Genomic DNA, 50,801 nt, shown 5'->3' with positions numbered 1-50,801 from the left:
CGAGCGGGCTGGTTTTCGGCTGCGGGGGCTGGTATTGAGGACGGCGATGCGTTATAACCGGCTTTTTCTTTTAATAGCGTACGCCTACTACTTACTGACCGTAGTGGGTGATTGGGCCGAAAAACGGCAACTGCACCGGCGGCTGATGGCGAACACAGAGCGAAAGCGGACTCTGGGGCTTTGGCGTGTGGGGTACTATATTTTTCATTCCTGGTTGAGCGGACGACGGGGCCGATGCCCCTGGGTATTCGATGCCTGGCCCGAGATAGCTTACAGCGGGATGTAGGCATAAAAGGTGGGGATACCTGAGCGGCGGCAACCCTTGACTTTTGGTCCTGACGTGATATAATAACAAATGCAAAGTTTATAAAAAGTTGCGAGCGGGTGTAGCTCAATGGTAGAGCATCAGCTTCCCAAGCTGAGGGCTGCGGGTTCGATCCCCGTCACCCGCTCCATTTTTTTGTCCCCGTACATAGGGCGTGAGGAGGCGATCTTTCCCGTGGGCAAGCACATCAAGACAATCAGCCGCCCCGCGCTGGCCGGTTCGCTGCGCAAAGGGGGTTGCGGGGAGTGCCAGACCTCCTGCCAGTCGGCCTGCAAGACTTCCCTCACCGTAGGCAACCAGGCCTGCTTGCGGGAGAAAAAATAGGCTGGCGAGAGGGTGCAAGGAAGCGCGCGTAAAAAGCCTGATCCCTGTAAAAGGGATGAGGTTTTTTTCTTGTGAGGGGAGAAAATGCTGCACAGGTTTACCATTAACGGCTACCACCTGGTGCTGGACGCCAACAGCGGCGCCCTGCACCTGGTGGACGGCCTGGTCTATGACCTGCTCGGGGAGTACCCGCCGGCGGACCGCCGCGAGCTGGTGGCCAGGTTCAGCCGCTTTTACCCGCGCGAGCAAGTAGAGGAGGCGCTGGCCGAGCTGGAGCAACTGGAAGGGGAGGGCCTTTTGTTTTCCCCGGACCCCCTGGAGGACGCCTGCCGGGTGCCGCAGGAGCGGGGCCTTAAGGCCCTCTGCCTGAACGTGGCCCACGACTGCAACCTGGCCTGCCGTTATTGCTTTGCCGGGCAGGGGAACTTTGGCGGGGAGGCCGGCCTGATGCCCCTGGAGGTGGGGCAAAAAGCCATCGACTTTCTCCTGACCGCTTCCGGGCCGCGCCGCCGGGTGGAAGTGGACTTTTTTGGCGGCGAGCCGCTCTTGAACCTTCCCGTGCTAAAGGAGCTGGTGGCCTACGGGCGGGAAAAGGCCGAGGCGCTGGGTAAGCACATAAAGTTTACCGTGACCACCAACGCCCTCCTTTTAAACCCGGACGTGGCGGCCTACCTCAACGAGCAGGACATGGCGGTGGTGCTGAGCATAGACGGCAGGCCCCAAGTCCACGACGCCATGAGGGTGTTTCCCGGCGGCGGGGGATCTTACCGGTACGTCTTAGAGAACGTAAAGCGCTTTGTAGCCACCCGCCCGCAAGGCGAGTATTACATCCGGGGGACGTTCACCAGGCACAACCTGGACTTTGCCCGCGATGTGCTGCACCTGGCCGACCTGGGATTTAAGAAAATCTCCCTGGAGCCCGTGGTGGCCTGCGGGGCTGCGGATTACGCCCTGAGGCCGGAAGACGTGCCTGCCGTGTGCGCGGAGTACGAGGAGCTGGCCCGCCTCCTGGTAGAGAGATCCCGCGCGGGCGAGCCCTTTGAGTTTTTTCACTTTAACATTGACTTGGAGGGGGGCCCGTGCCTGGTCAGACGCCTCTGGGGCTGCGGCGCGGGGGTTGAGTACCTGGCGGTAACCCCGGGCGGCGACCTGTACCCCTGCCACCAGTTTGTGGGCCGCCCGGAATTTTGCCTGGGCCACGTGGCGGAAGGGATCACCCGTCGTGACCTGGTGGAGCAGTTTAAGGCGGCCCACGTTTACAACAAAGAACCCTGCCGGCAGTGCTGGGCCAGGTTTTTCTGCGGCGGGGGGTGCCACGCCAACGCCCATGCTTATGCGGGAAGCATCATGCAACCCCCCGAAATTTTCTGTGCCCTGGTGAAAAAGAGGATTGAATGTGCCCTGTACGTAAGAGCCGCCCTCTCAGGAGTGCCAGATAATGCCTGAGGCGGTGTTATATGTTTTGCAGGGACAGGCGGCGTTGTGGTAAAATCCAAAAAAATTTTCTTTTGCCTTAACCTGCAACCTGGTTTTTGTCTACAGGTTGCCGGTTGCCTGTGAGGTGAAGGGGCTGTTGGAATGCATGCAGGGTTAAAGCACCTCGTCGCGAGATGGCGGGCGGCCTGGCGTCGCTTCCTGGTGGAAGACCCTCTCACCCCCGCCCAGGTACTTTACCTGGTGGCCATCACCGTGGTGCTGATGGCCTTCGGCCCGCCCCTGTGGGCGTCTTTTACCGGGTGGGCGGTGGTAGTGGACGGCAGGGCGGTGGCCGTCTGCCCCAGCTTGAGCCTTGCCCGGCAGGCCCTGGAGGAGAAGTTTTACCTGGGGGAGGGCCGGGACCTGGCACAGCGGGTGACCGTGCGCCGGGCCTCTGCCGTAGAGGGTCCCCAGGTCTTTCAGGCAAAACAACTGGTTAACCTGCTGGGGGAGGCGCTAGGGACGACGGGGCGCGGCACCGCCCTGGTGGTTGACGGGAAAGTGCGCCTGGTGGTGGCGGATGCGGCGGAAGCCCGGAGCCTGCTGGAGGATGTGGTGGAGGCCTTTCGCCCTGCGGGAGGGAAGGCCTGGCTGGCGGGTAGCGTAGGCCTTGAAGAGGTGCGCGTGCCGCCCGCCCTGGTGCTGGGCCGTGAACAGGCCCTGGAGGCCTTGCTCTCCGCCGTGCGGCGGGGGGAACTGGCCGTTTTGGCCGAGGGCAGGGTGAGCGAGAAGAGGGAAATTCCCTTCGGTGTTGAGCAGCGGAGGGATGGCAGTCTGCTGCGCGGGTACACAAAGATAGTGGAGGCCGGCAGGCCGGGGGTGGAGGAAATCACCTACCGCGTCAGGTACCTTAACGGGCGTGAAGTGGGCAGGGAGGAGCTGGCCAGGCACATATTGCAGGAGCCCCGGAGCCGGGTGGTGGCGGTGGGCACGCGCAGCCTGCTGGCCTCCCGGGCGGGAGACGGCAGCCTGGCCTGGCCGGCGGCAGGTTCGGTATCATCCCCCTTTGGGTGGCGCTGGGGCCGCCTTCATTCCGGCATAGACATTACCGCCCCCTACGGGAGCCCGGTTAGGGCGGCGGAGAGCGGATGGGTGGTAAGGGCCGGCTGGAACGGCGGCTACGGGCTGGAGGTGGAAATTTCCCACGGTGAGGGTGTGGTAACCCGCTACGCCCACCTTTCCAGGATTGAAGTCTCGCCCGGCCAGCCGGTGGAACGCGGCCAGGTGATAGGACGGGTGGGCAGCACCGGTTCGGCCACGGGGCCGCACCTGCACTTTGAAGTTTGGGTAGGCGGCCAGGCGGTAAATCCCATGAGGTTTTTCTAGCAAGGCGCCAACGGCGCCTTTTTTTGCCCTTATGCGCTTCTAAAGGGATATGGTATAATTACAGCGGCCGGCAGGATTAAAAGGGGGTCTGGAGGATTGTGCTTTCAGCCCGCGCTTTTAGAAAGAGGCGCCGCAGGATTGCCTACATAGTGCTCACCTTTTTGCTTTCTCTAGGGCTCCTGGGAACCTCCATCGGCTGGTTTCTGGACAGGAGCTACCGCCCTGCGCCGCAGGAGGGCCCTACCTTGGAGCAGGTGCTATCCGAACTGGAGTCCCAGGCCCAGGCCAACCCGCAGGATGCGGCGCTGGCGGCCAGGCTCGCGAGGGCCTACTGGGAGGCGGGCAAGATGGAGGAGGCCGAAAAGGCCTACCAAAAGGCCGTGGACCTTTCTCCCGAGGACGGCGGGCTGCGCATTGAGCTGGCCCTGGTGCAGTTCTTGCTCGGGCGTGCCGACCAGGCGGCGGCCGGCCTGGCGGAGGAAATAAAGCGCCACCCGGAGCGCGCGGAAACTTACTACTACTATGCCCAGGTGCTGGCCCTGGGTAAGGGCGACTACCGGGGCGGCATCGAGGCCATGGAGAAATTCATTCAGCTCTCGGGGGGCCAGGGCGAGGACGTGGCCCGGGCGCGCCAGATGGTGGAAGAGTGGCGCTCCATGGCCGGCGAAAAAACCGGCGAGAAGAAATGACGCCCCTCGAAAAATTTGGGGGCATCTCTTTTAGTTAACTAATAGTTTAATTCCGGGAGGAAAATCATGCTCCATTTCAGGCTACGGCGGGCCTTCATCTGGTTCCTGCTGAAGGCCGTGACGGCGGGTGCGGCCCTGGCCTTTTTTCTGGCCGCCCGGATGCCGCACCCCCTGCGCGCCTGCGTTTACGGCGCCTTCAGGGAGCTGGCGCGCTATCAGGCCTTGATCTCCACCCGGGAAATGCTTTCCTTAAAGGGGGAGCACTTCGAGGTGCGCTACTGCCCGGCGGATGAGCCTTACGCCCGCCTGGTGCTGGAAACGGCCGAGCGCTTTTACGGTCCGGTGAGCGAGTTCTTTTCCTTTACCCCGCCCGGGCCGGTGCCGGTCATCATCCACCCCACCAGGTCTTCGCTAAACGCCGCTTTTGGCTGGCCGGACGGTGAGAACGCCGTCGGCGTCTACTGGGCCGGGGTGATCCGGGTGCTCTCGCCCCGTGAGTGGGTCGATTCCCGGGACGAGGGAGAGGTCAGGGAGAGGTTTGTGGAAAGCGGCCCCGTGGCGCATGAGCTGGCCCACCTGGCGGTAGACTATATGTCCCGGGGCAACGTGCCGCGCTGGCTGAACGAGGGTATTGCCCAGTACGTCGATTACCGGCTGACCGGTTTCCGTTTCGCACAAGGGGAGCCTTCCCGGCCTCCCTACGGCCTGGAGGAAATGGACCGGAATTTTGACCTCCTGGAGGATCAGGTGCTGGCCTACCGCCAGTCCCTGGCCGCAGTGGAATACCTGGTGGAAGTCTACGGGGAAGAGAGCCTGCATAAGATCTTAGCGGCCTTGGGGCGGGGAGAAGACATTGATACCGCCCTCCGTCATGCCGTGGGCGAAAGCTTGGAGGAATTCTCGCAAAACGTCGCCGCATATTGTGCGGCCGGGTTTTGGCGGCAGGAATTGCGCGCCCGGGCCGAGAATTAAAACGTAGCCCTTTATTTTTCGGGAGGCAAGCGGTTTTCATGGATAGACTGGTCGTGGCCGGCGGCCACGTTTTGCGCGGCCGGGTTACCATCAGCGGGGCCAAAAATGCCGCCCTGGCCATTTTGTGTGCGGCCATTATGTCCGAAGAACCAGTGGTCCTTGAGAACGTGCCCGACATCAGGGACGTGCGGGTAATGGTGGACCTCGTGCGCTCCCTGGGGGCGGAAGTTTACTGGGTTTCACCGGGCAACCTTTATGTGTACTTGAGCGGGCCGCCGGTGGAAATGCCTCCCTACCAGCAGGTCAAGCAGCTGCGGGCCTCCAATTTGCTCCTGGGCCCGCTGCTGGCGCGCTTTGGGTGGGCGGAAATCTCCCTCCCCGGGGGATGTAACATCGGCGTGCGGCCCATGGACCTGCATTTCAAAGGCCTGGCTGGGTTGGGCGCCCGGCTGAGCCTGGAAAGGGGAGTCATCGTGGCCCGGGCCTCCCGGCTGGAGGGCACGCGCATATACCTGGATTTTCCCAGCGTGGGGGCTACGGAGAACATCATGATGGCCGCCTGCCTGGCCCGCGGGCAGACGGTCATTGAAAATGCGGCCAAGGAGCCGGAAGTGGTGGACCTGGCCAATTTTTTGAACTGCCTGGGCGCCAGGGTGCGGGGCGCCGGCACGGACATCATCAAGATTGAGGGAGTGGCCTCCCTGGGCGGCTGCCGGCGCTACGGCGTCATCCCCGACCGCATTGAGGCGGGGACTTTTATGCTTGCCGCGGTAGCCACGCGGGGAGAGGTGGTCCTGGAGAACGTCATCCCCCGGCACTTAGAGCCCCTCTCCGCCAAGCTGCGAGAGGCGGGGGCGGAGGTCTGGGAGGAGGGGGACCGGATCTTTGTGAGGGCTGCCGGGCCGCTTTCGCCGGTGGATATCAAGACCATGCCCTTCCCCGGCTTTCCCACGGACATGCAGCCCCAGATGATGGCCCTGCTTTCCACCGTTCCCGGGACAAGCGTCATCGTGGAAAACATCTTTGAAAACCGCTTCCGCGTGGCCGAAGAGCTAAAGCGCATGGGCGCCAACATCAAGGTGGAGGGCAGGGTGGCGGTAATTGAAGGCGTGGAAAAGCTTCAGGGGGCAACCGTAAGGGCCACGGACCTCCGGGCCGGCGCGGCCCTGGTCATTGCCGGCCTCATGGCCGAAGGGGAGACGCACATTGAAAACGCCGTGTACATCGACCGGGGCTACTTCAACCTGGAGGAGAAGCTGCGGGGGCTGGGGGCGGCGGTCTGGAGGGCCCCTGCGGGGCAAGAGACCGATACCGGCGCCGTGCTCCTGTAACCGGTGGTGGCCGTGCACGTCACCCTTCTTTGCGTGGGCAAGCTGGGGGAAGATTACCTCCGCGCGGCGCAGGCGGAGTATATAAAGAGGCTCAGGCCTTACGCCAGGGTAGAGGTGCTGGAGTTAAAAGAAGAACCCCTGCCGCCGCCCCACCAGAGGGAGGCCGTGGAAAGGGCCCTGGCCAGGGAGGGGGAGGCCATCCTGCGCCGCCTGCCGCGGGAGAGTTACGTGGTGGCCCTCGACCGCGCGGGCAAGATGCTTTCCTCGGAGGAGCTGGCTTCTTTCTGGCAGGAGCTCTTGCGCCGGGGCACGGGCCGCGTGTGCTTTGTGATTGGCGGCAGCGCCGGCCTCTCCCCGGAGGTGATAAGGTCAGCCGATTTTTGCCTTTCGCTCTCCAGACTCACCTTTCCCCACCAGCTGGCGCGCATCATCCTTTTAGAGCAACTGTACCGCGCCTGCAAGATCGCCTCCGGCGAGCCTTACCACCGCTGAGGACCTTGATGGCGGCCCGCCAAAAATTCCCCTAAATAAATAGCTGACAAACAGCAGGAATGGGCTAAAAAATAGCGAATATTTACTACCCGGAAGAAAAGGGAGAGGTGTCTCTTGCAGGGGATCGTGAGCAAAGGGACAAGCTCTCCGCCCAACCCACTTTTTAGCTTTAAAGGAGGTAGTTGCAGGTGTACGTGGTGACCGTAGATATCGAGAAATGCGAAGGGTGCGGCGAGTGCGCGGATTCCTGCCCGGGCGGCGTGCTGGAGATGCGTGACGGCAAGTGCCACGTGGTTAACCCCGATGAGTGCCTGGGCTGCGAAACCTGCGTTACCGTTTGCCCCTCGGGCGCGGTGACCCTGGAGGAAAGGTAAAAACTGGAGGCTAAAAGGAGGCGCAAAGATGTTTAGTCCCAAGCGGCCCCAAAAAGAAATAAAATACCAGGAGCTGCGCATTTACACCGACGAGGAGCTGCGCAACTACACCGAGGAAGAGCTGAAAGAGTTTAAGATCAAGCACCCCATTCCCGATGTGGAGGAGCTAGAAAAAGGACCGTGGCCCAGCTTTGTGGCCGACGCCAAGCGGGAAGCCCTGCGCCGCCGCAAGCTGGCCGACGACCGCATGATGATCGACCGCTATGTGGTGGAGGACCTCCTGGGGCAGCTCCAGCTCTCCTTTGAGGACGGCGAGACCCACTGGAAGCACGGCGGCATCGTGGGCGTGTTTGGTTACGGCGGCGGCGTCATCGGGCGCTACTCCGACGTCCCCGAGAAGTTCCCCGGCGTGGCCCACTTCCATACCATCCGCGTCAACCAGCCGGCCAGCAAGTTCTACAAGACCGACTTCCTGCGGGCCCTCTGCGACCTCTGGGAGTACCGGGGCAGCGGCCTCATGAACATGCACGGCTCCACCGGCGACATCATCCTCCTGGGTACCACCACCGACCAGCTGGAGCCCATTTTCTACGACCTCACCCACGAGCTGGATCAGGACCTAGGCGGCTCCGGTTCCAATTTACGTACTCCTTCCTGCTGCATCGGCAGGGCCCGTTGCGAGTGGGCTTGCTACGACACCCAGGACATGTGCTACGAGATCACCATGCACTACCAGGACGAGCTGCACCGCCCGGCCTTCCCCTACAAGTTCAAGATCAAGTTTGACGGCTGCCCCATTGGCTGCGTGGCCTCCATTGCCCGCGCCGACATCTCCGTGATCGGCACCTGGCGCGACGCCATCCGCATTGACCAGGACGCGGTAAAGGCATACATTGAAGGCGACATCCTGCCCAGCGGCGGTGCCCACCGCGGTCGCGACTGGGGCAAGTTTGACATCAAGAAGGAAGTGCTGGACCTCTGCCCCACCAAGTGCATGTGGATGGAGGACGGCAAACTGGTTATAGATAATAACGAGTGCGTGCGCTGCATGCACTGCATTACCGTCATGCCGCGGGCGCTGCGTCCCGGTACGGACACCGGCGTGTCCATCCTCATCGGCGCCAAGGCTCCCATCCTGGAGGGCGCCCAGCTCTCGCAGGTCATCGTGCCCTTCATGAAAGTCGAGCCGCCTTACGACAACGTGAAGGAACTGATCGACAAGGTCTGGGAGTTCTGGATGGAGGAAGGCAAGAACCGCGAGCGCGTGGGCGAGCTCATCCAGCGCGTGGGCCTGCCCAAGTTCCTGGAAGTCCTCGGCCTGCCGCCGGCGCCGCAAATGGTGAAGATGCCGCGCACCAACCCGTACATCTTCTGGAAGGAAGAGGACGTGCCCGGCGGGTTCACCAGGGACATCAACGAGTACCGGGCCAAGCACAAGAGGTAAAAAAGGGGGTTTTGTTCCATGGCTCTTTCCACCGGCAAATACGGGAAGTACGATCCGCAAAGTCCGACCAAGGACAGGATTACCGATATCGGTCCGCGGCACTTCTGGGAGTTCTTCCCGCCCATCATCCAGCGCAACTACGGCAAGTGGCTCTACCATGAGGTCCTGGAGCCCGGCGTCCTGGTGCACGTTTCCGAAACCGGCGAAAAGGTGTACACCGTGCGCTGCGGTTCCCCGCGCCTCATGAGCGTGGAGTACGTGCGCGAAATCTGCGATATAGCCGATAAATACTGCGACGGCTATGTGCGCTTTACCACCCGCAACAACATCGAGTTCATGGTGGACAGCCTGGAGAAGGTGCAGGCCTTAAAGCAGGAGCTGGAGTCCAGGAAGTTTTACTCCGGCAGCTACAAGTTCCCCGTGGGCGGCACGGGCGCCTGCATCTCCAACGTAGTACACACCCAGGGCTACATCCACTGCCACACCCCGGCCACCGACGCCTCCTCCCTGGTGAAGGCGGTCATGGACGAGCTCTTCGACTACTTCAAGAGCATGGTCCTGCCGGCCAAGGTGCGCGTGGCCGTGGCCTGCTGCCTAAACATGTGCGGCGCCGTGCACTGCTCCGACATCGCGCTTTTGGGCATCCACCGCAAGCCGCCCATCATTGACCACGAGGTCATCGACCAGGTCTGCGAGCTGCCGCTGGTCATTGCCTCCTGCCCGCTGGGCGCCATCTCGCCGGACAAGACTCCGGAGGGCAAGCGCACCCTGAAGATTAAGGTCGAGCGCTGCATGTTCTGCGGCAACTGCTACACCATGTGCCCGGCCCTGCCCATTGCCGACAAGACGGGCGACGGCGTGGCCATCCTGGTGGGCGGCAAGCTCTCCAACCGCGTGAGCGAGCCCAAGTTCTCCAAGGTAGTGGTGGCCTACCTGCCCAACAACTTCCCGCGCTATCCGGAAGTCGTGCAGACGGTCAAGAAGATCGTCGAGGTTTACGCGCAGGATGCCAGGAAGCACGAGCGGCTGGGCGATTGGATCGAGCGCATCGGCTGGGAGCGCTTCTTCGAGAAAACCGGCATACCCTTCACGGAGCACCTCATCGACGACTACCGGCTGGCCTACGATACCTACCGTACCAGCACGCAGTTCAAGTTCACCGAAGCGGCCTGGGAAGTCTCCCGGGCAGCCGGCGGCATCGAGTAAGGCAGACGGCGGGCAGGCGCAAGGATCGTTTTGCGCCTGCCTGCAGTTCCTATAATGCTAAAAAAGGGGAGTTTTGCCGATGATGGACGAGATTAAAAAGGCCATAATCGAGTTTGCCGAGAGCAGCCGGAAGTCCAAGTTTTACTTTAAGGACATGGAGAAAGCCGTGCAGGAAAAGGTGCCCGGTGCCAAGTCCAGGGACATCAAGAAGGCGGCTACCGAGCTCATTAACGAGGGCACCCTCATTTACTTCTCCACCGGCAGCACCACCATGTACGGGTTGAAGGGCCGCGGCGTCACCGAGGAGGAGCGCCAGCAGGGATAGCTCCGGCGCCGCGGGCGCCCCTTTCGTGACGGAAATTTCTCCTTTCGCGCTTGCGTCTTTGCGCACGGCTGGCTATTCACCGGGAATAGCCGCCTTAATTTTTGTTGCGGCAGGTGATTTCCTTGGAAATGAGCGGCAATGCCCCTTGCGCCAGCGCCAAGTACAACCTGGGGGTGCAGATGCTGCAGGAGGGGAAGCTCTCCGAGGCCAGGGCCCTCTTTGAGGAGGCCATAGCCGAGGGGGACCGCATGTTTGAGGCCTACGTTAACCTCGGCTACATTTACTTTAAGGAAGGGAACCTCGCCAAGGCCGCGGAGTGCAACAAGAAGGCGGTGGAGATAGAGCCCCGCTACGCCCGGGGCTACGCCAACTTGGGCTTCGTCTACCTCCAGATGGAAAAGCCCGATGAGGCGGTAGCGGCCCTGGAAAAGGCCCTGGAGCTAAACCCGCGCATCGTGCAGGCCTGGTGCAACCTGGCCAATGCCTACCTGCAAAAGGGCGACCTGGCCAGGGCCATTGAGATAGGGCAGAAAACCTTGGAGATTGCGCCGGACTTCCCGCTGGCGCACAACAACCTGGCCTTTTACTACTACCTCCAGGGCGACATGGAGAAGGCTCAAGCGCACCTCGCGCGGGCCCTGGAGCTGGGCTTCCCCGTGCACCCGGACTTTTTAAAGGAAATGGAGGCCCACCGTAAGAAAGGCGAGTAGGGAGGGAGAGAAGGTGCCCATTTACGAGTTCCGCTGCCTGGAGTGCGGCCACCTCTTTGAAAAGCTTTTCCTTTCCCCCGCGCAGCAGGACGAGGAGGTTTCCTGCCCGCAGTGCCGCTCCTCTTCCTTTGAGCGGGTAATCAGCCGCGTGCACAGCCTTGTAAAGGGCGGCGCCGCCGGGACCGAAGGCCCCAGGCTGACCACGCGCTCCTGCAGCCCCGGCTCCTCCTGCGCCACCTTTGAGCTGCCGGGACTGCCGGAAAAGTAGGGGTGTCGGCGCATGCAGGGCCCGACGCCGAAAGAGCACGTGCAGCAACCATCTTGCCCCTTTTGCGGGCAGGCTTTGGCACCCCCCCGGGAGCCGGCCTTGCGCCGGCCGCTGGAGATGCCTGTGGGCAGCTGCCCCTGCGGGGCGGTTTACGCCTATGATGCCAGCGGCAAGAACCTGGGCTCTGCCTTCGTAGAGGCCCTGGTCTTTGCCTGCGGGATGGACTGGGACCTGGCCTGGGGCCTCCTTCCCGGGGAGGACTACCAGGAAAAAGTCGTGGAAGGCTACGACGGGGAAAGCCACCTCCTTGTCCCCGGGGGATATTACCAGGGCCGGCGGGTGAGGGGAGCCCTTTACTTTGTCAGGCTGAAGGAGGACGTCCAGGAGGTCACCCGCCCCGGGGTGGAAAAGGCCCTGAGCAAGGCCGCCCCTGTCGCCGCTCTCCCGGCGCCACGGTCCGGGTCCGGTGCGGGCATATCCAAAAAAGAGCTGGAGGCCTGGGTGAGGGAGTACCGGGTGGAGGAAGTGGTTGGGGCCGTGGCCCGGGATAGAAAGGCCCTCTGGCACTTAAAGCGCCTTCTGGCCGCCGGGGAAGAAGAGGTGCGCCTGCGGGCGGCGGAGCTCACGGGCCGGGCGGTGGCGCGCGTGGCCGCAGGGGACCCGGGGAGGGTGGCCGAGCTTTTAAAATCCTTCCTTTACGCCCTGGAAGACGCCGGCAGCTTTAGCCCGGGGGTGGTGGACGCCCTGGGTGAAATCATTGCCCGCTCCCCGGAGCGCTTTGCGGGCTACCTGCCGCCCCTGCTCGGCCTCCTGAGCGTCCCCTCGCTGCGGGCCAGGGCCATGCGGGCCCTTTCGCTGGTGGCGGAGGCCCGCCCGGCGCTCCTGCGCAAGTATGCGGCCCGCGTGCTGCCCCTGCTTGCCGACCCCGAGCCGGCGGTGCGCGGCTATGCGGCCCTTTTCCTGGGGCTGGTGGGGGCCAGGGGGGCGGAAGAAGAGCTTTCCCGCCTGCAGGGCGATCCCGCGGAGGTCCCTTTTTACCGGGACGGGCGGCTTTCCACCTCCACGGTGGGCCGGATGGCCGAAGAAGCGCTGGCGCGCCTGCGCGCGAAGTAAGTTTTGCGACCAGCAGGAATCATCATAACTTTGCCGAATATGAAACGTGGATGCTTGTGAAGGGAGGGATAAGCGGCAGACACGGGGGGCGGCGCGGGCAATAGAGAATCGCAAGGGAGGTGTTGAAGCCCAATGGCATACTTCATCGGCCAGATCCTGCCCTACATCACGGTAACCGTTTTTGTCTTGGGCGTGCTCTGGCGGCTGTGGCGCTGGGCGGCGGCGCGGATCGTGCACGATATTACCCTTTCGCCCTTCCCCCAGACCAAGGGAGAGGTCCTGGGCATCTACCTGCGGGAAATCATCCTTTTCCGGAACCTCTTTAAATTCGACCTGCCCCTCTGGGTGGGCGCCTGGCCCATGCACATGGCCCTTTTCGGCGTGCTGGGGGGCCATGTGGTGGGGATTTACTTCCTGGGCAAGCAGTTCGTTTACCTGGGAGCTTCGGAGGAGCTGAGCAAGCACTTATCCGAGTTGCTGGGCACGGTCATGGGTACCATCTTCCTGGCGGGCCTGCTCTACCTGCTCTACCGGCGGGCGGCCATTGACAGGGTCAGGCAGGTTTCCAACCCCAGCGATTACCTCATGATCCTCCTGCTCATTGCCATCGTCTCGGTGGGCGATTTCATGCGCTTCTTCCCTGCCTACGGCATCGAGTACGAACCGGTGCGGGAGTGGTTCTACACCCTGGCCACCTTCCAGCCGGCAGCCATACCCGACAACCCCTTCTTCATCCTGCACATCCTGCTGGTGCAGGTGCTGATCATGATCTTTCCCTTCAGCAAGCTCATGCACCTCTTCGGTATGTTCGGCATGCGCTGGATTGTCAACCGGGTGCAGCGCGAGCCGGCGCCGGGGCTGCCCAACGTGGACGTGGCGGCTGCGCGGGCTAAGGGTATAGGGCTTCCCCAGGCCGGCGCCGGCGATGCGGCTTAAAGGGGGGATAACCGTTGCCAGAGTACAAGGGCTTGAAAATACCGGCAAGGGCCACCGACGAGGAGATGCGCAAGATCCACATCGAGCCGGTGCCCGACGAGCAAAAGGTGGACAAGGCCATCCAGTACCTGGATGAAATACGCAAGAAATTCCGCTCCTTCGTGCTGGCCATGGAGTCCTGCGTGAAGTGCGGCGCCTGCGCGGAGAACTGCCACACCTACCTGGGCACGCGGGACCCCAACAACATACCCACCATGCGCGCCGAGCTCATGCGCAAGATTTACCGGCGCTACTTTACTCCGGAGGGGCGCTGGTTCGGCAAGCTGGTGGGGGCACAGGACCTGGATTTGGACACCATCATGCAGTGGTACTCCTATTTTTACCAGTGCAACGAGTGCCGGCGCTGCGGCCACGTCTGCCCCTTTGGCATCGACACCTGCGAGGTGACCATGATCGGCCGCCAGATCCTGCACTGGCTGGGCATCGTGCCCAAGCTCCATGCCAGCGTGGGAGCATCTATGGAGCGGACCGGCAACCACACCGGCCTCACCAAGGCGGCCATTGTGGACACCCTGGAATTCCTCTCGGAGGAAATCAGGGACGAGTTTGGCGTAGAGGTAACCTTCCCCGTGGACAAGGAGGGCGCCGACATCCTTTACGTGCCCTCCTCGGCGGACTTTCTGCTCAACCCCTACACCTTGATGGGCGCGGGCATGTTCTTTACCTACATCGGGGCCAACTGGACCATTTCCAGCCACATGACCGAGGCGGGCAACTTCGGCCTCCTCTTTGACCAGCAGCACACCATGCGCCACCTCTTCACCCGGCTCCTGCACACCGCCCAACAGCTGGGCGTGAAGAAGATAGTGTGGGGCGAGTGCGGGCACGGCTGGCGTGCCTGGAAGATGTATTTAAAGGGCATGGCCGACCTGCCCCTGCGCTGGGAAATCACCCATATCCACAACGAGGTGGCCTATTACATTGAGACTAACCAGTTGAAGCTCGACCCGTACAAGATCGGGCGCCCGGTGACCCTGCACGACCCGTGCAACTACGTGCGCGCCTGCAACCTGGCCGAGACCCTGCGCAAGGTGATCCGCGCCTGCGTGGCCGACTTCCGCGAGATGTACCCCAACCGGGAGGACAACTTCTGCTGCGGCGGCGGCTCGGCCATCCTCTTTGACGACCCGGAAATGTACCAGCTGCGCATCAAGTTCTCCGCCAAGAAGGCGGAGCAGGTGCGGGCCACCGGCGTGGGCAAGGACGGTAACGGCATCCTGTGCGCCCCCTGCTCCATCTGCAAGGCCCAGCTTTACCCCATGGTGGAGGAACACGAGCTGGGCGTGGAGGTCAAGGGCCTCATCGACCTGGTGGGCATGGCCCTGGTGTGGAGGTAGAGTTTGTGCCAACACATTGACTTGCCCGGCCACTAGGTGGTATCCTTTTATGGGGGATGGTTTGGCCGCAAAGCCACGGCGTTCTCCCATAAAGAAAAAAGCAGCCGGCGGGGCTGCCTTAAAACGTTTGCTTCCCTTAGTCAAGCTATACCATCAAGTTTTACGGAGGTGTCTTTAGGGTATGCCTTCCATCATCGTCAACGGTGTGGAGATCGAGCAGGACGAGGACGGGTTCATCCAAAACCCGGAGCTTTGGAATGAGGAAGTGGCCAAAGCCCTGGCCAAGCAGGAAGGTATTGAAGAGCTGACCGAAGAGCACTGGAAGGTGGTCAACTACCTGCGCAACTACTACCTCCAGTTCCAGATCGCGCCCATGATCCGCAAGCTCTGCAAGGAAACCGGGTTCAGCTTGAAGAAGATCTACGAGCTGTTCCCCTCCGGGCCGGCCAAGGGTGCCTGTAAAGTTGCCGGCCTGCCCAAGCCCACCGGCTGCGTGTAACCCGGGCGCCGCAAAAAAGTTCTTTACGGGAAATTGGCGGGCACATGCTAAAACCACCTGCTGCCGCCGGTGCAGGGCAGCGGGGCGTGGGGCTGTGCCTGTTCTTTTGCCTTGCGTACGGGAGGTCTAAAAGTGATGCGGCAGCACCGGATACCGCGGCTGGTCATTGGCGCGCCCCGGGGGCGGTCAGGCAAGACGACGGTCACCATGGCCGTCCTGGCCGCCCTGGTGCACGGGTACGGGCTGGCCGTGCAGCCTTTTAAGAAGGGGCCCGATTTCATCGACCCCGGCTGGCTTACCCGGGTGGCCGGGCGCCCCTGCCGTAACTTGGACGGCTTTCTTTTTTCCCGCCGGGACATCTACCGTCACTTTGTGCGCCACAGCCTGGACGCCGACCTGGCCGTGGTGGAAGGGGCCATGGGCCTCTTTGACGGGGTGGACCTGGAGGGGAGCGGCAGCACGGCGGAAATAGCCAAGATCATTAAGGCCCCGGTGGTGCTGGTAGTGGACGCCACGCGCATGACCCGCAGCGTGGCCGCGCTGGTACAGGGGTTTATGCATTTTGATCCCCAGCTGCACGTGGCCGGGGTTATCCTGAACCAGGTGGCCAGGGCGCGCCACGAGAGGATGCTCCGCGAGGCGGTGAGGCGCTACTGCGGCCTTCCGGTGCTGGGCGTCATCCCCAAGGGGAAAAGGCTGACCATACCCGACCGCCACCTCGGTCTGGTGCCCCCCGGGGAGAGGGATGAGCTTCTGGAGGTAATCCCGGAAATTGCCCGCGTGGCCCGGGAGTGCCTGGACATGGAGGCGCTCCTGGAGGTGGCCGGGAGCGCCCCGCCCCTGGAAGTTCCGGAGGACCTGGCGGGGCGTCCTGCTGCCCGGCCGGCGGGCGGCCCGGCCATTGGCGTTATCAGGGACCGGGCCTTTTCCTTTTACTACCCGGAAAATCTGGAGGCCCTGGAGGAGGCCGGCGCCAGGCTGGTTTACATTGACGCCCTGCGGGACACCGTTCTCCCCGGCGTGGACGCTCTCTACATTGGCGGCGGCTTTCCGGAGGTGCTGGCCCCGCAGCTGGAGGCCAACGAAGGGCTGCGCGCGGACATACGCCGGGCCGTGGAAGAGGGCCTGCCGGTTTACGCGGAGTGCGGGGGCCTGATGTACCTGGGCAGGCGGATAACCTGGCAGGGGAAGAGCTACCGCATGTGCGGCGCCCTGCCCTACGACGTGCTCATGGAGGATCGCCCTTGCGGCCACGGCTACGAGGTGGTGGAGGTGGTAGGGGAAAACCCCTACTTCCCGGTGGGCGGCGTAATTAAAGGCCATGAGTTCCACCACTCCCGCCTGGAGGGCGTGGGTTCCGGGCTGCGCTACGCTTTTCGTGTCCTGCGCGGTTACGGGATAGACGGGCGCCACGACGGGCTGGTGTACAAGAACGTCCTGGCCGCCTACAACCACCTCCACGCCCTGTCGGTTCCCTCCTGGGCAAGGGCCCTGGTGGAAAGGGCGGCCCGCCGCCTGTAGAGAGGGTACCGTGGCCTGTATCCCGGGGCGGCGTCGTCCCCGTCGCTCCGCGCTGCGGGCCGGGCGAAACGCCGGCTTGCCCCGGGGCGGTCCCGGCGGCGCCGCCGCATTAATGCCGGTAGCCCTTGCAAAAGCGGTGCTCTTTACGGCACCGCTTTTCATATTTTTTAGCCTCCGGAGGAAAACTAGCAAAAAAGCACCGGAGGAAGAGGAATTTTTTATGGTTCGCAAGGCGGTACTGGTTTTGGCCCTCGCGCTTTTAGCCCTCGGTACGTGCGGCAGCAGGGCGCTGCAGGCCCAGAACCGCACCCTTTACTGGGGAACGAGCGGCGACGACGTGGCCGCCCTGCAGCAGCGCCTCCTGGAATGGGGCTACTACGCGGGGCCGGTGGACGGCTTCTACGGCAGCCTCACCCAGCAGGCGGTGGTGGACTTCCAGCTGCAAAACGGCCTGGTTCCCGACGGGGTGGTGGGCCCGGAGACCTGGGCGGCGCTGGGGTTTGCCGCCGCGCCCCCGGCGGCGCCCGCCGAGGCGGCGGTTTCCCGGGGCCTCTCCAACCGGGATGAGGTCTACCTCTTGGCGCGGGTCATCGAAGGCGAGGCGGCCGACGAGCCCTTCGAGGGCAAAGTGGCCGTGGGGGCAGTCATCCTGAACCGCACGCGCAGCGCGGCCTTTCCCCATACCCTGGCCGGGGTGATCTTCCAGCCCCATGCCTTTGAGTCGGTGGCCAACGGCCAGTACAACCGCCCCGTCAGCGAGGAATCCCTGCGGGCGGCACTTTTGGCCATGAGCGGGTGGGACCCCACCGGGGGCGCCATATACTTCTGGAACCCGGCCAAGCCGGTGAACCCCTGGGTCTGGTCGCGGAACATCGTCACCCAGATCGGGCGCCACGTCTTTGCCCGCTAGGAGGGAGGGGGAGCTATGGACAGGAAGCGGTGGCTTTTGCCCCTGGCTTTGGGGGTCATCCTGGTGGGAGCGCTTTGCTTCTGGGGCTACCAGCAGAGCCTGGCCCGCCAGCGCCTGACCACGGTCCTTAACAACAAGTACTACCGCAGCTTTTACGACCTGCTGGAAAACGTGCAGAACCTGGAGGTCCTTCTGTCCAAGAGCCTGGTGGCCGGCGGCCAGGGCACTAAAAGCCGCTTGCTCATGGACCTGTGGCAGCGGGCCAACGCCGCCCAGGCCAGCTTGAACCAGCTGCCGGTAGGAGATGCCCTGACCGGTCGCACGGCCAAGTTTCTCACCCAGGTGGGCGACTACGCCTACGCGCTCCTGCTCCAGATTTCCCAGGGGAAGGAAGTAACAGAAAGCCAGTGGCAGACCCTGCAGGCTTTATACCAGCAGGCCAGGGACTTGAACGGGGACCTGGCCGAACTGGAGGCCCGCCTTGCCGGCGGGAAGCTGGTGCTGAGCGAGCTGGCCCGGGAGGGCGGGCGGCTGCTGGGGAGGAAGGGGCCGCAGCTGGCCAGCGGGGACTTTCAGGCCATTGAAAAGCGCATGTCCCGCTTCCCCACCCTCATATACGACGGGCCCTTTTCCGATCACCTGGAAAAAAGGGAACCCCGGGGCCTGAGCGGAGGGAGCATTAGTGCGGAGGAGGCCGGGCGCAGGGCCAGGGAGTTTGTGCGCGGTGGAGATTACGAGGTTGCCCGGGTGGGAGAGGTGGGGGGTAAGATACCCTCCTACCTGGTAGAGCTTAAGCCAAAGGTGGGCCGGGCGCACGGGGTAACGGTGGCCGTCACCAAGCAGGGGGGCCACCTGAACTGGCTGACCGCCGCCCGCGCCGTGGGCGCCCCTGCGCTGAGCATCGAGCAGGCGCGACAAAAAGCCCGGGATTACCTGGCCTCCCTCGGCTACCGGGACCTGGTGCCCGTTTATTTTGAGCGCCAGAACGCCACGGTAGTGGTTAACTTTGCCGCCACCCAGGAGGGGGTGATCCTCTACCCCGACCAGATCAAGGTGGCCGTGGGGCTGGATAACGGCGAGATCCTGGGGATAGAGGCCTCGGGCTACCTGATGAACCACCGGCCCCGCCACCTGCCCCGCCCGCAGCTGAGCGCGACAGAAGCGCGCCAGAGGTTAAACCCGCGCCTGCAGGAAGTGAGAGGGGGCAGGCTGGTCCTCATCCCCTTGGGGATTGATAAGGAAAAGCTGGCCTACGAATTTGCGGGCCGCCTGGATAGAGACCTCTTCCTGGTCTACATTAACGCCGCGGACGGCAGGGAAGAGCAGATCCTGCGCGTGGTGCACAATCCGGAGGGAGTGTTAACGTTGTAGGAAGCATGTGGTAAAATGTAAGTAGAGGAAGGTGATATGGTGCGGGAGTGGCGGGAAGAGGATATAGAGCAAAGAGTTGCTGCAAAGGGGACGGTAGCAGACCGCATAGTTATACGCCACCGTCGGGAGCGGCCGGTAAGGAGGAGGCCCCGTGATCCCGGAGAGCAGCGGGTGCTGGATTACCTCTGCCTGCGGGAATGGAGGCGGGCTTTAGAGCTGGGAAAAGTAAAATTTTTGAGTTCCCGAGAGTGGTATTATGAATGCGATTGAAAGGGCTAGGGAGGCCCTTTTAGCAATTGAGCCTCAAAACCGCTACCGGCTAATGGTAGAAGTGGCGGCTATAATTACGGAGCTACTAGAGCCATATGGCCTCAGGCCGGTGGTGGTGGGTGGATTGGCCGTGGAGATATACACCCGCGGCCATTATACTACCTGTGATATTGACCTGGTAGTAAGCTGTCGTGATGTGGCGGGTCAAATCATTTCACAGCTGGGCTTTATTAAAGAGGGCAGGCACTGGTATCACGAAAAGTTGCATGTGAGCATAGAAATGCCCGGCGATCGCCTGGAAGATGCCGATGAGGAAAAAGTTATTAAGCTTCATTTACCGAGTGGCAGGCACCTCTACGTAATAGGAATAGAAGATATCATCCTGGACAGGCTAAGGGCGTGTGTCTATTGGAAGTCCTCTTCTGACTGTGAATGGGGCCTCAGGTTGTTGAAAGTGCACCGGGAAAGGCTGGATTTATCTTACATGCTGCAATCGGTCCGGAAAGAAGGCCAGGTTCTGGAAAAAGAACTAATTAAGTGGTTGGAAACGGAGCCCCGTTGACAGAGGGTTTGGCCCCGTGGTAGTATTGTTCTTAACTTGATAGGGGAACGGCTTTGAAGGGGAAGAAGGGCGTGTCAACCACCAGCGAGCCGGGGGGAGGTGCGAGCCCGGCTGGGGAAGCGCCCGTGCCGCCCCGGAGCCGGCGGGTGAAAGGGCAAAGCCCGAGTAGCTCCGTCCCGGTCGGTCCTCCGTTAAAGGGCCAAAGAGGGGGCCTGCCCGCAAATTGCCGGGCGGCCAACTTGGGTGGTACCGCGAGAGCAGGGCTCTCGTCCCATGAGGGGCGGGAGCCCATAAATTTTACCCAGGAAATTTGGCGGCAGGAGGTGAGAGGGTGAACAAAACGGAGCTGCTGGAGCTTTTGGAAAACGACGCCAGGTTGACGCCGGAAGAAATTGCTCCCATGCTCGGCGCCGGGGTGGAGGAGGTACGGCGGGCCATTAAGGAGCTGGAGGAGAACAAAACCATCCTGAAGTACATCACCCTGGTCAACTGGGAGAAGGCCGGGGAAGAAAAGGTTTCCGCGCTCATCGAGGTGCGCCTGACCCCCCAACGGGACGTGGGCTTTGACGGGCTGGCGCGGCGCATCTGCCGCTTTCCGGAGGTGCGCAGCGTGCGCCTGATGTCCGGCGCCTACGACCTGGCCGTATTCGTGGAGGGCCGCTCCCTGCGGGAGGTGAGCAACTTTGTGGCCACCAAGCTGGCCACCATTGAGGGCGTAGTCAGCACCACCACCCACTTCGTCCTCAAGACCTACAAGCAGGACGGGGTGATTATCGAGGACGGCGAGGAAGACCGCCGCCTGATGGTTACACCGTAGCAAGGAAGGGGGTAAACGGTATGACCAGCACCTGGCACGAACGCCTCAACCCTTTGGTGAGGAACCTGCCGCCCTCGGGCATAAGGCGCTTCTTTGACCTGGTGGCGGAAACCAAGGGAGTCATTTCCCTGGGGGTGGGAGAGCCCGACTTCGTCACCCCCTGGCACATCCGGGAGGCCTGCATTTACTCCCTGGAAAAAGGCTACACCATGTACACCTCCAACAGCGGGCTTTTAGAGCTGCGCCAGGCCATCGCCCGCCACCTGGCCGAAACCTACGGCCTCTTTTACGACCCTAAAAAGGAGATCCTGGTGACGGTGGGCGTGAGCCAGGGCCTGGACCTGGCCGTGAGGGCCCTCGTCGGCCCGGGGGATGAGGTCCTGGTGCCGGAGCCGTCCTACGTTTCGTACGCGCCCGTGGTTACCCTGGCCGGCGGCAGGGTGGTTCCCCTGCCCACCACCGTGGAGGAGGAGTTTCGCCTCTCTCCCCAGCAGGTGGAGGCGGCCATCACGCCGCGCACCAAGGTCCTCATCCTCTCCTACCCTAACAATCCCACCGGCGCGGTGATGGACCGCCGGCGGCTCCTGGAGATATGCGAGGTGGTGAAAGCCCACGACCTGCTCGTCATTTCCGACGAAATATACGACAAGCTGACCTACGAAGGGGAGCACACCTGCGTGGCCAGCCTCCCCGGCATGAAGGAGCGCACCGTGCTCTTAAACGGCTTTTCCAAGTCCTACGCCATGACCGGGTGGCGCATCGGCTTTGCCTGCTCCAATGCCGAGTTCATTGCCGCCATGACCAGGATCCACCAGTACACCATGCTCTGCGCCCCCATTACGGCCCAGATGGCCGCCCTGGAAGCCCTGAGAAACGGCCACGCCGCCATGGAGCGCATGGTGCGGGAGTACAACCGCCGCCGCCTGCTGGTCGTGCAGGCGTTCCGCGACATGGGCCTGGCCTGCTTTGAGCCCAAGGGGGCCTTTTACGCCTTCCCGGAAATCAGGGCCACCGGCCTTTCCTCCGAGGCCTTTGCCGAAGCGCTCCTCTACGAGGAGAAGGTGGCCGTGGTGCCCGGCAATGCCTTCGGGGCCAGCGGCGAGGGGTTCGTGCGCTGCTCCTATGCCGCTTCCACCGACGACCTCATCGAAGCGCTGCGGCGCATTGCCCGCATGGTGCGCCGCCGCGGCGTGCGCCCGCGGGTCATCTCGGCCTTCCTTTCCCCGGCCAGGAGCGCCGCGGGGTAAAATAAACTCTTTTATAAGGCAGGATTTGCGCTTTAAAAAGGCGAATTAACTAGCCGGGAAAAAAGCAGGACGGGAGGATGGCAGGAAGTGAAATTCATCTTGCTCGGCCTCTTTATAGGCGTGCTCTTGTACAGCGGGTACAGCAGCATGGCGAAAGTGCGCAGCATAGGCGACTTCTTTTTGGCCGGCAGGGCCCTCGGGCCCTGGCTTTCCGCCTTCGCCTACGGCACCACTTACTTTTCGGCGGTGGTGTTTATCGGCTACGCCGGGAAGGTGGGCTGGAGCTTCGGCCTTTCTTCCCTGTGGATCGTGGTGGGCAACGCCCTGCTGGGCAGCTTCCTGGCCTGGCTGGTTCTGGCGCGGCGGACCCGCCTCATGACCGAGCGGCTGGGGGCCATGACCCTCCCGGAGTTCCTGGAGGCCCGCTACCACAGCCGGGCCATGAAGATCTGCGGTGCCCTGCTCATCTTCATCTTCCTGGTGCCCTACTCGGCTTCCGTCTACATGGGCTTGAGCTACCTCTTCAACCGGGTTTTCGGCCTGCCCTACCTTTACGCCGCCCTCATCATGTGCCTTTTCACCGCCCTTTACCTGGTCATGGGCGGTTACCGGGCGGTGGCCGTCACCGATGTCATCCAGGGCGCGGTCATGCTGGGCGGCGCGGGCATCCTGCTCTATTACGTCCTGGCCGCCCCCCAGGTGGGCGGGCTGGCGGAAGGGATCGGGAAGCTGGCCCAGCTGGACCCCGGGCTGGTGAGCGCCGCCGGCCCCGGCAACCGCTGGCCGGCCCTGGCCTCCCTGGTGCTCCTGACCAGCCTGGGTCCCTGGGGGATGCCCCAGATGGTTCAGAAGTTTTACGCCATCAGGGACGAGGCGGCCATCCGCCCGGCCATGTGGGTTTCCACCGTCTTTGCCCTGATCATTACCTTTAGCGCCTACTTCACCGGCTCGCTCACCCGCCTGTTCTTTGACAAGCTGCCCGTTGATCCGGCCACCGGGAAGGCCACACCCGACCTCCTCATGCCCATGCTCATCGAGCGCGCCTTGCCCGAGCCGGCGGCGGCGGTCATCCTCCTGCTGGTACTTTCGGCCTCCATGTCCACCCTTTCCTCGCTGGTGCTGGTGAGCAGCTCGGCGGTGGCCATCGACCTGGTGCAGGACCTCTGGCCCGGGGCCAAAAAGCGCGGGGTGCTCATCATGCGCCTCCTGTGCGCGGCCTTCATTGCCCTCTCGCTGGTGCTGGCCCTGGCCAAGCCGGCCATCATCCTCAGCATGATGGCCATTTCCTGGGGCACCGTGGCCGGGGCCTTTCTGGCCCCCTACCTTTACGGCCTTTTCTGGCGCAAGGCCACCCCGGCAGGTGCCTGGGCGGGGATGCTCACCGGGGTCCTCTTTTCCGTGCTCCTTTCCCTTTACTACCGCCTCGACCCGGCGGTGGTGCCCCTGGTGGGCTCGTTGGCCATGATCATTCCCCTGGCCGTGGTGCCCCTAGTGAGCCTGCTTACCCCCGCCCTGCCGGTCCAGCTGGTGGAGAAGGCCTTTGGCTACCGGGCGGCAACACAGTCAGAGCGAGGAGGAGCGGCATAAAATGATCTGGGATCCGGCACACGAGTGCATGGCGCGGGAGGAACTACGCGGGCTCCAGCTGGCGCGCCTGCGGGAAACGCTGGCGCGGGTGTACGAGAGGGTGCCCTTTTACCGGCGGCTTTTTGACGAGCGGGGGGTTAAGCCGGAGGACTTAAAAACGCTGGAGGACATCCGCCGCTTTCCCTTTACCACCAAGGAGGCCCTGCGGGATCACTACCCGTACGGGCTTTTTGCCGTGCCCTTGAAGGAGGTGGTACGCCTTCACGCCTCCTCCGGCACCACGGGCAGGCCTACGGTGGTCGGCTACACCAAAAAAGACCTGGAAACCTGGAGCGAGCTGGTGGCCCGCATTGCCGCCATGGCCGGCGTGTCCCCCGACGATGTGGTGCAGATCACCTTCGGCTACGGCCTCTTTACCGGGGCCTTTGGCCTCCACTACGGCCTGGAAAAACTGGGGGCTACCGTCATCCCCGCCTCGGTGGGCAACAGCGAGAGGCAGGTAATGATCATGCGCGACTTCGGCACCACCGTGCTGGTGGGCACGCCCTCTTACGTCCTGCATTTGGGGGAGACGGCCCGGGCCATGGGCATAGAGCCCCGGGAGCAGCTCAGCGTGCGCCTGGGCCTTTTCGGGGCCGAGGCCTGGAGCGAGGAGATGCGCCGGGAGCTGGAAGAAATGTGGGGCATGAGGGCCACCGATAACTACGGCCTTTCCGAGGTCATGGGCCCGGGGGTGTGCGGCGAGTGCCTCTCCTCGCCGGGCACCATGCACATTGCCGAGGACCATTTCCTGGTGGAAATCGTGGACCCGGAAACGGGGGAGCCGCTGGACTACGGCCAGGAGGGGGAGGTGGTCATCACCACCCTCACCAAAGAGGCCCTGCCCCTGGTCCGCTACCGCACCAGGGACATCTCCCTCCTTTACCCCGACCCCTGCCCCTGCGGTCGCACCACCGCCCGCCTGCGCAAGGTGGTGGGCCGCACCGACGACATGCTCATTGTCTCCGGGGTAAACGTCTTCCCTTCGCAGATTGAAAGCGTGCTCATGCAGATAGAGGGGATTGCGCCTCACTACCAGATCGTGGTGGGCAAGAAGGGCTACCTGGACTACCTGGAGGTGCAGGTGGAGGTTGCGCCGGAATCCTTTACCGGCAATTACCGGGACCTGGAGGCCCTGGAGGAAAAGGTGCGCCGGCGGCTGGCGGCGGTGCTCTCCATCAACCCGCGCGTGCGCCTCCTGGAGCCCTGCTCCCTGGAGCGCAGCCAGGGCAAGGCCAAGCGGGTGATCGACAACCGCCCCCGCGCATAGCACCGGGGTCTCCCGGGGGAATCGCGGGGGTAGGCGGGCGGGTTCCGGGCCGGGGTAAAGAGGGGGATACCAGATAAAAGGAGGTTTGCGCGTTTTCTTGATGATGAAGGAGTTGATGACCGGCAACGAAGCGGTGGCCCGCGGGGCGTACGAACACGGGGTGCTGGTGGGTGTGGGTTACCCGGGCACGCCCAGCACCGAGATCCTGGAAAACTTTGCCCGCTACGAGGGCGTTTTGGCGCAGTGGGCGCCAAACGAAAAGGTGGCCCTGGAGGTAGCCATTGGGGCTTCCATGGCCGGTGCCAGGGCCATCGTCACCATGAAGCACGTGGGGGTTAACGTGGCCGCGGACCCCCTTTTCTCTGCCGCCTACATTGGCGTCAACGGAGGCCTGGTGCTGGTTTCCGCCGACGACCCGGGGATGCACAGCTCCCAGAACGAGCAGGACAACCGGCAGTACGCGCGCTTTGCCCGCGTGCCCTGCTTTGAGCCTTCCGACAGCCAGGAGGCGCTGGACATGGTGGGCCTGGCCCTCGCCGTGAGCGAGGAGTACGACATCCCGGTCATGCTGCGGCTGACCACGCGCATTGCCCACTCCCGCAGCCTGGTGAAGCTGGGCGAAAGAAGATTGCCCCCGCGGCGCCCCTACGAAAAGAACATCCAGAAGTGGTTGATTTTACCCGCCCACGCCCGGGTGCGCCGCCGGGACCTGGAGGAACGCCTGCAGAAGTTGGCGGCCCTCTCCGAAACCGTCCCGGTAAACTTCATTGCCTGGGGCGACCGCCGCGTGGGAGTAATCACCAGCGGCGTGGCCTACCAGTACGTGCGGGAGGTCCTGCCCCGGGCGTCCATCCTTAAGCTGGGCATGACCTACCCCCTGCCCGCCGGCTTGATCGCGCGCTTTGCGCGCGAGGTGGAGAGGCTCTTTGTGGTGGAGGAGCTGGACCCTTACCTGGAGGATTTCGTGCGCGGCCTGGGCATCAAGGTGGAGGGCAAGGAGTTTTTCCCGGCCATCGGGGAGCTGTCGCCGGAGCTGGTGCGGGCCGGCTTTGAAAAGGCCGGCGTGCTGGAACCGCGGGGGCTGCCGGTTTTAGACGACCTGCCCGTTCCCCCCGTGCGCCCGCCGGTGCTCTGCCCGGGCTGCCCCCATCGCGGGGTGTTTTACGTGCTGGGCAGGCTGAAGCTCACGGTTACCGGCGACATAGGCTGCTATACCCTGGGAGCGCTGCCGCCCCTTTCGGCCATGGACACCTGCGTCTGCATGGGGGCCAGCATCGGCATGGCCTACGGCCTTGAGCTGGTAGACCCCGAGCGGGCCGCCAAAACGGTGGCCGTCATCGGCGACTCCACTTTTTACCATTCGGGCATGACGGGCCTCCTGCACATGGTCTACCATAAGAGCCGGGGCACGGTGATCATTTTGGACAACGGCACCACGGCCATGACCGGCCACCAGGACCACCCCGGCACGGGGAGGACCCTGAGCGGCGAGGAGGCCCCGGTGGTAGACCTGGAGGCCCTGGTGCGGGCCCTAGGCGTGCGCCGCGTGCGGGTGGTGGACCCGCTGGATGTAGCGCGCCTCACGGAGGCGGTGAAGGAAGAGGTGGCCGCTCCGGAGGTTTCCGTGATCATTGCCCGCCGGCCCTGCACCCTGCTGAAGAGGGAGCCACGCCGGCCGGTGAGGGTGGAGGAGGAACGCTGCAAGGGCTGCCGCACCTGCCTGAAGGCGGGATGCCCGGCCCTTTCCGTGCGGGAGAAAAAGGCCGTGGTGGACGACGTGCTCTGCAGCGGCTGCGGCCTCTGCGTGCAGATCTGCCCGCAGGGCGCGCTGGTAGGAGGGGGAGTTGTCGGTGCTTAGCCACCCAGATCGCCTGGATATGCTTTTGGTAGGCGTGGGCGGCCAGGGAACCATCCTGGCCAGCCAGATCATCGGCAGGGCGGCCCTGGCGGCCGGCTACGACGTGAAGATGTCCGAGGTGCACGGCATGGCCCAGCGGGGCGGCAGCGTGGTCACCCATGTGCGCCTGGGGAGGACCGTTTGCTCGCCCCTGGTGGCCAGGGGGGACGCGGATGTCATCCTGGCCTTCGAGCAACTGGAGGCCCTGCGCTGGCTCCCCTACTTAAAGCCGGGCGGCACGCTCATCGCCAGCAGCCAGATTGTGCCTCCGGTCACCGTGCTGGCCGGACTGGCCCGCTGCCCGGATGACGTGCCGTCCTACCTTTACCGCCACGCCCGCACCCTGGAGGTGGACGCCCTGGACAGGGCCCGCGCCTGCGGCAACCCCCGGGCGGCCAACGTGGTGCTGCTGGGCGTTTTGGCCAGGGAGTTGCCCCTGCCCCTGGAAGTGTGGCTGCGCGCCGTCCGGGAGTGCGTGCCGGAGCGCTTTTTGGGCGTCAACCTGGCGGCCTTTGAGGCCGGTTACAACTACCGGGACGGGTGAGGCCCGTGAAGGAAGAAAAGGTTTGTGAACTGGAGGAATACCGCAAAAAGAAAAAAGGCGCGGCCCGCCCCGGGGGGACGGACGGCGAGAAGAAGCCGCGGGGCCGCAGCGCGCCGTACGGGCAACTGCTGGCCGCGCTCGCGGAGCGCCGGTGGCTCTTCCTGGCCGTGGCCGTAGCCGCGCTCCTCTGGGCCCTCCCCCTGCCGCCGGGCCTTTCCGAGCAGGGCAGGCGCGCCCTGGCCCTCTGGGCCTTCGTCGTTACCTGCTTCTTAACGGAGGCCCTCCCCCTGCCCTTTGTGGCCCTGGCCGTGGGAACCTACCAGGTCTTTGCGGGCCTGGTGGGCTTTCAGGAAGCACCCCGCACCTTCATGGACGATGCCGTGTTCTTTATTGCCGGCGTGCTCATGATGGGCGCCGTCTTAATGAAGCACCACATCCACACCAGGGCCACCCTCCTCATGCTTAAAGTCTGCGGGACGCAGGTCAAGAGGGTGGTCCTGGGGGTGGTGGGCTTCTGCGCCCTGGGGGCCGCCTTCTTTACCGAGCACGCCGCGGTGATGATCATGTTTCCCATCGGCGTGGGCCTCGTCGCTTTGAGCGGCGGCTACCGCCGGGTGCCAAACCTGGCCCGGCTGCTCATGCTGGCCATTTCCTACGGGGTAATCGTCGGCGGGCTGGCCGCCCCCTCGGGCGGGGCCCGCAACGCCCTCATGGTGGGCTTTTTAAGCGGCATGGGGATAAATGTGGGCTATGGGCAGTGGATGCTCATGGCCTTCCCCCTCACCCTGCTTCTGGTTCCCCTGGTGGCCTACTGGCTGATGGCCCTCTACCCTCCGGAGGTAGACGACCTCCGGGAGGCCGTGCAGGCCATGGAGAGGGAGATGGAGGCCGCCGGTCCGCCGGGCCGCCAGGGGTGGCTGGCGGCGGCGGTTTTTTCCTTTGTCCTGCTCGGCTGGGTGGTTTTCAGCCCGCGCTTTGGCGCCGGAAACATTGCCATGGCGGGCGTGCTGCTGGCCGCCGTGCTGCGTCTGGTGGACTGGGGCTACCTGCAGCAAAAAACCCCCTGGGGGGTGGTGGTGCTGTATGCCGGCGCCATCTCCCTGGGCAGGCTGCTCATCTCCACCGGCGCCGCCGGCTGGCTGGCGGGACAGCTGCTGCGCCTCACCGGCGGCATGGCGGCGGAGGAAGACGTTTACCTCCTGGCCGTTACCGCCACCATCACGGCGCTGGTCACCCAGACCATGGCCGACGGGCCCACCGTGGCCGCCCTGGGGCCCGTGTTCCTCAAGGCCGCCGAAATCTCCGGCATTTCCCCGCTGGCCGTCGGCGTGGCCACCTCCCTGGCCTCCGCCTTCTCCTACCTCCTGGTCATTGCCACCCCGGCCAACGCCATTGTGTACGGGGCGGGCTTTTTAAAGGCGCGGGACTTTCTCAGGGCGGGCACCGTGCTCCTCCTGGTCTCCCTGGTGCTCCTGGTCAGCTTCCTGGCCAACTTCTGGTGGCGGCTGCTGGGAGTGTGGTAGGGCGCGGCTTTCTCAGAAAATTGTTATTTTTAGAACTCACAAGTGAAATATTGCACATACTGCGGGAACGTGGTATATTATTAGCAAAAGGTAAGGCCCCGGAAAGGGACGGTGGACGGAGACAAGGCGGCGCCCCGCTCCCCACGAGGTAATGAAAAAGTGTAGGGGAAAGGGCCGCCGGCTCCGGACGCGGCAGGCGGGGTGATGGGCTTTGTTCTTCCGCAAGGTGATAACCAAAAGCGGCGGCAAGGAGTACGCCTACGTAAAGCTCATCGAAAACTACCGCGAGGGGAAAAAGGTAAAGCAGCGGGTCATTGCCAATCTGGGCAACCTGGAAGACCTCACGCCGGAGAAGGTGGAGGGCCTGATTGCCAGCCTGGAGCGCGTTTGCGGCGTAAAGCGCGCCAGGCCCACGGTGGAGGCCAAAAAGGTCCTGCGCTGGGGCGAAGTCCTGGCGCTGCGGCGGGTGTGGGAGGTGCTGGGGCTCGGGGAGGTGATGGCCGGGCTGCTCGGGGAAGAAAACGCCCCCGCGGTGGAGTTCCTGGCCGTATCCCGCGCTTTAAATCCGGGGGAGACGAGGAGTTTCGCGCAGTGGGGCCAGGAGTTTTACTGGCCCGGGGCGGCGGAGGGCGGCGTGCAGTTCCCCCGCCTGGAGGTCGTGGGCGACGGGCTGGCTGCCGCCGGAGGTGAGCTCGAAAAGGCGCTCTACCGCCAGATCGGGCGCGTTTTTGGCCGCGGGAACACCCTTTACTGCCTGGTGGCCGTGGCCGAGGTCATGCCGGCGGCCCGGGCGGTGAATGCTTCCCACCCGTACGCGCGCTACTTCTTTGCGGAGGCGGCGCAGGAAGAAATCTGCTGGGGCGTGCTGGCCGGCGGCGCGGGCCTGCCCTTCGGCTACCGCCTCTTTACGGGAACGGGGGAAGCCGGCCTGCGGCAGCTGTGCCGGGAAGTGGGAGAGCTGTACGGCGGGCAGTGCCTCTTTGTGGGGGACCGCCAGCCGGCGACCAACCTCCTGCTGGAAACGGTGGTGGCCCACGATTACCCCTACCTCGTCCGCTGCCGGGCTTTGAGCGAGCGGGAGAAGCAGCTCTGCAGGGAGGAGATCGCGCGGGGCAGGGCCGGCTTTGCGGAGGCCGCCGGGGGTCTTTTGTTCCGGGAAGTGCCGGACGGCGGTGCCCGCTACCTCCTCTGCTGCACCCCGGCGACGCTGGAAGAAAAGGGCGATCCCCTGGCCGGGGTCACCCTCCTGCGCACCAACAGCGCCCTGGGCGGGCGGGAGCTGGTGCTGGCCTACTGGGAGCTGGCCGGGCTGGCCGGGCGCGCCGCCCGCATCAGCCGCTTCACCTCCGGGGAGCAAAACCTCGGCGGGGAGCTGGCCGTCGTGGTCCTGGGCGCGCTCCTGGAGAGGGCCCTGGAAAAGCTCCTGCAGCGGGCAGGCCTGACGGTGGATGCGGCGCAGGCCCTGGAGATTTTGGGAGAGCTGAAAATGATCGTGGGGCTGATCGACGGCATGGAGGTAAGGTTGGCCACCAGGACAGAGAGGGCCCAGGCGGAAATCCTGCGGGCCCTGGGCATAGAGGACCTGCAGGCCCTCAGCGCATAAAGTAGAAAGGGGTGGCAGGGGATGGGCAGAAAAATGCGCGAGATTATGGTTCCCCTGGAAGGAGCGGCGGAGTTGCCGGCCCAGAGGAGCGTGAAAGACGCCCTGCTGGCCTTGCTCAAGCTGAGGCGGGGCTACCGCCTGCTGGCGGTCAAGGAAAGGGGACGGGTGGTAGGGCTGGTGGGCCCGCGGGAGGTCATCAGGGCGCTTGTAGGGGAAGGGCAGAGGGTGGTGAATTTCCGCGGCTGGTCGGTGACCCTGGAGTGCGGGTGGCTGGAAGGCCTGCTCGGCAGGGCCACCCTGGAGGAGCGGCTGGATGAGCTGGCCAGGAGGCCCGTGAGGGAGGTAATGGCCCGCCCGGAAGAAAAGCTGCGGGCGGACGACGATGTGGGCAAGGCCGCGCAGCTCCTGGCCAGGAGCGGCCAGGAGGCCCTCCTCGTCTGGCAGGGGAACCGGCCGGTAGGGCTGGTGGGGCCGCGGGAGATCCTGCGGGCGCTGGCAGAAATGGTGAGCCCTCAGGAGGAAGGCGGTACCGGCAAGGTAGTTTACCTGGCGGATTATAGAGGGCAGGGGGAAGTCACTACAGGAACCGGGTAGTGACAAAAATTTAGGCCTGCTATGTGATTGTTTTCACATGCACAAAAGCGCACAGCGGCCGGTGTGTGCCGGGGAGAAGGCAAGCCCTTGTCACTACGCGGCGTAGTGCAAAGGAGAGGGGGTGGGAGGCGGAACCGGGCAAGGCAGCCATCCGGGTGAGGGTGAAGAGAGGAACGGCGTGAGAAAAAGAGGGGGGTTGGTTATATGAGCACCTTTAAGCGTCTCTGGGGAAGCCTGCATGCGGCCGGGGAGTGCCTGCACGCCATGGCGCAGGCGCAGGGCCGCTTTGAGCTGGAACTGAGCAGGGAAATCTTGTACCGGCGCTGGAAGCTACTGGTCCTGGTTTTATTTCCCGTCCTGCTGGGCCTGGGTATGGAGGCAGCCGTGGCCGCCGGCCTGCCCGACCACCTGGGCGGCCACAAGGCCTACATGCCCAGCCACGCCACCACGCAGATGTTTTTCGGCTCCATCCTCGTAGGTCTCATGGCGGGACTGATCACCGGCGTCATCGGTGCCGGCGGCGGGTACGTGCTTACCCCGGCCCTGATGAGCATCGGGGTCAAGGGGATCATGGCCGTGGGTACCGACCAGTTTCACCTCTTTGCCAAGGCCATCATGGGCACGGTGCTCCACCGCAAGATGGGCAACGTCAACGTGTGGATTGCCGTGTGGTTCGTGCTGGGCTCGGTCACCGGGGCCTCCCTGGGCGGCATGGTGAACCGCTCCATTTACCAGAAGAGCCCGGCTTTAAGCGATGCCTTCATCAGCGCGGTGTACGTCTTCATGCTGGGCATCCTAGGGTTTTACGCCCTGGCCGACTGGATCCGCATGAGCCGCGGGGCGGCCAAGGGCAAGCCCAGCACGGAGGCCACCACCAGGTTTGCCAAGTGGCTGCAGTCCCTGCCCTTGAAGCCCCGCGTGCGCTTTGACGAGCACATCGTGCCGGGCGGGCGGAGCATTGCCGTCTACCCCATCATCATCTGCGGCTTCATCGTGGGCTTTGTGGCGGCCATCATGGGCGTGGGCGGCGGCTTCCTCACCTTCCCCATGATGGTTTACGGCCTGGGCGTTTCCACCTTTACCACCGTGGGCACGGACATCCTGCAGATCATCTTCACCACCGGCTACTCTTCCATCGTCCAGTACGCCATTTACGGCTACGTCTTCTACACCGTGGCCATGGGCATGCTGCTGGGCTCCCTGGTGGGCGTGCAGATGGGCGCCCTGGTGACCAAGATGGTGAAGGGCGTGACCATCCGGGCCTTTTACGCCCTCACCATTCTGGCCGGCTTCGTCAACCGCCTCTGCGCCCTGCCGGGCAAGCTGAACGAGGTAGGCTGGATCAGCATGAGCAAATCCGCCGCGGCGGCCATCAACGTCGGGGGCACGATCGTCTTCTTTGCCCTGGTGGGCATCTTCTCCCTGTGGATCCTCGGCGTCTTCGTCAAGGGCGCGGGGAAGATCCGCGAGGCCGAGCGCGCGGCCCTGGCCGGCCAGGCCGGCGCGGGGCGCTAGGGGAACTGGGCCTGCCCCGGGCATTCGCCGCCGGGGCGGGCTTAGGCCCAGCACTTAGATAAGGAGGGGTTACCGTGATTATCCGCAAGAGGGAGTTTTTCATCGGCCTGGTCCTCCTGGCTTCCTTCCTGGTGGTCCTGGCCGTGCTCTTGAGCCCGGTGATGAACGGGAAGACGGTAATTGCCTACGCAGACGACCTTTTCAACCAGCTGACCAAAGGCTCGACGTACTACATCCCGGGCATGGTGAAAAAGGGCAAGAGTTTCGAGGGACAGGAGTTCCAGGTAACCGTCAGGGGCCGCGACGCGCAGGAAACGTCCCGCATGGCCGGGCTGTTTACCTCTGCCGGGCTGGCCGTGCAATTAAGCGGGCAGAGCCTGAGCGTTAGCGGGGACCTGGGCAAGGCGGCGGCGCGCGCCCTGGCCGATGCCGACGCCGAGTTTAAAAACCAGGGCGCCCAGGTGAAGGAGCGCTACGGCCTGGAGTCCCGGGAGGTCATCTACTACTGGTGGGGCCTCTTCGATGCGCTGGAGAAGAGCTTCAAGCTCCAGGGCCGGGCAACGGAAATGTCCTTTGCCTCCGCGGTGAAGACCAAGGCCCTGGAGCCGGCCTATAACTTCGAGGGCATCGAGGCGGCCAGGGTGGCGGATAAAGCGGGCATCACGGCCTTCATGCTCGTCTTCTACGTCATCTACACCGTGTGGTACGGTTTTGCCATGCTCTTCATCTTTGAGGGCCTGGGCATTACCGCCTCGGCCCACGGCGAAAAGCAGGAAGCGTAAAATATTTGGCCACCCTCCTTTCTCCCCGCAAGCGGCGGCGCCTTGGAAGTGCCGCCCCTTTTTTTGTCCATGTGAGCGCAATCATTTTGTCATTCGCCTCTTGCCTTTTAGGCAGGGAGGACGTATAATAGGCACACAATCAATTGAAGGGACGGTATGTGCAGGGCGGCACAAGATTGGTCACTACCGCAGGGGCAAGAATTGTCACTACGAGCGGGGGGTAAAAACATGGAGGCCGGGAAGTCCCGCTGGGTGGAAGGCCTTTCGCTGGCGGTAGACGTGCTGGGCGTGGGGGCCATCATCAACTTAACAGCCATCCTCTTTTTAAAGGTGTTTGCCAACAGCCTGTACCAGAGCGTGGTTTCCTTCCTCGGGCGCTAGCCAAAAAAGCACCCACCGGTTGGCAAGCGGGCAATAGAGAGCCCGTTTTTTGTTTTTGGGGGGACGTTCCCCCCTTTCGGCAGGGCCCGAAAAGGGGTATAATTTATTAAATTCCGGTTAACTTTCTTAACCGGCCCTTTGAAAGGATGATTTGATGCGCAAGACGGTGCTGGTGACCATCCGCGGCACCCGGACCAGCGAGCTGGGGGAGCAGGAGACCATTGAACTGATAACCAAGGCTAGCTTGTATAAGAAAAAAAGCTCTTTTTACATCGTCTACAGCGAGTCGGAAATTTCCGGCCTTGCCGGGACCACCACCTACTTAAAGGCCGAACCCAGCCGCGTGACCTTAAAGCGCATGGGCACCTCCGAGCTCAAGCAGGTTTTTGAGGAGGGCATCCACCACGAGGCCAACTACGTCACCCCCTTTGGTTCCATGTGGGTGGGCGTCCTGCCCTGGAAGGTGGAGGTGGACTTGACAGAGGTGGGCGGAAGTATTAATCTGGAATACGAGTTGGAGCTCTGCCACCAGAAGATAGGCTACAACCAGCTCTCCATTACCGTACAGGAGGTCTAGGCCGCTGCACATGAAGGGAATCGTCCAGGAGATAAGGGAACGGCTGGCCGCTGCCCTGGAGAGTGCGGTGAACCAAGCGGCAGCAAAGGGGCTGTTGCCCGTTACGGCGCTTCCTCCTTTTACCGTTGAAGTGCCGCGGGAAAAGGAGCACGGGGATTTCGCCGCCAACCTGGCCATGCTGCTGGCCAGGGCGGCGCGCAGTGCTCCCCGCAGGATTGCCGAAGTACTGGTGAACTGCCTTGATCTAACCGGTATCCCGGTGGAAAAGGTGGAGGTGGCCGGGCCCGGTTTTATTAATTTTTACCTCCACCCCCGCTGGGTGCTGCCGGAGCTGCCGCGCATTGTGCAGGCCGGCGACGACTACGGGCGCGCGGACGTAGGGGGCGGCATGCGGGTGCAGGTGGAATTTGTCTCCGCCAACCCCACAGGGCTCCTGCACATGGGCAATGCCCGCGGGGCGGCCCTGGGGGACAGCATTGCCGCCATCCTGGAGTTTGCCGGATACCGGGTAACCAGGGAGTATTACATTAACGACGCCGGCAACCAAATCGAGAATTTTGCCCGCTCCCTGGAAGCCCGCTACCTGCAGCTGCTGGGGCGCCCGGCGGAAGTGCCCGAGGAAGGCTACCACGGAGAGGACCTCATTGACACCGCCAGGAACTTCGTGGCCCTTTATGGCGACCGCTACCTGGAGGCGCCGGCGGAGGAAAGGCGCCGCGTCCTGGCGGAGTACGCCCTCAAGGAAAAGCTGGCGGCCATCAGGAGGGCTCTGGAAGACTTTGGTGTGCGCTTTGACGTCTGGTTTTCCGAGCAGAGCCTCCACGACTCGGGAGAGGTGGAGGAAACCATCGCCATTTTGCGCGAGCGGGGGTATTTGTACGAGCACGAGGGGGCGCTGTGGTTTCGCGCCACCGCCTTTGGCGCGGAAAAGGACGAGGTGCTGGTGCGCAAAAACGGCGTGCCCACCTACTTTGCCGCCGATATCGCCTACCACCGCAACAAGTTCCGCCGCGGCTTTGAGCGCATCATTAACATCTGGGGGGCGGACCACCACGGCCACGTGGCCCGCATGAAGGGCGCCGTGGCCGCCCTGGGCTACGACCCCGGCGCGCTGGAGATCGTCATCATGCAGCTGGTGCGGCTTTACCGCGGCGGGGAGCTGGTGCGCATGAGCAAGCGCACCGGCCGCTTCGTCACCTTGGAGGAGCTGGTGGAGGAGGTGGGCAGGGACGCGGCGCGCTATTTCTTTGTCATGCGCAGCGCCGACAGCCACCTGGACTTCGATCTGGACCTGGCCAAGGCGCAGAGCAACGAGAACCCGGTTTACTACATCCAGTACGCCCACGCCCGCATCTGCAGCATCCTGCGCCAGAACAACGCGCCCCTGCCGCCGCCGGAAGCCGTCGATCTCGGGCCGCTGGAAACGGAGGCGGAGCTGGCCCTGGCGCGCAGGCTGGCCGACTTTCCCGAGGAAGTGGTGGCCTGCGCCAGGGATCTTGCGCCCCACCGCCTGGCCCGCTACCTGCATGAAGTGGCCGGCCTCTTCCACAGCTTCTACAACAGCCACCGCGTGCTCACCGCCGACCGGCGCCTGACCGAGGCGCGGCTTCTTCTGGCCGGCGCCACCCGCGTGGTGCTTAAAAACGGCCTGCGGCTTTTGGGCCTTTCGGCTCCCGAACGGATGTGAGCGAGCCTCCCGTTGACAGGGCAAAGGCCGCTGGCTAGAATAGGGTAGGTATACAAAATACCCACAGCCACCGCAAGGAGCGTTATTATGGCCAAGTTCATCTTCATCACCGGCGGAGTAGTCTCATCGCTGGGCAAGGGCATCACGGCTGCCTCCCTGGGGCGCCTGCTGAAGAGCCGCGGGTTGAAGGTGGCCATTCAAAAGCTGGACCCGTACATCAATATCGATCCCGGCACCATGAGCCCCTACCAGCACGGGGAGGTGTTTGTCACCGAGGACGGCGCCGAGACGGACTTAGACCTCGGGCATTACGAGCGCTTCATCGACTCCAACCTCACCCGCTCCAGCAACGTGACCACGGGGGTCATTTACTGGTCGGTGATCACCAAGGAGCGCCGCGGGGATTACCTGGGTGCCACCGTGCAGGTGATCCCCCACATCACCAATGAGATCAAGGAGCGGGTCCTGCAGATTGCCCGGGAAACCGGCGCCGATGTGGTCATCACCGAGATAGGCGGCACGGTGGGCGACATCGAGTCCCTCCCCTTCCTGGAGGCCATCCGCCAGCTGCGCACCGATCTCGGGCGGGAAAACGTCATGTACATCCACGTCACCCTCGTTCCCTACCTTAAAGTAGCTAACGAGCTAAAGACAAAGCCCACCCAGCACAGCGTGAAGGAGCTGCGCAGCATCGGTATCCAGCCCGACGTTATCGTTTGCCGCACCGAGCGTCCCCTGACCAGGGAACTGGAGGAGAAGATTGCCCTCTTCTGCGACATCGAGCCCCGCGCGGTCATCCAGGCCGTGGACGCCGCCTCCATTTACGAGGTCCCCCTGATGCTGGAAAAGGAGGGCCTGGGGGAGATTACCGTGGAGCGCCTGGGGCTTTCCTGCCACCCTCCCGATTTAAGGGACTGGGAGGAAATGGTCAACCGCATGAAGAACCTGCAGGGCCGGGTAATCATCGGCCTGGTGGGCAAGTACGTCTCCCTGCCCGACGCCTACATCAGCGTGGTGGAGGCCCTCCGTCACGCCGGGCTCCACCACGGCGTGGCGGTGGAAGTGCGGTGGGTGAATTCCGAAGAGCTGGAGTACAGGCCCGTTTCGGGCTACCTGGAAGGAGTGGACGGCATCCTCGTCCCCGGGGGTTTTGGCGACCGGGGCATAGAGGGGAAAATCAAGGCCGTGCAGTTTGCCCGGGAAAACGGGGTCCCCTTCCTGGGCATTTGTTTGGGCATGCAGCTGGCGGTGGTGGAATACGCCCGCCACGTGCTGAAGTGGGCGGGAGCCAACAGCTCCGAGTTTGACCCCCAGACCCCCTACCCGGTGATCGACCTCCTGCCCGAGCAAAAGAACATCGACCGCCTGGGGGGAACCATGCGCCTGGGCAGCTACCCCTGCCGCCTGCTCCCCGGCACGCTGGCCCACCGCGCCTACCGGGAAGAGATGGTGCACGAGAGGCACCGCCACCGCTACGAGCTAAACAACGCCTACCGCCGGGAATTGAGCCAGGCAGGGCTGGTGTTCAGCGGCACCAGCCCCGACGGTTACCTGGTGGAGATTACCGAGTTGCCGGGGCACCCCTGGTTCCTGGGCACGCAGTTTCACCCGGAGTTTAAATCCCGCCCCAACCGCCCCCACCCCCTTTTCAGGGACTTTGTCGGCGCGGCCCTGGCCTACCGCCGTGCCAGAGGTATTTAAAGGATCGGCGGGGGGCAATAATATAGCGCGGTAAAACAGCGCGGCAACTCTTTGGTGCGGGGGGTCTGGGATAAGCCATGAAGAAGAAATTGGTGGCCGCCCTGGTTATAGGCGCGGTGGCCTGCAGCCTGCTGGCCACCCTCGTCGTGGCGGCAAGGGTGGGGAAAGGGCTTGGTGCGGGGCGCGGGCGCGGCAGCGTGGCCGTCGTCCACCTCTCCGGCACCATTGTCAGCGGGCGTGCCTCCCCGTTTCTCTCCGGCCTGGTGGGTGCGGAGGAAGTGGCGCAGCGCCTGCGCCAGGCTGCCCGGGATCCCGAAGTGCGGGCGGTGGTCCTGCGCTTAAACAGCCCTGGCGGGACCGCTGCCGGGGCGCAGGAAATCGCGCGGGAAGTGGACCGGCTCCGGCAGGCGGGAAAGAAAGTGGTGGCTTCCATGGGGGATGCGGCTGCCTCCGGGGCCTACTGGATAGCCAGCCGCGCGGACAAAGTGGTGGCCAACCCGGGCACCCTCACCGGCAGCATTGGCGTGATCATTCAGGTGCAGGACCTGCAGGGCCTCTACAGCAAGCTGGGCATTGCCACCCGCACCTTTAAGAGCGGCCCCCACAAGGACATGGGCTCCCCCAGCCGCCCCGTGACCCCCGAGGAGGAGAGCATCTTCCAGGGGATGGTGGAAGACATCTACGCCCAGTTCGTGCAGGCGGTGGCCGAGGGGCGGCGGATGGACCCCGCACACGTGAGGAAGCTGGCCGACGGGCGCGTTTTCACCGGCCGGCAGGCTAAGGAGCTCGGCCTGGTGGACGAGCTTGGGGACCTGCGGGAGGCCATTAGGCTGGCCGGGGAGCTGTCCGGCCTGGGGCCCGATCCCCCGGTGAGCGAGCTGGCCCCGCGGCGCCTCATACCGGAAATCTTCCTGGACGCGCTTTTCCCGGGGAAGCCCTCGGGCCTTTACCCTGCGCCGGGTACGGCCATCTGGCTGGTGGCCCCTCCTTGCCTGCCTCCGGCGCAGCAGTTTTACGAGCCGTCCCGCTAGGATAAGGGGCCAAAGGAGGTGTGGCAGGGTTGGAAGAAAAGATGGCCGAAAGGCAGGATGGCCCCGCCGGAGAGGCGGCGGCCCCAGCGGAGCAGGCGGCCCCCGGCCGGCAGGGCTTTTTGGAGCTAATTTACGGGGTCTTCTTTGAGCCCCGGCGAACCTTTGCCGCCGTAGCCGCCCGCCCTCCCCTGGGCGCGGCAGTGCTGCTTTTTTCCCTGGTGTCCCTGGCCGGCGCCGTCATGAGCACGCTGGTCAGCGTCCAGATGTTCCGCTACCACCCCGTGGGCATCCACTGGCTTTTGCCGGCGGCTCCCTTCATGTCCGCGGCCAGCTTCCTTTTCCAGTACCTCAAGTGGCTGCTGACGAGCGCCCTCATTCACCTTGCCGCCGGCCTCCTGGGCGGCCAGGGCAAGGCGGCAGGGATCCTGTGCGTCACCGCCCTGGCCTCGCTGCCCGCGCTCTGGCTGGTGCCGGTGGACTTCCTGCTCCTCCTCCTGGGGGCGCGCGGCGTGGTGTTCATGGCCGTGACCGCCGTTTTAGGCCTGGCAGCCTTTCTCTGGGGGACGGGGCTGGTGGTCCTGGGCGCCTCTTTCGTCTACGGCTTTACCCTTTCCCGGGCCCTTTTGGCGGTGGTCCTGCCTCCCCTGGTGCTGGCCGGCGGCGGCTTTGTGTTGCTTCTCCTTCTGGTGCTCCATCTCTCCGTGTGATCCCCCCGGGGTAGCGCAGGGAGGAATTTTTTTCGCGCGGGCGAAAATCTTTCTTTAACCTGCCTGGGGGGAGGGAGAGGCAGATGGTGCTGGTGGTGGACGACCAGCCCGGCGTGTTGCGGCTACTGGTGGAGTTCCTGCGCGGCGAGGCCGTAGAGGTGGAGACAGCCGCTTCGGGTCCCGAGGCACTGGAAAAGATAAAAAAGGGCGGCGTGCGGCTGCTTCTCCTGGACGCCAAACTTCCCGGTATGGACGGCCTGACCGTTTGGCGGGAAGCCCGCGAGCTAGATCCTGCCCTCAGGGTCGTGCTCATGACCGCTTACGGGGAAACGGCGCTGGAAGAAGAGGCCAGGGCCCTGGGCATCGGCCACTTCCTGCACAAGCCCTTTGACCTGCGGGAGGTCGGCTTCCTGGTGAAGTCGCTCCTGGGGCAGGAAGAGGTCGCCCGCCGTGGCCTGGCATGAAAAGGCCCGCGCCGGGGAATAATGGAAAAGTGCAAAGGAGCGGAGGAAAATGCCTTTCGTGCCGGTCGGCGTGCTCCTCCGGGACGCGGAGGAGCAGGGCTACGCCGTGGGAGCCTTCAACTGTAACAACATGGAGCTGGTGCAGGCCATCGTGGCCGCTGCGGAGGCGGAGAGGTCGCCGGTCATCCTGCAGGCCAGCCAGGGGGCCATCAAGTATGCCGGGCTGGCGTACCTGGTGGCCATGGCCCGCGCGGCTGCCCGCGGCGTAAGAGTGCCGGTGGCCTTACACCTCGACCACGGGACCAGCTTTGAGCAGGCGGTGAGGTGTGTGGCGGCGGGCTTTTCCTCGGTGATGATTGACGGCTCCCACCTGCCCCTGGAGGAAAACATTGCCCTTACCCGCCGCGTGGTGGAGGTGGCCAGGGCGGCGGGGGTTTCCGTGGAAGGGGAGCTGGGCCGCATCATGGGGGCCGAGGATGAGATAAAGGTGGAGGAGCGGGAGGCCTTTTTCACGGACCCCGCGGAGGCCCGCTACTTTGTGGAAAGGACCGGCGTGGACTCCCTGGCCGTTTCCGTGGGCACGGCCCACGGGCGCTACCAGGGGGAGCCCCGCCTGGATTTTGAGCGCCTGAGCAGGATTAAAGAGCTGGTGCGCGTGCCCCTGGTGCTGCACGGGGCCTCCGGGGTGCCCGAGGAGGCCATCCGGGAAGCCGTCCGCCGCGGGGTGCGCAAGATCAACATCGATACCGAGATAAGGGAAGCCTTCGTGGGTGCGCTGCGGCGGGAGCTGGGCGCGCACCCGCAGGAAATCGATCCCCGCAAGATCCTCGGGCCGGCCCGGGAGGCGGCGGTGGAGGTCATCCGCGCCAAAATGCGCCTCTTCGGCTGTGCCGGAAAAGCGCGGGTTTGAGGAGGTTTTGCGGCATGCGCCTTTTCCTGGATACCGCCAATATTGAGGAGATAAAGGAAGCCTGCGCGCTGGGCGTGATCAGCGGCGTAACCACCAATCCTACCTTAATGGCCAAGGAAGGAAGGGACCCCCTCCAGGTAGTACGGGAGATCACCGCCCTTGTAGACGGGCCCATCAGCGTGGAGGCCGTAAGCCTTGAAGCCCGGGCCATGGTTGAGGAAGCCGAGGCCCTGGCGGCCATCCACCCCAACATAGTGGTCAAGATACCCGTGACCGCCGAAGGCTTGAAGGCCGTAAAGGCCCTTGCCGCGAAAGGCATCAAGACCAATGTGACGCTGGTCTTTTCGGCCAACCAGGCCCTCCTGGCCGCCCTGGCCGGGGCCACCTACGTCAGCCCCTTTGTGGGCCGCCTGGACGATGCGGGCCACGACGGCATGGAGCTGATCCGCGAGATCGTGGAGATTTATGCCAATTACGACTTCCCCACCCAGATCATTGCCGCCAGCATCCGCCACCCCCTGCACGTGGTCATGGCCGCCAGGGCAGGCGCGGACATTGCCACCGTCCCCTACAAGGTGCTCATGCAGATGCTCAAGCACCCCCTTACCGACCTGGGGGTGGAAAAATTCCTGGCCGACTGGGCAAAGGTATCCCCTCGGAAGTAAAATTTGCAGAGCCCCTGACGATGGGGGGCCCAGGCCCCCCGGCCTCCCTCCATGCACAGGCAAAAGTTCAAGAAGCTGGCCGCCAGGCTTAACCGCATTCTCAGCGAGCCCGATGCCCCGCACAGGATCGCCCACGGCCTTGCCCTGGGACTGGCCGTAGACTTTTTCCCTCTTCCCCTGGTGAGCATACCCGTTGCCTATCTCCTCGCACGCCTGCTCCGCGCCAACGCCGCTGCCGCTGCCCTTTCCGCTGCCTTTTTTAAGTGGGCGGTCCCCTTCTTTTACGCTTTGAACCTCATCACCGGCAGCGCCGTAACGGGGGGTGAGGCCTGCCTGCCCGTTAAAAGTGCACCCTCCTCCCTGCTTTTCTCCTTTCGCGAGGCCGGTACCGCCTTCCTGGCGGGTGCCTTTTTAAACGCCGGCCTCTCCTGGGCCGTTTCTTACCTCCTGGCCAGGCGCCTGCTGGCCGCACGCCGCCCTGCAAACCCCAAGGAAAGGAACGGATGTCCGTGAATTACGCGGAACTGGAGAGCAAAACCCTTCAGGAGCTTTATAAGATTGCCCGGGAGCTGGAGATTCCGGGCTACTACCGCCTGCGCAAGCGGGAGCTCATCTTTGAGATCATCAAGGCCCAGACGGAAAAAAACGGGCTCATTTACGCCCAGGGCATCCTGGAGATCATCCCCGAAGGCTACGGCTTCCTGCGCCCCTTCCAGTACCTGCCCTCGAGCGACGACATCTACGTTTCCTCCTCCCAGATCCGCCGCTTCGACCTGCGCACGGGCGACCTGGTGGCCGGCCAGGTGCGCCCTCCCAAGGAAAACGAGCGCTACTACGCCCTTTTAAGGGTGGAGCAGGTCAACGGCACCGACCCGGAAAAGGCGGCGGAAAGGCTGCACTTTGACGGCCTCACCCCCCTGTACCCCCAGGAGCGCCTGCGCCTGGAAACGGGCCCCCAGAACATTACGGCGCGCATCGTCGACCTGGTGGCCCCCATCGGCAAGGGGCAGCGGGGCCTTATCGTGGCCCCCCCCAAGGCCGGCAAGACTACCCTCCTCAAGGAGATAGCCAACAGCATCACCAAAAACCACCCCGAAGTTTACCTCATCGTGCTGCTCATTGACGAGCGCCCGGAAGAGGTCACCGACATGGAGCGCTCGGTGGACGGCGAGGTGGTCAGCTCCACTTTTGACGAGCCGCCGGAAAACCACGTCAAGGTGGCGGAGATGGTGCTGGAGCGGGCCAAGCGCCTGGTGGAGCACAGGCGGGACGTGGTCATCCTGCTGGACAGCATCACCCGCCTGGCCCGGGCCCACAACCTGGTCATCCCCCCCAGCGGGCGCACCCTCTCCGGGGGCATGGACCCCGCCGCGCTGCACAAGCCCAAGCGCTTCTTCGGCGCCGCCCGCAACCTGGAGGAAGGGGGCAGCCTGACCATTCTGGCCACCGCCCTCATTGAGACGGGCAGCCGCATGGATGAGGTGATCTTTGAGGAGTTCAAGGGCACCGGCAACATGGAGCTCATCCTCGACCGCCGCCTGGCCGAGCGCCGGCTCTTCCCGGCCATCGACGTGCAGCGTTCCGGCACCCGCAAGGAAGAGCTGCTCCTCTCCAGGGACGAGCTGGAGTGGATCTGGTTCTTCCGCAAGGCCACCGCCGGCATGGCCCCCTGGGAGGCCATGGAAATGCTGGTGGACCGCATGAGGAAAACCCAGAGCAACGAGGAGCTCATCCGCCTCTTTAAGGCGGCCCGCCGGAGCGGCCCGGTGGTCCCCCCGGACAGGCCCCCGGACCTCCGCCGGGAAATTACTTCCGAAGACGTATAAAAGGGCCTTGCCGGGGCAATCCTTCCTTAATGAGGGAGGAATGCCCAATTGGTAAAGCCAGTTAAGAAACTGATTGCCGCGCTTACCCTGGCCTTGTGCCTGCTGGGCGGGCCGGGCCTGCTTGCGGCTTCCCCTGAGGAGGCCGTGGTCGCCGGCGGCCCCTATGCCCTTTTGCCCGCGGAACAAAGGGAGGCGGGCGGCAGCTGGCTGGAGTACCGCGTGCGCCGGGGAGATACGCTGGCTTCCCTGGCCGAGCGCTTCGGGCTGCCGCCGGTGGCCCTGCAGGAAGTTAACGCCATAGAGGACCCCGACCGCATCGTGGCCGGCCAGGTGCTCAAAGTTCCCGTGGAGGCCCTTACCCACACCGTGGCCCCCGGGGAAACCCTTTCGGAAATCGGCCGCCGCTACCGGGTGGCGGTGGAGCGGCTGGTGGCCGCCAACGGCCTGGACGACCCCGACCGCCTGGTGCCCGGGCAAACGCTGGCGATACCGGGAGCGGGCTCCGACGGGCAGCCGCAGCCTGCTCGGGCGGCGGCCCTGCCGGTGGCCCAGCTGGCCTGGCCCGTAATGGGCAACCTGAGCTCGCCCTTTGGCCTGCGCGAGGGGCGGCCCCATGAGGGCGTGGACATTGCCGCCGGCGAAGGGGAGCCCATCCGGGCGGCCCGCGCCGGGCGGGTGATCTTTGCCGGGCCGCGGGGCACCTACGGCAACACGGTCATCCTCTACCACGGCGGCGGGCTCACCACCCTCTACGCCCACGCCCGGAAGATCCTGGTGCGACCGGGGGAGTTCGTCAAGGAAGGGGACGTGATTGCCCTGGTGGGCAGCACGGGCCGCTCCACCGGCCCCCACCTCCACTTTGAAGTGCGCTTAAACGGCATACCCTACGACCCACTGCTGTGCTTAAAGCGCCTGAGAGCATAACCGTGGCCCGCCGTCCGGCGGGCCTTAAAAATTGCCCGCGGGTTACAAAAGAGTTGACGGAAATGTATGTAAGTACGTATACTTAGTGTGCACACGGCAAAGGAGATGGCGCGGCGCGGGAACTTTGCCGGAGGCAGGTGTCGGGGAAAGGAAGAGAAACATGCCGAAGGTGATCCGCCTTGTTTAAGCTCCTCTACGCCGACGATAAGGGGCGCTTTTACGACCACCCCGGGCTCTTGGCCGCGGCGCGGACCGGGGAGAGGATCACGGAAATCCGCCCGGAGGAGATGATCCCCATGCCGCCGGGGTCCTCCCTGGTCTTCATCCCCGGGGGAAGCCCGGTGGGCATTGACCGGCGGGGCAATTTTGTGCTCTTGAAGGAGGCGGGGGGAAAGCGCGCCCTGGCCGTGGCCGCCCTTTTGCCCCAGGGCTACACCCGCACCCTTCTGCCGGCCTACTACCGCTCTTCTGTCAGGCCCCTCCCCCTTTTCGGGTACGCCGCCGTGGCCTGGCGCAAGGGCAGGGTGTGGGTGGCCGCCCACCGCACGGACGACCCCGCGCGCTGGGACCCCCGGCACTACAACACGCCGGATTTGCCGGGGAGGATCGCGCGGCGCCTGGCGGAGAGCCCCCACAACCCCGTGCTGCGCCAGCTTGCCCGCTGCGCCCAGCATTACTCCTGCTTCACCGCCCAGAACATCTTTTACTGCCGGTGGGAGGGGGGCCTGCCCGTTTCGCCCGCCTGCAACGCCGGCTGCCTGGGCTGCATTTCCCGGCAGCCCGCCGGGCGCTGCCCCTCGCCTCAGGAGAGGATCAAGGAGGCGCCGCCTCAAGACGCGGTGGTGGAGGTCATGGAGCACCACCTGGCGCGCGCCCCGGAGGCCATCATCAGCTTCGGCCAGGGGTGCGAGGGGGAGCCGCTCCTGCAGGCAGATCTGGTGGCCGGGGCCATTGCCCGCGTGAGGAGCCGCGTGAGCCGCGGCACCATCAACATGAACACCAACGCCGGGTCGCCGGAGGGCGTGCGAAAGGTGGTGGAGGCCGGTATTAACTCCCTGCGCGTGAGCCTGTTTAGCGCCGACCCCGAGCTTTACAATCTCTACCACCGCCCCCGGGGCTTTGGCCTGGGCGAGGTGGCCGCCTCCATAAAGCTGGCCCGCCGCGCGGGCGTCTTCGTCTCCCTGAACCTCCTGGTCATGCCGGGGTTTACCGACCGCGCCGGGGAGGTGGAAAAGCTCCTCTCCTTCCTGGCGGAGACCGGCGTGAACATGGTGCAGCTGCGCAATTTAAACATCGACCCGGACTACCTCTTCCGGCACCTGCCCCCGGCCAAAGGAGAACTGCTGGGCGTGCCGGGCCTCATTGCGCGCCTGCGGGAAATTAAGGGCCTGGCCGTGGGCAGCTGCAACCGGGCGCTTTAGTTCCGCGGCAGGCAAAAACAGGCAGGAAAGCTCCCGGCCCTGTAGAATGATTTACATAGGGGGTGGCATTGCGGGATGGACCGGCGGGAATTCCTGCGCCTCTGCGGCCTGGGCGTGCTGGCGGCGCTGGGGCTCGCGGGCTGCCGCCTGCCGCGGCCTTCCGGGGAAAAGGCGGCGCCCCAGACTCCTGCCCCCTACACCCCGCCGCCCATGCAGGCGGCCCCGGCCCGCGGGCCGGACCTGGCCGTGGTGGAGGGTGACAATTACGAGGAGTTGCTGGAAAAGGGCTTAGAGGCCATGGGCGGCATTGCCCGCTTTGTGCAAAAGGGGAACCTGGTGGTCTTAAAGCCCAACTTCAGCGTCCCCAGGGCGCCGGAGGAGGCCTGCACCACCAGCCCCAGGCTGGTGGCCGCGCTGGTGAAGAAGTGCCTGGAGGCGGGCGCCCGGGAGGTGCGGGTCATCGACCACCCCTTCTTTAACGGGGAAACCTGCCTGGAAAAGACGGGCATGCGCAGGGCGGTGCGCGAGGCCGGGGGAAAGGTTTACGTGCTGGATGCTTTAAACGACCGCTACTACACCCGGGTGGAAATAGGGGGCCAGGCCCTTAGGGAAGTCCACTTCTCCCGGGATGTGCTGGAGGCGGACGTATTTATCAATATGCCCATCCTCAAGCATCATGTGGCCACCAAGCTGACCATGGGGCTTAAAAACATGATGGGCCTGGTTTGGGACCGGGGCGTTTTTCATGCCCGGGGCCTGCACCGCCCCATTGCCGAGCTTGCGGCCTTTAAGAAGCCCCACCTGATCGTTATGGATGCCGTGCGGGGAATTACTTCCAACGGCCCCACCGGCCCGGGGCCCATCCGGGAGTTCCGCCGGCTCATCCTGGGCACCGACCCGGTGGCCGTGGACGCGTACGGCGCCCGGCTCTTCGGCCTCGACCCGGCGGAAATAGAGCACCTGCGCCTGGCCGCCGGTATGGGGCTGGGGCAGATGGATCTGTCCAAGCTCCATACGGTAAACGTCTTTCTCTAAGATGCCGCCGGGAGGGGAGGCCGTGGGCAAAAAAGGCCGGCTGCCCCGGACACAATTCCGCGTGGCCGCCCTTTCCTTTGTGGTTACCGTGCTGCTTTTCTGGCAGCTGAAGTACCCGCTGCGGGACGGGTCCGCGGTGCTCGTCTGGCTGACCAGGCTGGACCCGCTGCTGTGGTTGGGCCGGGCGGCCCGGGAGGGGAGCTTTCCCTCCTGGAGCTGGCTGCCCCTGGCGGTGGTGCTGGCCACCCTCCTGGCAGGGCGGGTGTTTTGCGGCTGGCTCTGCCCGGTGGGGGGGATGCTGGCCATCCTGGAAAAGGCGAAGCTCGGCTTTAAGCGACCGGCGGCCCGTGTACCCCTCCTGGAGGCCCTCCGCTATCCCTGGCTGGCGCTGCTTCTGGCCCTTTGGCTGGCGGGCAGCGGCTGGCCGCTTCTGCTTACCCCCTACGCGCTCCTCGGCCACGAGCTGGCCCGCATCTGGTCGGGACGCGTCCCCTACCTGCTGCTGGTGCTTTTGGCGGTGGGCATAATCTTTTTCCCGCGCTTCTGGTGTGTCTACCTCTGCCCCTCGGGGCTTTTCTTCTCCCTGCTCGGCGCCGTGCGCCTTTGGCGCTTTACCGCCGGGGGCGCCTGCACCGGCTGCGGGGCGTGTGCAAAAGTTTGCCCCTCCCTTTCCCGGGAGCCCTGTCCGGGCGGCTCCGGGTCGCAGTGCCTGGTCTGCGGGCGCTGCCGGGAGGCCTGTCCTGTGGGCGCCGTCTCCTGGGCGGGGCCGGGCGGCGCGCCCCGGGAGGAGTACGGGCTGCGGGGCTCTCCCCAGACGCGGCGCCAGTTTCTGGCAGCCGCCGGCGCAGCCGTGCTGGGGCTGGCCCTGGGCGAGCTTTTAGCGCGCCCGGCGGCAGGTGAGGTCCTGCGCCCGCCGGGGGCGCTGCCGGAGGAAGAGTTTTTAGCGGCGTGCGCCCGCTGCGGGCGCTGCATCAAGGTCTGCCCCACCGGGGCCCTGGAGCCCCTGCCGCTGGCTTTTGGCCCGGCGGCCTTTGAAACGCCCCGCCTGGTGCCGCGCAAGGGGCGCTGCGAGCTGTGCCTCCTCTGCCAGGAAGTCTGCCCCACCGGGGCCATTGCCCGCGTGCCCCTCGAGGAAGTAAAAATAGGCACCGCCGAGCTCGACCGCCGCAGGTGCCTGGTCTGGGGGGAGGGCGTTTTGTGCCTCCTCTGTGCCGAGCAATGCCCCATGGGGGCCATTGCCTTAGACGGCCTGGGGCGCCCGGTGGTACTGGTGGAGCGGTGCGTCGGCTGCGGGGCGTGCGAGAACGGCTGCCCGGTGGAGGGGGCGGCCATACACGTGCGCCGGCGGGCCGGCGAGGGTGCCGCCGCGCGGGGCCGCCAGCGTTACGGGTGGCCCCGGCACAGGTACCGGGGAGGTGAGAGGTAATGTTTTCCAATATCGGCCTGCCCGAACTCATCCTCATCCTGGTCATTGCCCTGGTGATTTTCGGCCCCGGCAAGCTGCCCGAGATAGGGCGCTCCTTGGGCCGGGCCATCCGGGAGTTCCGCCGCTCCACGCAGGAAGTAATGGAGGATCTGACGGGACCCAGCCCGGATAAGGAAGGGGAAAAGGAAGAGCTTGGCGCGGGCAAAAAAAGCCAGGCCGGACCCCAATAACATGACCTTTTTCGAGCACCTGGCGGAGCTGCGGACGAGGATCATTGCCGTCCTCGCCTGCCTGGCCGTGACCGGCGCCGCCTGCTACTTTTGGTCCGACGCCATCCTGGCCGCCCTGCTGGAGCCGGTTACCTCCCGCGGGTACAGGGTCGTCTTCATCGGGCCGGCGGAGGCCCTGGTGGCCAAAATAAAAATAGCCCTGGGCGGCGGCCTTCTCCTCTCCCTCCCCTTCGCCCTCTATCACCTCTGGAAGTTCGTTTCGCCCGCCCTGGAGGGGGAGAAAAGGCGCCTGCTGGGTTTCTTTCTCTGCGCCTCCTGGTTTTGCTTTGCGGGAGGGGTGGCGCTCTTTTACTTTTTCCTCTACCGCCCGGCGCTCGGCTTTCTCCTGCGCCTGGCCGGGCCGGACCTGATGCCCATGCTCAGCGTGGACCGCTACGTTTCCTTTGCCGTGGTTTTCTTGCTCCCGGGCGGGGTGATCTGCCAGGCGCCCCTGGTGGCCTGGTGCCTGGCCAGGCTGGGGCTGGTGAGCGGCGCGGCGCTGGCCGGGGCGAGGCCCTATGCGCTTCTTGCCTCCTTGGGCCTGGCGGCCCTCCTTACCCCTACCCCTGACGCCCTCACCTGCCTCCTCTTCGCCCTCCCCCTCTACGCCCTCTACGAGGCCTGCGTGCTCCTGGTGCGTTTGGTGGAAAGAGCGGGCGGGCGCCGGGCCTAAAGCGGCGCTGCCGCCGCCTGGCCTTCCCGGAGCGGGGCGGTTTCCGGGCGGCCCGGGAGGTCCCGGCCTGCCGCTTTTGGGGGGCCGCCGGCGGTTAAAGGGGGCAAGTCCCCTTTATGGAGGAAGGCAGTCGGCGCCGTAGAGGCAGACGCGGTTCCTGCCCCGACTCTTGGCCTCGTACATGGCCTGGTCGGCGGCGGAGAGCAGGTCCCTGGTGCTCTGGGCGTGGTCCGGGAAAGCGGCCACCCCCAGGCTGACGGTGAGGTTTCCCCCGGGCTGCTTTTGTTCGTGCGGGAAGGGGTATTCCTCCACCTTCCGCCGCAGCTTTTCGGCCACCTGCACCGCCCCGGCGGCATCGGTTTCGGGCAGGAGCACCACGAACTCCTCGCCCCCGTAACGGTAGGCGAGGTCGGTGCTGCGGAGGCCGGAGGTAATGAGCTGGGCCAGCTGGGTGAGGAGCCCGTCGCCGGCGAGGTGGCCGTTTAAGTCGTTGTACTGCTTGAAGTGGTCCACGTCGAGGACGATGAGGGAAAGGGGATGGCCGTAGCGCCTGGCGCGGGCGATTTCCCGCTCCAGGTCCAGCAGCAGCTGGCGGCGGTTGTAGAGCCCCGTGAGGGAATCGCGGCTGGCCTGGTAGAGCAGGGCATCCATGAGCTGCTTGCGGCGGATGAAGGACTGCACGCGGATGACCAGCTCGCGCTTATCCACGGGCTTGGTTAAGAAGTCGTCGGCGCCGCACTCCAGGCCCCTCAGGCGGTTCTCCCGCCCGCTCTTGGAAGTCACAAAGATTACGGGCACGTTGGCCACCTGAGGGTCCTTTTTCAACTCGTGGCACAGGGCGATGCCGTCGATGTCCGGAAGCACGATGTCCAGGAGGATGAGGTCCGGCTGGTGGCTGCGGGCGGCTTCCAGTGCTTCCCTGCCGGTGGAGGCCACCCGCGTTTCGATGCCCTGCTCGGCCAGGTAGCGGGAGATAATCTTTTGCTGCAGGGAGCTGTCCTCCACCAGCAGGACCTGCGGCAGCCTGTTTGTACCCGGCAGCGGGCGGTCGGCCAGCTGCTTTTCCAGCTGGCGCAGGGTGGTGACGGACTTTAAGCGGGCGTTTAGCTCCTCGCTGTTGATGGGCTTGTAGAGGATTTCCGCAATGTGCAGGCGGCTGCAGGCCGGAAATTCCTCGGAGGGGAAGGTAACCATGACGATGGGCAGGTTCTGGAAGCTGGCCAGCTCCAGGCAGGAGGGGCAGGAGGGGTCCTGGGGCTCGTAAATGAACACATCCGGCAGGCCCCGGCGGATGAACTCCGCCGCCTCCCCCTCCCGCGCGGTGATGAGGAGGCTAAAAAAGTTGTAGTCGATCTGAGCGGCCACGGATTGGACGGTTTCGCGGTTTTGGCTGAGCAACAGAACCAGGGGTTGCGCGAAAGACAAGCCCCGTCCCCTCCCCCAGGAGGTTTTTCGGTGCCCGTAGACAGTTCTAGCTTACCATGAGCTGTTCCATATGACAACATTTGGCCGTGTAAAATTTCAGTAGGCGCCAGAAAGGAATAAGCCCCTTGAAAAAGAAATGAGACCTCGCTCCCAAAAAACCACCAAAACTCAAGCTAAAGGAGTGTGAGGTCTCATGTTAGACATTCGCCACATAGTGGGTGCAGTCCTTCTTTTTGTCACTGGTCTGATTAAGTTAATCAGTGAGAGCAAGGATTTTTATGAGCTTGAGAGAGGCATTCACGAACTTTGCCAGAAGGTGTGCAACCAAATTCTTACCTGGGCCCTGGAACAAATGGATGAGCGTCTGATGCGCGAACGTGACCGGAGTACCTGGGAGGTAGTTGGTTTTCGAGTAAAGAC

51 protein-coding genes, 1 tRNA gene and 1 pseudogene are annotated in these 50,801 nt (G+C 64.3%); 52 read left to right on the top strand and 1 reads right to left on the bottom strand.

All coding sequences use genetic code 11. The annotated features are described in order from the left end of the window. Window positions 1–380: 380 nt before the first annotated feature. From G454_RS0106650 to tatC, 51 genes are all read left to right on the top strand, one after another. Window positions 381–455: transfer RNA gene (locus G454_RS0106650), tRNA-Gly, on the top strand. Window positions 456–499: 44 nt separating this feature from the next. Beyond that, window positions 500–649 carry a six-cysteine ranthipeptide SCIFF gene (gene scfA / locus G454_RS20860; protein ID WP_084413323.1) on the top strand — a complete coding sequence of 50 codons (150 nt, stop codon included), beginning with the start codon at window positions 500–502 and terminating at the stop codon, window positions 647–649. An 84-nt stretch (window positions 650–733) separates the two neighbouring features. Beyond that, on the top strand, window positions 734–2,095 hold the full coding sequence (gene scfB, locus G454_RS0106640) for a thioether cross-link-forming SCIFF peptide maturase (protein WP_027717992.1): 1,362 nt from the start codon (window positions 734–736) through the stop codon (window positions 2,093–2,095). 132 nt (window positions 2,096–2,227) lie between these two features. Then, the gene (locus tag G454_RS20330; RefSeq protein ID WP_051276001.1) at window positions 2,228–3,451 is read left to right on the top strand and encodes a M23 family metallopeptidase; all 1,224 of its coding nucleotides are present in this window, start codon (window positions 2,228–2,230) and stop codon (window positions 3,449–3,451) included. Between the two features lie 98 nt (window positions 3,452–3,549). Continuing rightward, entirely contained in the window at window positions 3,550–4,140 is a 591-nt protein-coding gene (locus tag G454_RS0106630; protein ID WP_027717991.1) for a tetratricopeptide repeat protein, read from the top strand. 66 nt (window positions 4,141–4,206) lie between these two features. Beyond that, window positions 4,207–5,112: a peptidase MA family metallohydrolase gene (locus tag G454_RS0106625; RefSeq protein ID WP_035107190.1), complete on the top strand. Its 906-nt coding sequence runs from the start codon at window positions 4,207–4,209 to the stop codon at window positions 5,110–5,112. Window positions 5,113–5,150: 38 nt separating this feature from the next. Next, window positions 5,151–6,443, top strand: a complete 1,293-nt coding sequence (murA, locus tag G454_RS18050; protein ID WP_051275999.1) for a UDP-N-acetylglucosamine 1-carboxyvinyltransferase — start codon at window positions 5,151–5,153, stop codon at window positions 6,441–6,443. Window positions 6,444–6,446: 3 nt separating this feature from the next. Then, complete coding sequence (gene rlmH / locus G454_RS0106615) at window positions 6,447–6,935, top strand: 23S rRNA (pseudouridine(1915)-N(3))-methyltransferase RlmH (protein ID WP_245574342.1); 489 nt, start codon at window positions 6,447–6,449, stop codon at window positions 6,933–6,935. A gap of 188 nt (window positions 6,936–7,123) precedes the next feature. Then, the gene (locus G454_RS0106610; RefSeq protein WP_027717988.1) at window positions 7,124–7,309 is read left to right on the top strand and encodes an ATP-binding protein; all 186 of its coding nucleotides are present in this window, start codon (window positions 7,124–7,126) and stop codon (window positions 7,307–7,309) included. Between the two features lie 28 nt (window positions 7,310–7,337). Then, window positions 7,338–8,753 carry a dissimilatory-type sulfite reductase subunit alpha gene (gene dsrA, locus G454_RS0106605; RefSeq protein ID WP_027717987.1) on the top strand — a complete coding sequence of 472 codons (1,416 nt, stop codon included), beginning with the start codon at window positions 7,338–7,340 and terminating at the stop codon, window positions 8,751–8,753. Between the two features lie 18 nt (window positions 8,754–8,771). Continuing rightward, window positions 8,772–9,959, top strand: a complete 1,188-nt coding sequence (gene dsrB / locus G454_RS0106600) for a dissimilatory-type sulfite reductase subunit beta (protein ID WP_027717986.1) — start codon at window positions 8,772–8,774, stop codon at window positions 9,957–9,959. An 82-nt stretch (window positions 9,960–10,041) separates the two neighbouring features. Next, the gene (locus tag G454_RS0106595; RefSeq protein WP_027717985.1) at window positions 10,042–10,284 is read left to right on the top strand and encodes a dissimilatory sulfite reductase D family protein; all 243 of its coding nucleotides are present in this window, start codon (window positions 10,042–10,044) and stop codon (window positions 10,282–10,284) included. Between the two features lie 128 nt (window positions 10,285–10,412). Continuing rightward, window positions 10,413–10,994 (top strand): tetratricopeptide repeat protein, encoded by a 582-nt coding sequence (locus G454_RS0106590; protein ID WP_051276006.1) that lies wholly within the window; start codon window positions 10,413–10,415, stop codon window positions 10,992–10,994. A gap of 13 nt (window positions 10,995–11,007) precedes the next feature. Next, the gene (locus G454_RS0106585; RefSeq protein WP_027717983.1) at window positions 11,008–11,262 is read left to right on the top strand and encodes an FmdB family zinc ribbon protein; all 255 of its coding nucleotides are present in this window, start codon (window positions 11,008–11,010) and stop codon (window positions 11,260–11,262) included. Between the two features lie 12 nt (window positions 11,263–11,274). Beyond that, on the top strand, window positions 11,275–12,375 hold the full coding sequence (locus G454_RS18045; RefSeq protein WP_035107188.1) for a DVU0298 family protein: 1,101 nt from the start codon (window positions 11,275–11,277) through the stop codon (window positions 12,373–12,375). Window positions 12,376–12,507: 132 nt separating this feature from the next. After that, on the top strand, window positions 12,508–13,311 hold the full coding sequence (locus tag G454_RS0106575; RefSeq protein ID WP_027717982.1) for a respiratory nitrate reductase subunit gamma: 804 nt from the start codon (window positions 12,508–12,510) through the stop codon (window positions 13,309–13,311). A gap of 14 nt (window positions 13,312–13,325) precedes the next feature. Further along, complete coding sequence (dsrK, locus tag G454_RS0106570; RefSeq protein ID WP_027717981.1) at window positions 13,326–14,708, top strand: sulfate reduction electron transfer complex DsrMKJOP subunit DsrK; 1,383 nt, start codon at window positions 13,326–13,328, stop codon at window positions 14,706–14,708. A gap of 181 nt (window positions 14,709–14,889) precedes the next feature. Continuing rightward, window positions 14,890–15,207: a TusE/DsrC/DsvC family sulfur relay protein gene (locus G454_RS0106565; RefSeq protein ID WP_027717980.1), complete on the top strand. Its 318-nt coding sequence runs from the start codon at window positions 14,890–14,892 to the stop codon at window positions 15,205–15,207. Between the two features lie 135 nt (window positions 15,208–15,342). Beyond that, window positions 15,343–16,728 carry a cobyrinic acid a,c-diamide synthase CobB gene (locus G454_RS0106560; RefSeq protein ID WP_027717979.1) on the top strand — a complete coding sequence of 462 codons (1,386 nt, stop codon included), beginning with the start codon at window positions 15,343–15,345 and terminating at the stop codon, window positions 16,726–16,728. Between the two features lie 220 nt (window positions 16,729–16,948). After that, a complete protein-coding gene (gene sleB / locus G454_RS0106555; protein WP_027717978.1) occupies window positions 16,949–17,638 on the top strand; it encodes a spore cortex-lytic enzyme in 690 nt (229 codons plus the stop codon). Between the two features lie 15 nt (window positions 17,639–17,653). Further along, window positions 17,654–19,009: a germination protein YpeB gene (ypeB, locus tag G454_RS0106550; RefSeq protein WP_027717977.1), complete on the top strand. Its 1,356-nt coding sequence runs from the start codon at window positions 17,654–17,656 to the stop codon at window positions 19,007–19,009. Between the two features lie 39 nt (window positions 19,010–19,048). Beyond that, window positions 19,049–19,279 (top strand): hypothetical protein, encoded by a 231-nt coding sequence (locus G454_RS0106545; RefSeq protein WP_156896687.1) that lies wholly within the window; start codon window positions 19,049–19,051, stop codon window positions 19,277–19,279. After that, the gene (locus tag G454_RS0106540; protein ID WP_027717975.1) at window positions 19,266–19,841 is read left to right on the top strand and encodes a hypothetical protein; all 576 of its coding nucleotides are present in this window, start codon (window positions 19,266–19,268) and stop codon (window positions 19,839–19,841) included. The genes G454_RS0106545 and G454_RS0106540 overlap by 14 nt, the downstream gene beginning before the upstream one ends. A 331-nt stretch (window positions 19,842–20,172) precedes the next feature. Continuing rightward, window positions 20,173–20,658, top strand: coding sequence for an Lrp/AsnC family transcriptional regulator (locus tag G454_RS0106535; protein WP_027717974.1), 486 nt, complete (start codon window positions 20,173–20,175; stop codon window positions 20,656–20,658). A gap of 20 nt (window positions 20,659–20,678) precedes the next feature. Then, window positions 20,679–21,905, top strand: a complete 1,227-nt coding sequence (locus tag G454_RS0106530; RefSeq protein ID WP_027717973.1) for an aminotransferase class I/II-fold pyridoxal phosphate-dependent enzyme — start codon at window positions 20,679–20,681, stop codon at window positions 21,903–21,905. A gap of 87 nt (window positions 21,906–21,992) precedes the next feature. Further along, on the top strand, window positions 21,993–23,492 hold the full coding sequence (locus G454_RS0106525) for a sodium:solute symporter family transporter (RefSeq protein WP_027717972.1): 1,500 nt from the start codon (window positions 21,993–21,995) through the stop codon (window positions 23,490–23,492). A 1-nt stretch (window position 23,493) separates the two neighbouring features. After that, complete coding sequence (locus G454_RS0106520; protein ID WP_027717971.1) at window positions 23,494–24,801, top strand: phenylacetate--CoA ligase family protein; 1,308 nt, start codon at window positions 23,494–23,496, stop codon at window positions 24,799–24,801. Window positions 24,802–24,904: 103 nt separating this feature from the next. Continuing rightward, window positions 24,905–26,659: an indolepyruvate ferredoxin oxidoreductase subunit alpha gene (gene iorA, locus G454_RS0106515; protein ID WP_027717970.1), complete on the top strand. Its 1,755-nt coding sequence runs from the start codon at window positions 24,905–24,907 to the stop codon at window positions 26,657–26,659. Beyond that, window positions 26,652–27,242: an indolepyruvate oxidoreductase subunit beta gene (locus G454_RS0106510; protein ID WP_245574341.1), complete on the top strand. Its 591-nt coding sequence runs from the start codon at window positions 26,652–26,654 to the stop codon at window positions 27,240–27,242. Before iorA ends, G454_RS0106510 begins: the two co-directional genes overlap by 8 nt. 5 nt (window positions 27,243–27,247) lie before the next feature. Next, window positions 27,248–28,765, top strand: coding sequence for an SLC13 family permease (locus tag G454_RS18040; RefSeq protein WP_211229993.1), 1,518 nt, complete (start codon window positions 27,248–27,250; stop codon window positions 28,763–28,765). Between the two features lie 226 nt (window positions 28,766–28,991). After that, a complete protein-coding gene (locus G454_RS0106500) occupies window positions 28,992–30,368 on the top strand; it encodes a hypothetical protein (RefSeq protein WP_211229992.1) in 1,377 nt (458 codons plus the stop codon). Window positions 30,369–30,389: 21 nt separating this feature from the next. Beyond that, window positions 30,390–30,962: a CBS domain-containing protein gene (locus G454_RS0106495; protein ID WP_027717967.1), complete on the top strand. Its 573-nt coding sequence runs from the start codon at window positions 30,390–30,392 to the stop codon at window positions 30,960–30,962. Window positions 30,963–31,166: 204 nt separating this feature from the next. Further along, complete coding sequence (locus tag G454_RS0106490) at window positions 31,167–32,477, top strand: sulfite exporter TauE/SafE family protein (protein ID WP_051275995.1); 1,311 nt, start codon at window positions 31,167–31,169, stop codon at window positions 32,475–32,477. 74 nt (window positions 32,478–32,551) lie between these two features. Next, on the top strand, window positions 32,552–33,259 hold the full coding sequence (locus G454_RS0106485) for a hypothetical protein (RefSeq protein WP_027717965.1): 708 nt from the start codon (window positions 32,552–32,554) through the stop codon (window positions 33,257–33,259). A gap of 228 nt (window positions 33,260–33,487) precedes the next feature. Continuing rightward, window positions 33,488–33,640: a hypothetical protein gene (locus G454_RS21385; RefSeq protein ID WP_156896686.1), complete on the top strand. Its 153-nt coding sequence runs from the start codon at window positions 33,488–33,490 to the stop codon at window positions 33,638–33,640. A 154-nt stretch (window positions 33,641–33,794) separates the two neighbouring features. Beyond that, a complete protein-coding gene (locus G454_RS0106475; protein WP_027717964.1) occupies window positions 33,795–34,217 on the top strand; it encodes a YwiB family protein in 423 nt (140 codons plus the stop codon). Between the two features lie 10 nt (window positions 34,218–34,227). Beyond that, window positions 34,228–35,904, top strand: a complete 1,677-nt coding sequence (gene argS, locus G454_RS0106470; RefSeq protein ID WP_027717963.1) for an arginine--tRNA ligase — start codon at window positions 34,228–34,230, stop codon at window positions 35,902–35,904. A gap of 87 nt (window positions 35,905–35,991) precedes the next feature. Then, complete coding sequence (locus G454_RS0106465) at window positions 35,992–37,605, top strand: CTP synthase (protein WP_027717962.1); 1,614 nt, start codon at window positions 35,992–35,994, stop codon at window positions 37,603–37,605. A 77-nt stretch (window positions 37,606–37,682) separates the two neighbouring features. Continuing rightward, a complete protein-coding gene (gene sppA / locus G454_RS0106460) occupies window positions 37,683–38,636 on the top strand; it encodes a signal peptide peptidase SppA (RefSeq protein ID WP_027717961.1) in 954 nt (317 codons plus the stop codon). A gap of 29 nt (window positions 38,637–38,665) precedes the next feature. Further along, window positions 38,666–39,343: a YIP1 family protein gene (locus tag G454_RS0106455; RefSeq protein WP_027717960.1), complete on the top strand. Its 678-nt coding sequence runs from the start codon at window positions 38,666–38,668 to the stop codon at window positions 39,341–39,343. A gap of 83 nt (window positions 39,344–39,426) precedes the next feature. Beyond that, on the top strand, window positions 39,427–39,807 hold the full coding sequence (locus G454_RS0106450; protein ID WP_027717959.1) for a response regulator: 381 nt from the start codon (window positions 39,427–39,429) through the stop codon (window positions 39,805–39,807). Window positions 39,808–39,856: 49 nt separating this feature from the next. Beyond that, window positions 39,857–40,717, top strand: coding sequence for a class II fructose-1,6-bisphosphate aldolase (locus G454_RS0106445; protein WP_027717958.1), 861 nt, complete (start codon window positions 39,857–39,859; stop codon window positions 40,715–40,717). A 14-nt stretch (window positions 40,718–40,731) separates the two neighbouring features. Continuing rightward, window positions 40,732–41,382, top strand: coding sequence for a fructose-6-phosphate aldolase (fsa, locus tag G454_RS0106440; protein ID WP_027717957.1), 651 nt, complete (start codon window positions 40,732–40,734; stop codon window positions 41,380–41,382). 51 nt (window positions 41,383–41,433) lie between these two features. Further along, complete coding sequence (locus tag G454_RS18035) at window positions 41,434–41,895, top strand: DUF2062 domain-containing protein (RefSeq protein WP_051275993.1); 462 nt, start codon at window positions 41,434–41,436, stop codon at window positions 41,893–41,895. After that, on the top strand, window positions 41,886–43,208 hold the full coding sequence (gene rho, locus G454_RS0106430; RefSeq protein WP_035107184.1) for a transcription termination factor Rho: 1,323 nt from the start codon (window positions 41,886–41,888) through the stop codon (window positions 43,206–43,208). The genes G454_RS18035 and rho overlap by 10 nt, the downstream gene beginning before the upstream one ends. 48 nt (window positions 43,209–43,256) lie before the next feature. Further along, entirely contained in the window at window positions 43,257–44,132 is an 876-nt protein-coding gene (locus G454_RS0106425) for a peptidoglycan DD-metalloendopeptidase family protein (RefSeq protein WP_051275990.1), read from the top strand. Window positions 44,133–44,311: 179 nt separating this feature from the next. Continuing rightward, entirely contained in the window at window positions 44,312–45,553 is a 1,242-nt protein-coding gene (locus G454_RS0106420; protein WP_027717954.1) for a radical SAM family protein, read from the top strand. A 75-nt stretch (window positions 45,554–45,628) separates the two neighbouring features. Beyond that, entirely contained in the window at window positions 45,629–46,588 is a 960-nt protein-coding gene (locus G454_RS0106415; RefSeq protein WP_027717953.1) for a DUF362 domain-containing protein, read from the top strand. 22 nt (window positions 46,589–46,610) lie between these two features. After that, entirely contained in the window at window positions 46,611–48,014 is a 1,404-nt protein-coding gene (locus G454_RS0106410) for a 4Fe-4S binding protein (protein ID WP_027717952.1), read from the top strand. After that, window positions 48,014–48,244 (top strand): twin-arginine translocase TatA/TatE family subunit, encoded by a 231-nt coding sequence (locus G454_RS0106405; RefSeq protein WP_027717951.1) that lies wholly within the window; start codon window positions 48,014–48,016, stop codon window positions 48,242–48,244. Before G454_RS0106410 ends, G454_RS0106405 begins: the two co-directional genes overlap by 1 nt. A gap of 1 nt (window position 48,245) precedes the next feature. Then, the gene (gene tatC / locus G454_RS18030) at window positions 48,246–48,956 is read left to right on the top strand and encodes a twin-arginine translocase subunit TatC (RefSeq protein WP_035107197.1); all 711 of its coding nucleotides are present in this window, start codon (window positions 48,246–48,248) and stop codon (window positions 48,954–48,956) included. Window positions 48,957–49,070: 114 nt separating this feature from the next. On the opposite strand, the gene G454_RS0106395 is transcribed toward tatC, so the two are convergent. Next, window positions 49,071–50,381: a diguanylate cyclase gene (locus G454_RS0106395; RefSeq protein WP_051275988.1), complete on the bottom strand. Its 1,311-nt coding sequence runs from the start codon at window positions 50,379–50,381 to the stop codon at window positions 49,071–49,073. A gap of 193 nt (window positions 50,382–50,574) precedes the next feature. Between G454_RS0106395 and G454_RS0106390 the strand changes: the two are divergent. Continuing rightward, window positions 50,575–50,801: pseudogene (locus tag G454_RS0106390) on the top strand (ISLre2 family transposase); the annotation flags it as partial.

Origin of the sequence: Desulfovirgula thermocuniculi DSM 16036, from assembly GCF_000429345.1 — a bacterium.
In the GTDB taxonomy this organism is placed as follows: domain Bacteria; phylum Bacillota; class Desulfotomaculia; order Desulfotomaculales; family Desulfovirgulaceae; genus Desulfovirgula; species Desulfovirgula thermocuniculi.
This window is presented reverse-complemented; position numbering and strand designations above follow the sequence as displayed.

What these genes read in the sequence shown, in the direction of transcription:
- G454_RS0106405 (WP_027717951.1), top strand. Translation starts at nt 48,014, where the DNA reads ATGTTTTCCAATATCGGCCTGCCCGAACTCATCCTCATCCTGGTCATT.
- rho (WP_035107184.1), top strand. Translation starts at nt 41,886, where the DNA reads ATGTCCGTGAATTACGCGGAACTGGAGAGCAAAACCCTTCAGGAGCTT.
- G454_RS18045 (WP_035107188.1), top strand. Translation starts at nt 11,275, where the DNA reads ATGCAGGGCCCGACGCCGAAAGAGCACGTGCAGCAACCATCTTGCCCC.
- G454_RS0106495 (WP_027717967.1), top strand. Translation starts at nt 30,390, where the DNA reads ATGGGCAGAAAAATGCGCGAGATTATGGTTCCCCTGGAAGGAGCGGCG.
- G454_RS18035 (WP_051275993.1), top strand. Translation starts at nt 41,434, where the DNA reads ATGCACAGGCAAAAGTTCAAGAAGCTGGCCGCCAGGCTTAACCGCATT.
- G454_RS0106625 (WP_035107190.1), top strand. Translation starts at nt 4,207, where the DNA reads ATGCTCCATTTCAGGCTACGGCGGGCCTTCATCTGGTTCCTGCTGAAG.
- G454_RS0106575 (WP_027717982.1), top strand. Translation starts at nt 12,508, where the DNA reads ATGGCATACTTCATCGGCCAGATCCTGCCCTACATCACGGTAACCGTT.
- G454_RS21385 (WP_156896686.1), top strand. Translation starts at nt 33,488, where the DNA reads ATGGAGGCCGGGAAGTCCCGCTGGGTGGAAGGCCTTTCGCTGGCGGTA.
- sleB (WP_027717978.1), top strand. Translation starts at nt 16,949, where the DNA reads ATGGTTCGCAAGGCGGTACTGGTTTTGGCCCTCGCGCTTTTAGCCCTC.
- G454_RS0106445 (WP_027717958.1), top strand. Translation starts at nt 39,857, where the DNA reads ATGCCTTTCGTGCCGGTCGGCGTGCTCCTCCGGGACGCGGAGGAGCAG.
- G454_RS0106540 (WP_027717975.1), top strand. Translation starts at nt 19,266, where the DNA reads ATGAATGCGATTGAAAGGGCTAGGGAGGCCCTTTTAGCAATTGAGCCT.
- G454_RS0106465 (WP_027717962.1), top strand. Translation starts at nt 35,992, where the DNA reads ATGGCCAAGTTCATCTTCATCACCGGCGGAGTAGTCTCATCGCTGGGC.
- iorA (WP_027717970.1), top strand. Translation starts at nt 24,905, where the DNA reads ATGAAGGAGTTGATGACCGGCAACGAAGCGGTGGCCCGCGGGGCGTAC.
- G454_RS0106520 (WP_027717971.1), top strand. Translation starts at nt 23,494, where the DNA reads ATGATCTGGGATCCGGCACACGAGTGCATGGCGCGGGAGGAACTACGC.
- G454_RS0106595 (WP_027717985.1), top strand. Translation starts at nt 10,042, where the DNA reads ATGGACGAGATTAAAAAGGCCATAATCGAGTTTGCCGAGAGCAGCCGG.
- G454_RS0106450 (WP_027717959.1), top strand. Translation starts at nt 39,427, where the DNA reads ATGGTGCTGGTGGTGGACGACCAGCCCGGCGTGTTGCGGCTACTGGTG.
- dsrB (WP_027717986.1), top strand. Translation starts at nt 8,772, where the DNA reads ATGGCTCTTTCCACCGGCAAATACGGGAAGTACGATCCGCAAAGTCCG.
- G454_RS0106490 (WP_051275995.1), top strand. Translation starts at nt 31,167, where the DNA reads ATGAGCACCTTTAAGCGTCTCTGGGGAAGCCTGCATGCGGCCGGGGAG.
- G454_RS0106530 (WP_027717973.1), top strand. Translation starts at nt 20,679, where the DNA reads ATGACCAGCACCTGGCACGAACGCCTCAACCCTTTGGTGAGGAACCTG.
- G454_RS20330 (WP_051276001.1), top strand. Translation starts at nt 2,228, where the DNA reads ATGCATGCAGGGTTAAAGCACCTCGTCGCGAGATGGCGGGCGGCCTGG.
- G454_RS0106560 (WP_027717979.1), top strand. Translation starts at nt 15,343, where the DNA reads ATGCGGCAGCACCGGATACCGCGGCTGGTCATTGGCGCGCCCCGGGGG.
- ypeB (WP_027717977.1), top strand. Translation starts at nt 17,654, where the DNA reads ATGGACAGGAAGCGGTGGCTTTTGCCCCTGGCTTTGGGGGTCATCCTG.
- murA (WP_051275999.1), top strand. Translation starts at nt 5,151, where the DNA reads ATGGATAGACTGGTCGTGGCCGGCGGCCACGTTTTGCGCGGCCGGGTT.
- G454_RS0106565 (WP_027717980.1), top strand. Translation starts at nt 14,890, where the DNA reads ATGCCTTCCATCATCGTCAACGGTGTGGAGATCGAGCAGGACGAGGAC.
- dsrA (WP_027717987.1), top strand. Translation starts at nt 7,338, where the DNA reads ATGTTTAGTCCCAAGCGGCCCCAAAAAGAAATAAAATACCAGGAGCTG.
- sppA (WP_027717961.1), top strand. Translation starts at nt 37,683, where the DNA reads ATGAAGAAGAAATTGGTGGCCGCCCTGGTTATAGGCGCGGTGGCCTGC.
- G454_RS0106415 (WP_027717953.1), top strand. Translation starts at nt 45,629, where the DNA reads ATGGACCGGCGGGAATTCCTGCGCCTCTGCGGCCTGGGCGTGCTGGCG.
- tatC (WP_035107197.1), top strand. Translation starts at nt 48,246, where the DNA reads ATGACCTTTTTCGAGCACCTGGCGGAGCTGCGGACGAGGATCATTGCC.
- scfB (WP_027717992.1), top strand. Translation starts at nt 734, where the DNA reads ATGCTGCACAGGTTTACCATTAACGGCTACCACCTGGTGCTGGACGCC.
- G454_RS0106475 (WP_027717964.1), top strand. Translation starts at nt 33,795, where the DNA reads ATGCGCAAGACGGTGCTGGTGACCATCCGCGGCACCCGGACCAGCGAG.
- G454_RS0106590 (WP_051276006.1), top strand. Translation starts at nt 10,413, where the DNA reads ATGAGCGGCAATGCCCCTTGCGCCAGCGCCAAGTACAACCTGGGGGTG.
- fsa (WP_027717957.1), top strand. Translation starts at nt 40,732, where the DNA reads ATGCGCCTTTTCCTGGATACCGCCAATATTGAGGAGATAAAGGAAGCC.
- argS (WP_027717963.1), top strand. Translation starts at nt 34,228, where the DNA reads ATGAAGGGAATCGTCCAGGAGATAAGGGAACGGCTGGCCGCTGCCCTG.